The sequence below is a fragment of the Streptomyces sp. NPDC086549 genome (assembly GCF_044746205.1).
Taxonomy (GTDB): domain Bacteria; phylum Actinomycetota; class Actinomycetes; order Streptomycetales; family Streptomycetaceae; genus Streptomyces.
Genome location: NZ_JBIVBS010000001.1, coordinates 394650 through 450889 on the forward strand (window position 1 = coordinate 394650; position 56240 = coordinate 450889).

Consider the following 56240-nt stretch of genomic DNA (forward strand, 5'->3'; position numbering starts at 1 on the left):
CCTTGCGGGCGATGATGCGGTAGGCGTTCGAGAAGCGGGTCCGGCGGAGCAGGGGGGCCAGGGTGTGGTCCAGGGCTGTCGCCGCGGTCACCAGGGGGGTGGTCGCCGGCAGCCAGGCCTTCGGCAGGACGTGGGCCAGGGCCAGCGAGAGGGCGGCTGACAGGTCGTAGGGGATGTGGGGTGCCCGGCGGTCGGTCGTGACGATGGTGCAGCCCTGGGACTCCAGTTCCGTGCGGAGGTTGTCCAGGGGCATCAGGTGGAGGTGGCCGGGCTGGCCGTAGGGCAGCCACCACTTGCCGAGGAGCATGCCGAACGCGCTGTGCGGGTCGGGGACTTCGACAAGGAGGTGGCCGCCGGGGCGGAGCGCGGCGAGGGCGGCGCGGAGTTCGGCGCGCGGGTCGGGGGTGTGTTCCAGGTGGTGGAACATGCTGACCACGTCGTAGCGGGAGCGCAGGCGGGCGAGGATCGCGGGGGTGGTGAGCTGGCCCCGGTGGGCCTCCTCGATGCGGCCGGCCTCGCGGGCCTGCTCGACGCGGGAGGTCGGGTCCAGGCCGTCGAAGGACGTGTAGACGAAGAGTTCCCTCGCCGTCTCCGGGAAGTGGGCGTGGCCCGTGCCGACGTCCAGCCAGCTCTCCGGTTCGGGCAGCGCGAGCATCGCGCGGGCGGCGGCCCGGTGGCGCCGGCGGGCGGGGCGGGTGGCGAGGATGCGTTCGGCGAAGTCCCGCAGGTGTCCCTCGTAGAAGTCCCGGTGGTGGAAGGCGAGTCCCTCGGAGGTGAGGCGCGGGTTCTGGAAGGCGTGGGCGCAGTCGCGGCACTCGTCGACCACGAATGTGCCCCGCTGGTACCGGCGGCGGTCGGGCGCGCGCAGCCGGGTGCGCAGGCGCTTCGAGCCGCACCAGGGGCAGTTCTCGCGGCGGGGCTCGTGAAATCCGTCGATGGACTGCGGGGTGGGGGGCGAGGGCGGCATGAATGAACGGCTCCCTATACGACATTCCGCGGCAAAATGGAACGTAGGGGATCGCGATCTTGAATGCCAAGACGCCGTACGGGTGTGGTGGCGATGTGACGCGGAAGCGTTCGTTCGGTGCCGGTACTGTTCGGCGAATGAGCTCGCTTAATCTCGACGACTTCACCGATCTGATCGAGCGCCCGGACGGGGGCGTGCGCCGTGACGCCGAGGCGCGCCGGGAACGTCTGGTCGTACCGCCGGGGTCACTGGGGCGCCTCGACGAACTGGGTGAGTGGCTGGCGGCCGCACAGGGTGCCGTACCGGTACGGCCGGTCGAACGCCCCCGGGTCGTTCTCTTCGCCGGTGACCACGGGATCGCCGAACGGGGCGTCTCCGCACGGCCCGCGGGCAGCGCGGAGCGGCTGGTGCGGTCCGTGCTGGAGGGCGGCAGCCCGGTGTCGGTGCTCGCGCGGCGGCTCGGGGTGCCGGTGCGGGTCGTCGACATGGCGCTGGACTGCGAGCCGGACGCGCTGCCGGCGGAGGTCGTACGGCACCGGGTGCGGCGCGGCAGCGGTCGTATCGACATCGAGGACGCGCTGACCCTTCAGGAGGCGGAGGCGGCCTTCCAGGCGGGTGTCGCGGTGGCCGACGAGGAGGCCGACTCCGGTACGGATCTGGTGGTGCTGGGCGATGTGAGCGTGGGCGGGACCACGGCGGCGGCCGTGCTCGTCGCGGCGCTGTGCGGGACCGACGCGTCGGTGGTCACCGGCCGGGGCGGGCTCGCCATCGACGACCTGACGTGGATGCGCAAGTGCGCGGCCGTGCGGGACGCGCTGCGCCGGGCCCGGCCGGTGCTCGGGGACCAGTTGGAGCTCCTGGCGGCCGTGGGCGGGGCCGACCTCGCCGCGATGACCGGGTTCCTGCTGCAGGCCGCCGTGCGGAAGCTGCCGGTGATCCTGGACGGGGTCGTGGCGGCCGCGTGCGCGCTGGTCGGGCAGCGGATCGCGTTCCGCGCGCCGGACTGGTGGCTGGCCGGGCACGGCAGCGGGGAGCCGGGCCAGGCGAAGGCGCTGGACCGGATGGCGCTGGAGCCGCTGCTCGACCAGGGCATGACAGTCGGCGAGGGCGCCGGGGCGCTGCTCGCGCTGCCGCTGGTCCAGGCCGCTGCCGCGCTGGCGGCGGAGCTTCCCGAGAAGGAGACGGAAGCGACAGAGGAAAAGGCAGAGGCAGAGGCAGAGGCAGAGGCAGAGGCAGAGGCAGAGGCAGAGGCAGAGGCAGAGGCAGAGGCAGAGGCAGACAAGGAAGCGGAGAAGGAAGCGGACTCCGAGGGGAGCGGTCCGGCCTGAACAACGCGGTTCGCCGTGTCCGCATAACGCGGTTCGCCGCGTCCGCGCCCATATGATCCTCCCCTATGGGAGATGCCCGAATTGCCGCGGAACAGGAAGCCGGCCCGGGATGCCCTGGTGACAGGGAGCGGCGGTCCACCGGGGCCTCCCGGCGGGCCGCCGCTCTCGCCGTCTGGTACCTGCGGGCCGTCGCCTTCATCAACTTCCTCAGTGCGGTCTGGGTCTCCCTCGGCCAGGACGTGCGGCGGCACAACCAGGAGAACTTCTTCACCCCGTACCTGCTGACGGCCGGCTTCGCCTCGGGTGTGTTCACCGCCTTCCTGGCCATCACCATGCGGCGGCGCAAGCGGGCGGCGTGGATCCTGAACCTGGTGCTGAGCGGGGTGTTCCTGGCCCTGTTCGCCCTCGCCATGGCGTTCCCGGAGATCCGGCAGTACGCGCAGAACTGGATCTCCCTGGTCCTCACGGCCGCCTTCGTCGGCGCGCTGCTGGTGGGGCGGCGGGAGTTCTACGCCAAGGGCGACCGGTCCAACCCCAAGCTCGCCGCCACCGTCGCCGTCGGCGGCGGACTCCTCGCCTCCCTGCTGGCCGCGCTGTTGGTGACGGTCACCGACCAGGCGCCGGACGCCGCTCGTTCGACGTTCCTGGAGCGCTGGCACTACGGCACGCTGCGGCTGATCTCGGTCGCCGCGGACGAGTCCCGCTTCCCCGACATCTCCACCCCCAACTGGGTCAACGTCGTCATCAACGTGCTCAGCACGGTCCTCGTCCTCGCCGTCCTCTACGCCGCCTTCCGTTCCCGGCGCGCCGTCGACGCGCTCACCGAGGACGACGAGAAGCGGCTGCGGGCGCTGCTCGAGAGGCACGGTGAGCGGGACTCGCTCGGTTACTTCGCGCTGCGCCGGGAGAAGAGCGTGCTGTGGTCGCCGACCGGGAAGGCCGCGGTGGCGTACCGGGTCGTGGGCGGGGTGTCGCTGGCCTCCGGGGATCCGATCGGCGACCCGGAGGCATGGCCCGGGGCGATCGTGCCGTGGCTGGCGCAGGCGCGGGAGCACGGGTGGATCCCGGCCGTGATGGGGGCGGGCGAGGAGGCCGGGACCGTGTACGCGCGGCACGGTCTCGACGCCCTGGAGCTCGGCGACGAGGCGATCGTGGAGGTGGCCGACTTCACGCTGGAGGGACGGGCGATGCGCACCGTCCGGCAGGCGTACAACCGGGTGAAGCGGGCCGGGTACGAGGTGCGCATCCGGCGGCACGAGGACATTCCCGACGACCGGATGGCGTACCTGCTCAGGCGGGCGGACGACTGGCGGGACGGGGCCACCGAGCGCGGCTTCAGCATGGCGCTCGGGCGGCTCGGGGACCCGGGTGACGGGCAGTGCGTGATGCTGGAGTGCACGGACGGGAAAGGGGAGTTGAAGGCCCTGCTCTCGTTCGTTCCCTGGGGGCCGCACGGGCTGTCGCTCGACCTCATGCGGCGGGACCGGGACTCCGACAACGGGCTGATGGAATTCATGGTCATCGAGCTGCTGCGCCGGGCCCAGGAGATCAGGATCACTCAAGTCTCGCTGAACTTCGCCATGTTCCGCTCGGTCTTCGAACGCGGCGCACGCCTCGGCGCCGGGCCGGTGCTGAGGCTGTGGCGGTCGCTGCTCAGCTTCTTCTCGCGCTGGTGGCAGATCGAGTCGCTGTACCGCGCCAACGCAAAGTACCGGCCCATCTGGGAGCCGCGGTTCCTGCTCTTCGAGAAGAGCGCGGACCTGCCGCGCATCGGCCTCGCGTCGGCGCGCGCGGAGGGGTTCCTGGAGGCGCCGGGACTACCGAAGTGGCTGCACCGAAAACACCTGGAGACACACAGATGAGGACGCTCGCCCGCTGGGCCCGCGCCGAATGGGGACTGCTCCACGTCACCGTGCGCGAGCCACTGCTCAAACGGCCCTGGCGGGCGATCCCGATGACGCTCGGGGCGGTGGGTCTGACGGCGTTACTGCAGTTCGTGCAGAACCAGTCCTGGGGCTTCCGGCTCGTGCAGAACATCGGGGCCGTACGCGCCGAGGACCCGCTGTGGCTGGGCCTCCTGCGCACCCCCCTCTCGCTTTTCGTGCCGGCGCTGGACCTGCCGGTGTGGGGCGCACTCGCGCAACTCCTGTTCGTGTTCGGGATCGCCGAGATCTGCCTCGGCTGGTGGCGGACGCTGACCATCGCCTACGTCGCCACGCTCGCCGGAACCCTGTACGCGCGCGTGGGCATCATGCTGGGGCCGCACGCCCCGATGGGACTGTCCGGGGCGGACGCCCAGGTGGTGGACACCGGCCCGTCGGCGGCCGTGGTGGGGCTCGCGGTGTACCTGGGCTGGCGGTACGGCGCCTATGTGACGGCGGCCGGGGTGGTCACGGCGATGGTGGTCGAGATGCTGCTGAAGGAAAACCTGGCGGGCAAGGAGCACTTGGCGGCGATCGCGGGCGTGACGGCGCTGTGCGGGGCGGCGGCACTGCGGCACCGCCACGGCCAACAGCCGCAGCGCCGGGCACGCACGCCGATCCGGCCCTGAGGCACGCGCTCACTCACCGACGGCCGGAAAGGCGTGGCGGGTCCGGGCTCGGTTTGCCGCCGATCCAGTCCTGCAGGACGCGGCTGCGGCCCGCCCAGCGGCGGTCGTGGCGGTAGGAGCGCAGGATGGATCTGGCCCGGGCGCGTGGGCGGTTGCGGTAGAAGCGCCTGGCCCAGAGGGAGCCGGGGCGGGCCAGGCGGATCGCCCCGACGAGGGCGACCAGGGGCACGATCACGCCGAAGATCGCGGTCCGCGCCTTGCCCTTGCCGAGCGCGACGAGAGAGCAGACGAAGTTGGCGGTGATGGTCAGGATGACCGTGCCGCGGTCCTGGAGCTCCTCCTGGGAGAGGTCGTTGACGCCGAACGGGGCGAAGCCGGCGAGGAACAGGCCGACAAGGGCCGCGGTGAGGACGACGACCTCGACGCTCTTGCGGCCCTCCTCGGTCCAGTAGACGTCATTGAGGTGCAGGATCAGCGCGAACTCGTCGAGGACCAGGCCCGCGCCGGCACCGAAGAGGACGGCGGACAGGACCGCGCCGAAGCCGCGGCCGTCACTGGCGACGGAGCCGAAGCCGCCGCCGACGGTGAGGAGGACGCCGGGCACGACGTGATGGATGTGCAGCCCACCCGCCTGGACGTTGCCGAAGGGACCCCTGCCCGCCCGGATCAGCCGGGTGATGACCCGCGTGATCACGAAGGTCAGGACGAAGGCGGTGAGGGCCAGGAGCAGCGGGAGTTTGCCGGGTTCGACGATGTTCCGATACAACCAGTGCCCCATATGCGCACCTTATCCCCCGATCATCCCCGTTGATCTCTCCGGCGGCCGTACGGCCCCGGCCGGCCGCCGGGTAACCTGCGCCGGTGCTCAAGACCCCCTGGCCGGACGGCCTGCGCTTCGCCTTCGGCACCCTCACCGTGCTCCCCGTCAGGGTCACCCGCTGGGACCGGGAGGCCGCGCGCGGCGGGATGCTGTGCGCACCGCTGGCCGGGCTCGTGGTCGGCGGGTGCGCGGCCGCGCTCGGGGGGCTGCTGCTGTTCCTCGGCGCCGGCCCCCTCCTCGCCGCCGTCGCCACCGCCGCCGTACCCGCCGCCCTCACCCGTGGTCTGCACCTCGACGGTCTCGCCGACACCGCGGACGGGCTGGGCAGCGGCAAGCCCGCCGAGGACGCGCTGCGGATCATGAAGCAGTCGGACATCGGGCCGTTCGGCGTACTCACCCTGGTCTTCGTGCTGCTCGCCCAGGTGGCCGCGCTGACGCAGGCCTACGGCGGCTCCTGGGCGTGGGGCGCGCTGGCCGCCGTCGTCTCGGCGACCGCCGCCCGGCTGGCGCTGACCCTAGCCGCCCGCGCCGGGGTGCCGGCCGCCCGGCCGGAGGGGCTGGGGGCGGCGGTGGCCGGGGTGGTGCCGGCCGGCGGCGCAATAACCGTCGCGCTCGCCGTCGTCGCCGGGGCCGCGGGCGGGGGTGCCCTCTTCGGGCCGTACGACATGGCGCGTACCGCTCTCGCCGTCGTCGCCGCCGCCGTCGTGGCCGAACTCCTGCTCCGCCACTGCACACGCCGCTTCGGCGGGGTCACCGGTGACGTGTTCGGCGGGCTCGCCGAGACGGCGGCGACGACGGCGCTCGTCGTCCTGTCGCTGGGCCGCTAGGGCCTGTCCGGCGGATCAGGTCGCAGGAAAGCAACGGCGCCTCATCAGCCCAGGTGAGCGGGGTCTGGTGCGTCCAGCTGCAAGGCGGAGGAGGGCGTCGACGCGATGGGGGTCCCCCCGCGCGAGCGCAGCCGAGCGTGGGGGAGTCGGCAACCGACGACAACGCCGCAGATGGGCGTGCCAGACCCCGCGTCTGCGGCATGATCCGCCGGACAGGCCCTCGGGCCTGCGCCGCGTCAGATGCCGTGCAGCCCGCGCGCTCCTGGTGGTCGGCGCTGGTCATACTGGGGTTAACGGCCGTGTACGCCGCCCGCAACCTCAGCAGTGTGGCCCAAGGTCACCTGAAGAGGGCGGGAAGTGGCCACGGCACCACGTACGGATGGACGCATGCGGGAATGAGCGAACGCACACACGCGCGTAGGCTCGTCCCGGGTGTTCGCCGACAGGGTGAAGGCCCCGCCTGAGACGCACCCCGGCCCGGGGTCGGCTCCCGGGCCCGGTCGACCCACCCGCTCGGCCACAGCAACTTCACATCGGAAGCGAGATTTCACCACAGTGACTGCTCTCACTCTCAGCACCGCCGCGGCGCCCGGCCTGCGGGCCGACGCGATCGTGATCGGTGTCGCCAAGGGCACCGCATCCAGGTCGGGTGACCTGGTCGTCGCGCCGGGCGCCGAGGCCGTGGACAAGGCGTACGACGGCCGGCTCGCCGACGTCCTGGAGACCCTCGGCGCCTCCGGTGCCGAGGGCGAGCTGACGAAACTGCCCTCCCCGGCCGGCTTCAAGGCGCCGCTCGTGGTCGCAGTGGGCCTGGGCGCGGAGCCCGAGAAGGACGCGTCCTACGACGCCGAGGCGCTGCGCCGGGCCGCCGGTGTCGCCGCCCGCGCGCTCGCCGGGACCAAGAAGGCCGCCTTCGCCCTGCCCGTCGCCGACGCCGACGCCGTCGCCGCGATCGGTGAGGGTGTGCTGCTGGGCGCCTACTCCTTCGACGCGTACAAGGAGAACGGGAAGGACCCGAAGGCGAAGAACGGCAGGGCGCCGCTCGCCGAGGCCTCCCTGCTCGGCGGCAAGCCCCGCGACGCGGCGCACAAGGCGGCCCTCGCCCGCGCCTCCGCGGTCTCCGAGGAGCTCAACCGCGCCCGGGACCTGATCAACACTCCGCCGAACGACCTCACTCCGGCCGCCTTCGCCGCGATCGCGCAGGCCGCGGGCAAGGAGCACGGCATCAAGGTGCAGGTGCTCGACGAGAAGGCCCTGGCCAAGGGCGGCTACGGCGGCATCCTGGGCGTCGGCGGCGGCTCGGCGGCCGCCCCGCGCCTGGTGAAGCTGTCGTACACGAACTCGAAGGCGAAGAAGCACCTGGCCTTCGTCGGCAAGGGCATCACCTACGACTCGGGCGGCATCTCCCTCAAGCCGGCCGGTCACAACGAGACGATGAAGTGCGACATGAGCGGCGCGGCCGCCGTGTTCGCCGCCGTCGTCGCGGCCGCGCGCCTGGGCCTGGAGGTCAACGTCACCGGCTGGCTGGCGCTGGCCGAGAACATGCCGTCGGGCACCGCCGTGCGCCCGGGTGACGTGCTGCGCATGTACAGCGGCAAGACCGTCGAGGTGCTCAACACGGACGCCGAGGGCCGCCTGGTCCTCGCCGACGCGCTGTGGGCGGCCTCCGCGGAGAAGCCGGACGCGATCGTGGACGTGGCGACGCTGACCGGCGCGATGGTGCTGGCGCTCGGCAACCGGACCATGGGCGTCATGGCCAACGACGACGCGTTCCGCACGACGGTGCACGAGACCGCCGAACAGGTCGGCGAGCCCTCGTGGCCGATGCCGCTGCCCGAGCACCTGCGCAAGGGCATGGAGTCCCCCACCGCCGACATCGCCAACATGGGCGAGCGGATGGGCGGCGGTCTGGTGGCCGGCCTCTTCCTGCGCGAGTTCGTCGGCGAGGGCATCACCTGGGCCCACCTCGACATCGCCGGCCCCGCCTTCAACGAGCAGGGCCCCTTCGGCTACACCCCGAAGGGTGGTACGGGCTCGGCGGTGCGCACGCTGGTCCGGCTGGCCGAGCTGGGCGCCGACGGCGACCTGGACTGACGGCGACCTGGACTGACGGCACCGGAGCGGGGGCCCGGAGGCAGAGCCTCCGGGCCCCCGCTCGTTGTGCGGCCGGGGTTCGCCCTCGACGAAATCCGCAGGTTCGTCCTAGCCGCCGCCTCGAGACGTGATGGATCAGACGTCGCAGAGCGCCGCCCGGCGTCTCTTCCGCCGCCGACAAGTGCGAAGATGGGGCACGGCAGGACAGGGCCCCCATCACAGGGCCGAGAAAGAGCGGCCGGACACCAGCCGCCGACCGGTCACTGGAGACCGGCGTGGCGCACATGCATGGAGGACGTGACGTGGCGAACGACGCCAGCACCGTTTTCGACCTAGTGATCCTCGGCGGTGGTAGCGGTGGTTACGCCGCGGCCCTGCGCGGCGCCCAGCTGGGCCTCGACGTCGCCCTGATCGAGAAGGACAAGGTCGGCGGTACCTGCCTGCACCGGGGTTGCATCCCCACCAAGGCCCTGCTGCACGCGGGCGAGATCGCCGACCAGGCCCGCGAGAGCGAGCAGTTCGGCGTCAAGGCCACCTTCGAGGGCATCGACGTCCCGGCCGTCCACAAGTACAAGGACGGCGTCATCGCCGGCCTGTACAAGGGACTGCAGGGCCTGATCGCCTCCCGCAAGGTGACCTACATCGAGGGTGAGGGCCGCCTGTCCTCCCCGACCTCCGTCGACGTCAACGGCCAGCGCATCCAGGGCCGCCACGTCCTCCTCGCGACCGGCTCCGTGCCGAAGTCGCTGCCGGGTCTGGTGATCGACGGCGACCGCATCATCTCCTCCGACCACGCCCTGGTCCTGGACCGGGTGCCGAAGTCCGCGATCATCCTGGGCGGCGGTGTCATCGGCGTCGAGTTCGCCTCGGCGTGGAAGTCCTTCGGCTCGGACGTCACGGTCATCGAGGGCCTGAAGCACCTCGTCCCCGTCGAGGACGAGAACTCCTCCAAGCTTCTTGAGCGCGCCTTCCGCAAGCGCGGCATCAAGTTCAACCTGGGCACCTTCTTCTCGAAGGCGGAGTACACCCAGGACGGTGTCAAGGTCACCCTCGCCGACGGCAAGGAGTTCGAGGCCGAGATCCTCCTCGTCGCCGTCGGCCGCGGCCCGGTCTCCCAGGGCCTGGGCTACGAGGAGCAGGGCGTCGCGATGGACCGCGGTTACGTCCTCGTCGACGAGTACATGCGGACGAACGTCCCGACCATCTCCGCCGTCGGTGACCTGGTCCCGACGCTCCAGCTCGCGCACGTCGGCTTCGCCGAGGGCATCCTGGTGGCGGAGCGTCTGGCCGGTCTGAAGACCGTCCCGATCGACTACGACGGTGTCCCGCGGGTGACGTACTGCCACCCGGAGGTCGCCTCCGTCGGTATCACCGAGGCCAAGGCCAAGGAGATCTACGGCGCGGACAAGGTCGTCGCTCTGAAGTACAACCTGGCGGGCAACGGCAAGAGCAAGATCCTCAACACCTCGGGCGAGATCAAGCTCGTCCAGGTGAAGGACGGTGCCGTGGTCGGCGTCCACATGGTCGGAGACCGCATGGGCGAGCAGGTCGGCGAGGCCCAGCTGATCTACAACTGGGAGGCGCTGCCGGCCGAGGTCGCCCAGCTCATCCACGCCCACCCGACGCAGAACGAGGCGCTCGGCGAGGCCCACCTGGCCCTGGCCGGCAAGCCGCTCCACTCGCACGACTGACCCTCGGTCGACGAACGCGACGACACAGACTTCCGCACTTCCGTTAAGGAGCAACCGAAACCATGGCGGTTTCCGTAACCCTTCCGGCGCTCGGCGAGAGCGTCACCGAGGGCACTGTCACCCGCTGGCTGAAGGCCGAGGGCGAGCGCGTCGAGGCCGACGAGCCGCTGCTCGAGGTCTCCACCGACAAGGTCGACACCGAGATCCCCTCCCCCGCCGCAGGCATCCTGGCCTCCATCAAGGTCGCCGAGGACGAGACGGTCGAGGTCGGCGCCGAGCTGGCCATCATCGACGACGGCACGGGCGCGCCCGTCGCCGCCCCGGCCCCGGCAGCCGCCGAGGCTCCGGCCCCGGCCCCCGCACCCGTCGCCGAGGCCCCCGCCGCCCCGGCCCCGGCCGCCCCCGTTGCCGCTCCGGCCGGTGGCGCCACGGGCACGGACGTGGTCCTCCCGGCTCTCGGTGAGTCCGTCACCGAGGGCACGGTCACCCGCTGGCTGAAGTCGGTCGGCGAGACCGTCGAGGCCGACGAGCCGCTGCTCGAGGTCTCCACCGACAAGGTCGACACCGAGATCCCGGCGCCCGTCTCCGGCGTGCTGCTGGAGATCGTGGTCGGCGAGGACGAGACCGCCGAGGTCGGCGCCAAGCTGGCCGTCATCGGCGCCCCGGGTGCGGCTCCGGCCGCTGCCCCGGCCCCCGCCGCTCCGGCTCCGGCGCCCGCCGCCGCTGCCCCCGCTCCCGCTCCGGCCGCCCCCGTGGCTCCGGCCGCCCCGGCCCCGGCGCCCGCCGCTCCGGCTCCCGCGCCGGTCGCTCCGGCCCCGGTCGCCCCGGCTCCGGTCGCCGCCGCCCCGGCGCCCGCCCCGGTCGCTCCGGCCCCGGTCGCCCCGGCCGCTCCGGCACCCGCCGCGCAGCCCACGGACGAGGGCGCGTACGTGACCCCGCTGGTGCGCAAGCTCGCCGCCGAGAACGGCGTCGACCTGGGCTCCGTCAAGGGCACCGGCGTCGGCGGTCGCATCCGCAAGCAGGACGTCATCGCCGCCGCCGAGGCCGCGAAGGCCGCCGCCGCTGCCGCTCCGGCTCCGGCCGCTGCCGCCGCCCCGACCGCCAAGAAGGCGCCGACGCTGGAGGTCTCCCCCCTCCGCGGCCAGACCGTCAAGATGCCCCGCATCCGCAAGGTCATCGGCGACAACATGGTCAAGGCGCTGCACGAGCAGGCCCAGCTGTCGTCGGTCGTCGAGGTCGACGTCACGCGCCTGATGCGCCTGCGCGCCCAGGCCAAGGACTCGTTCGCCGCGCGCGAGGGCGTCAAGCTCTCCCCGATGCCGTTCTTCGTGAAGGCGGCGGCCCAGGCGCTGAAGGCCCACCCGGTCATCAACGCCAAGATCAACGAGGCCGAGGGCACGATCACCTACTTCGACTCCGAGAGCATCGGGATCGCAGTGGACTCCGAGAAGGGCCTGATGACCCCGGTCATCAAGCACGCGGGCGACCTCAACATCGCCGGCATCGCCAAGGCCACGGCGGAGCTCGCGGGCAAGGTCCGCGCCAACAAGATCACGCCCGACGAGCTGTCCGGCGCGACCTTCACCATCTCCAACACCGGTTCGCGCGGTGCGCTCTTCGACACGATCATCGTGCCGCCGGGCCAGGTCGCGATCCTCGGTATCGGTGCCACGGTCAAGCGTCCGGCGGTCATCGAGACCGAGGAGGGCACGGTCATCGGCGTCCGCGACATGACCTACCTGACCCTCTCCTACGACCACCGTCTGGTGGACGGCGCCGACGCGGCCCGTTACCTGACGGCGGTCAAGGGGATCCTGGAGGCGGGCGAGTTCGAGGTCGAGCTCGGGCTGTAAGCCTGTCAGTGCCGTACGGTGCCCCGCCCGGAGTCTCTCCGGGCGGGGCACCGTCGTTTCTCACCTCGGCGTCAGCTTCGCGTCGGACCAGGTCACCAGCGTCTCCACCCACACATTGGGGATGTAGAGGCGAGGTGCGGGCGTCAGGTCCTCGGTGCGGTACGCCTCCAGGACGTCATAGGTGGCGTCGAGGCAGTCCCGCGAGGTGAGCTCCCCGGTCTTCGGATCGACACCGACGAGGAAACCGCGGCCCTCGACGGCCCGGATCATCTTCCGTGCCGCTCGCACGTCGCTCGTCGAGGACGAGGTGCAGCGGTAACGGCTGTACGGGTGGGTGGACTTGCCGGGGTAGTGGGCGTCGGTGGACATGTCGCTGAGCATGCGGGCGTACGACCCCTGCGCGTGCCAGGCGCCGATGTCGCCGCCGGGCGGGGTGTACAGCTTGCCGGTGGGGTTCTCGACCGCGCCGTACTCCCAGTTCCTCGTACCGGTGATACGGAACCCCCAGCCGACGTGACCGAACTTCTGGGCCCCGTCCGGCTTGACGAAGACACAGGCGGCACCGGACCCGCCACCGCCCCGGGCGGCACCCGCCATGCCCGTGATCTCTTCGCCGCTGCTGCTCGGCCGCCCCTCGCCCGACGCCGGTGTGTCCATCTGCTGGCACCCGGTCACGCCGACGAGCGCGCCGATCACGGCTGCCGCTGCCGTCCAGCGCCCCAGTCCTCGCCGTCCCCCGATGTTCATGCCGTCCCCCTGCCGTTCCCAGGGGCGCCTCCTCACGAGCACCCCTGCCGAACGCGACACATCTCGGGGCCACGAAGTTCCGTGTCTTGACAGAAGTCATCCTGCTGGGAGCGTGTAAGCCTCGTCTCACCTGCATGAAAAGCGCCCCCGTGCGCCCCTCCCGAACGGGTCTGCGGCCTTATTGTCTAAACGTCAAACGCCCTTAAGGAGCTCTCATGACCGCGCCCGTCGTCCACTCGCTGCGCGAACAGATCCGCGAGCACATCGTGGAGGGAATCGTCAGCGGGCGCTGGAAGCCGGGCGAGCGGATCGTGGAGCGCCGGATCGCGACCGAGCTGGAGGTCAGCCAGACCCCGGTGCGGGAGGCGCTGCGCGAGCTGGAGTCGCTGCGGCTGATCGAATCGGCGCCGAACAAGGGCGTACGGGTGCGGAACCTGACGGCGGCCGACCTGGAGGAGAGCTACCCCGTGCGGGCCGGCCTGGAGGCGATCGCCGCGGAGCTGGCGGCGGACCGCCTCGCGGAGGACTGCTCGGCCCTGGAGCCCCATGTGGCGGCCCTCTACGAGGCCGACCGCAAGGCCGACGGCACGGCCCAGGTCCGCCACACGGTCGGCTTCCACCGTGAGCTGGTCCGCGCGGCGGACAACTCGGTCCTGCTGCACACCTGGGAGGGCCTGGGCATCGAGGTCTTCACGGCCCTGTCGATCCGCTGGCTGGGCACGGTGCAGCAGTCGTACGCGGAGGAGCACGAGGAGCTGCTGGCGGCGTTCCGCCGCCGTGACCCACGGATCGCCGACATCGTGAAGGCCCACGTACTCGGTTGTGCACCCCGGGCTTGAGGAATCCGGCACGCCGGTGACCTTCCCTCACCGGTGACCTGCCCCCGAACAGCAGAGCGCACCCCCGCTCAAAACACCGCCTCACCTGCGCAAACCCCGGCCGATCGCGTCACCCGGTGCCACCACCGGAGGCACCCCGTGCCGACTTTCTCGAAATCGAGAAGTTTTGGCCCTCAACCCTTTGATCGATCATCGATCAGGGAGTTACAGTCGCCGACGGACTTCCACCGAAGTCCGTCTGCCCTGTCCTGCCAAAGACCAAGGGCAACCCCCCAACCCTTACCGATGAGGGAACCCCCTTCGACTGAGGAAGGCGGCGACATGACCGACCCCTACGCCATCCAGCCGAGCGAGCTCGACCAGCTCCCGGACCGCGACCCGGAGGAGACCGCCGAATGGCAGGCCTCACTGGACGCCGTGGCCAGGGAGGCCGGGCCGCACCGTGCCGCGTACCTGATGCGCCGCACGCTGGAGCGTGCGGAGGCGGGCGGCATCACGCTGCCGAAACTCCTTGAGACCGACTACGTCAACACCATCCCGACCGCCGCCGAGCCGTCCGCGCCCGGTGACGAGGAGATGGAGCGGAAGATCACCGCGTGGAACCGCTGGAACGCGGCCGCGATGGTGACCCGGGGCAGCAAGCACGGCGTCGGCGGCCACATCGCCACCTTCGCCTCGGCGGCCTGGCTGTACGAGACCGGCTTCAACCACTTCTTCAAGGGCAAGGAGGCCGACGGCTCGGGCGACCAGCTCTACATCCAGGGCCACGCCTCCCCCGGCATCTACGCCCGCGCCTTCCTCGACGGCCGCCTCACCGAGGCCCACCTGGACAACTTCCGCCAGGAGGCCGGCGGCAACGGCCTGCCGTCGTACCCGCACCCGCGCCGCCTCCCCTGGCTGTGGGAGTTCCCGACGGTGTCGATGGGCCTCGGCCCGCTCTCCGCCATCTACCAGGCGCGCTTCAACCGCTACCTCACCGGCCGCGGCATCAAGGACGTCTCGTCCTCGCACGTCTGGGCCTTCCTCGGCGACGGCGAGATGGACGAGCCCGAGTCGACGGCGGCACTTGCGCTCGCCGCGCGTGAGGAACTGGACAACCTCACCTTCGTCATCAACTGCAACCTGCAGCGCCTCGACGGCCCGGTCCGCGCCAACTTCAAGATCGTTCAGGAGCTGGAGGCCCAGTTCCGGGGCGCCGGCTGGAACGTCGTCAAGACGCTGTGGGGCACGGCGTGGGACGAGCTGTTCGCACTCGACACCACGGGCGCGCTCGTACGCCGCCTGCGCCAGGTGCCGGACGCCCAGGTGCAGACGTACCAGACCCGCGACGCCGCCTACATCCGCCAGGACTTCTTCGGCGCCGACCCGGCGCTCGCCGAGATGGCGAAGCTGCTGAGCGACGACAAGATCCTGGAGTGCTTCCACCTCTCCCGCGGTGGTCACGAGGCCCGCAAGGTGTACGCCGCGTACAAGGCCGCCGTCGAGCACAAGGGCGCGCCGACCGTGATCCTGGCCCAGACGGTCAAGGGTCACACCCTCGGTGAGGGCTTCGCGTCGAAGAACGCCAACCACCAGATGAAGAAGCTGACGGTGGACGAGTTCAAGACGATGCGCGACCTGCTGGAGCTGCCGATCTCCGACGCCGCGTTCGCCGACGGCGTGGTCCCCTACGGCCACCCGGGCGCCGACGCTCCCGAGGTCCGCTACCTCCAGGAGCGCCGCGCGGCCCTCGGCGGCCTGGCCCCGGCCCGCCGGGTCCACCCGCTCGCCCCGCTGCCGGCCCCGGCCGAGAAGGCGTTCGCCTCCTTCGACAAGGGCTCCGGCTCCCAGAACGTGGCCACCACCATGGCCTTCGTCCGCCTGGTCAAGGACCTGGTGCGCGACAAGGAGACCGGCAGGCGCTGGGTGCCGATCGTCCCGGACGAGGCGCGCACCTTCGGCATGGAGTCGCTGTTCCCGTCCCTCGGGATCTACTCCCCCAAGGGCCAGACGTACGAGCCGGTCGACCGCGACCAGCTGATGTACTACAAGGAGGCCAAGAACGGCCAGATCCTCAACGAGGGGATCACCGAGGCCGGTTCGATGGCCGACTTCATCGCCGCGTCGACCGCGTACGCGACGCACGGCGAGGCGATGATCCCCTTCTACATCTTCTACTCGATGTTCGGCTGGCAGCGCACGGCCGACCAGATGTGGCAGCTCGGCGACCAGCTCGGCCGCGGCTTCCTCGTCGGCGCGACGGCGGGCCGTACGACGCTGACGGGCGAGGGCCTGCAGCACGCGGACGGCCACTCGCCGGTGATCGCGGCGACGAACCCCGCGGCCCTCACCTACGACCCTGCGTTCGCGTACGAGATCGCGGTCATCGTGAAGGACGGTCTGCGCCGCATGTACGGCGAGGCGGCCCCGGGCGAGGACCAGAACGTCTTCTACTACCTGACGGTCTACAACGAGCCGCTGCCGCAGCCCGCGAAGCCGTCCGGCCTCGGCATCGACGAGGGCGTCCTCAAGGGTCTGTACCGCTTCAACACGGCGGAGTCGGCGGGCCTCGCCCCGGTCGCCAACGCCCCCCGCATCCAGCTGCTGGGCTCCGGCACGGCGATCCACTGGGCCCTGGAGGCGCAGAAGCTCCTCGCCGAGGAGTGGGGTGTCGCGGCCGACGTGTGGTCCGCGACGTCCTGGACCGAGCTGCGCCGCGACGCGCTGGAGGCGGACGCCGCCCTCCTGCGCGGCGAGGAGCGGGTGCCGTTCGTCCGGCAGGCGCTGCAGGGCGCCGAGGGCCCGGTCCTCGCGGTGTCCGACTACATGCGCCAGGTTCCGGACCAGATCGCGCAGTGGGTCGAGCAGGACTGGTCCTCGCTGGGCGCCGACGGCTTCGGCCTGTCGGACACCCGTGACGCCGCCCGCCGCCACTTCGGCGTCGACGCCCAGTCGATCGTCGTTGCGGCCCTGGCCCAGCTGGCGAAGCGGGGCGAGGTCAGGGCGACCGCGGTGAAGGAAGCGCGGGAGAAGTACGGCCTGTAAGGGCTGGGTTCTTCGTCCGGTTCGGTGAAGGGGTGCGGCGACTGCCGTACCCCTTCGCTGTCGGTGGGGCCCGGCATCATGGCCGTATGCGCGCTGCCCGGCTGATCAAGATGGTGCTCCTCCTTCAGTCCCGGCCCTCGATGACCGCCGCCGAGCTGGCGCGGGAGCTGGAGGTGTCGGAGCGGACGGTGACGCGGGACGCGCAGGCGCTGTCGGAGGCGGGGGTGCCGGTGTACGCGGACCGGGGGCGGGCCGGCGGGTACCGGCTGATCGGCGGGTACCGGACCCGGCTGACGGGGCTCGCCCGGAGCGAGGCGGAAGCCCTGTTCCTGAGCGGAGTGCCGGAAGCACTGCGGGAGATGGGGCTGGAGGACGCCGCCTCCGCGGCCCGGCTGAAGGTGTCGGCGGCCCTCCTGCCTTCCTTGAGCGACGCGTCCCGCACGGCGGCGCAGCGGTTCCATCTGGACGCGCCCGCCTGGTTCCGGGAGCCGGAGACGCCCGCGCTGCTGCCCGCGATCGCCGAGGCGGTGTGGGACGACCGCGGTGTCACGGCCCGCTACCGGCGCGGGCAGGCCGAGGTGGAGCGGACCCTCGAACCGTACGGACTCGTACTGAAGGCGGGCGTCTGGTACCTGTGCGCACGGGTCCTGGCGCCGGACGGCGCGAACAACGCGACCGGCACACACAGGGCGAGCGACGCGACTGACGTGCACGGCCTGCGCGGCGCGGGGCGTCCGGGCGACGCGGACGGCGCGGGCGGCCTGACCGGCCAGGGCGACACGGACAGTACGACCGGCACACGGGAGGCGGACGGCGCCGGCGGCATGAGCGGCGCGGGCGGCCTCGCCGACGCGGGCGGCGCGAGCGGTGTCCGGGGCCGCGGCGCGGGCGTCACCGGTGGCTTCCGGACCTATCGCATCGACCGGATCACCGCCGTCACCGCCCACGACACCCGCTTCGTCCGTGACGAGGAGTTCGACCTGCCCGGCTTCTGGGCCGCGCAGGCAGAAACGTTCGCGCGGTCGATCCTGCGGGACGAGGTCGTAGTACGGCTGTCCCCGGAGGGCGCGCGGAGGCTGGCGTACGCCGTCGATCCCGTCTCCGCGCGTGAGGCGCTGGAGACCGCGGGCGAGGCGGACGGCGACGGGTGGGTGACCGCGACGCTTCCGGTGGAGTCCGAGGAGGTCGCGCACACCCAGCTCACGGCGCTCGGGCCGGAGGCCGAGGTGCTGGCGCCGGAGAGCCTGCGGGAGCAACTCGCCCGGGACGCGGCGCGACTGGCGGAGCTCTACCGCCGATAACAATCCGCCACACTCCACGTGCGCCCCACCCGCCCAGGCCCGATGCTTGACCCGTGATGGAAGAGTCGGAGTTCTGGGACCTGGTGGACGCCGCCCGCGAGGCCGCCGAGGGCGACCCGGAGGAGCAGGCCGACCTGCTCGTGGAGCGGCTGCTCCAGCTGGACCCGGAGTCGGTCCTGGACTTCGCCCGTCACTTCGAGTCCCGCTACAACCGGGCGTACCGCTGGGAACTGTGGGGCGCCGCCTGGGTGCTGCTCGACGGAGCGAGCGACGACGCCTTCGACTTCTTCCGGTGCTGGCTGATCGGGCAGGGCCGCGACGTCTTCGAGGGCGCCGTGCACGACCCGGACGCGCTGGCCGAACTCCTGGACGAGTTCGACGAGGAGATCGACGGCGACGGCGAGGAGCTGGGCTACGCCGCGGACGAGGCGTACGAGCAGCTCACCGGGACGGTCGCCCCGGACCTGGGCATCGCGCCCGCGCCCTCGGAACCGGAGGGCGCGCCCGTCGACTTCGAGAACGAGGGGGCGCTCGCGGAGCGGTACCCCAGACTGTGGGACCGGTTCAGGGAGTGAGCGTCCTGCGCGGGTGAGTGTCAGGCCGCCGTGCGCCGGCGGCCGGTGTCCGCGGGGATGTACACCTGCGTCTGCTCGGCCCGCACCGCGTGGTGGAGGGGCGCCTTGTTGGCCTGGTCGAGCGCGGACGCGGTGACCGCGGCCGGTCCGAGGATCACCGTGGCGACGGCGCAGACGACGGCCCAGGGGCTGCTCACGGCCTTGGCCCAGCCGGTGTTCTCCGTGGTTTCCGGACGACTGCTGTTCATGATCCCCACCTCCAGTCGGCTTGTGTTGCCTTGACCGTAGAACGCGGGGATCTGAGGGACCTGCGTGCAGCCTATGGCGTTCCTGTGGGCGTCGCGGTGGCTGTCCCGGGGGGCTTTCCCTCGGCCTTTCCCGCGGGCTTTCCCGCGGCCTTTCCCGCGGGCTTTTCGGCGAGTGTTCCGGCAGGTGTCCTGCCCTGCAGGCGTGCCGCCGCCTCCCTCAGCTCCGGAAGCTTGGCGGTCAGGGCCGCTCCCGGACAGTTGGTCATGTATCCGTCCTGGTGACCCGAGAGGGCGGGCAGGGTGGCGGTGGTGCCGACCGCGTAGCGGCTGAGGCTGTTGCTGGAGACCAGCTGGACGTAGGAGCGCGGGTCGACGCCGGCGGAGCCGAGCTTCCATGCGGCGAGGGCGGCGATCGCGTCGGTCATCGCGCGCGGCACGGGCACTCCGGCGGTGAAGGTGCCGATGGCGGCGATGCCCGAGGTGCGGTGGTTGAAGCCCTGGGCGTGGGCGCCGGTGACGGCGCGGTCCACACCGCCCGCACGGCCCTCGTAGATCGTGCCGCAGCGGTCGACGAGGAAGTTGTAGCCGATGTCGTCCCAGCTGCGGCCGCCGGTCTGGCCCGCGTACAGATGGCGGATGATGCGGGGCGCGTCGGAGCAGGCATAGCCGTTGGGCGAGTCGGTGTGGTGGACGAAGACGGCGACGACCCTGTCGTCGTAGCGCGGAGGCGGCTGGGTGTGGGACGTGGTGTCGTCCAGCCAGGCCGTCCGCGGCACGATGCGGGGCTTGGCCGCGCGGTGCGGCGCCGCCGCCGGGCTGGCCGCCGCGGGCTGTGCGGGCCGGGCCAGGGCGACCGGGCGGTCGACGCCGCTTGCGCACAGCACCAGCGCGAGGACGGCGGCGAGGCCGGGCAGGCAGCCGAGCGCCACGAGGGCCGGGCCGGGCAGGCGCACGGCGCGCACGGCGTACCGCCTCCACGGGCCCCGCGCTCTTCGCAGAAAACGCATGGGTCCCACTGTGGTGGTGATCCGCTTCGCCCGCGACGTGTGGTGTGCCACCTGGTGGAACCATCGTCATGGTCCGAGACGTTTTCGGAGGTACACGTGCGCGTGGCCGGTTTCCGGGTGTCACGTGCGCGTGACTGATCACTGGGCCCGTCCCGCTCGTAATAAGGGGTCCGAGAGAAAGGCGGCTCCGTGGACCTGCTCGACCTGCTGATTGTGCTGATGATCCTCGTCTATGCGGCGTCCGGTTACCGGCGTGGGCTGGTGGCCGGCTGTGTGTCGCTGGCCGGGTTCGTCGGCGGCGCGGTGATCGGGGTGTGGGTCCTGCCGTGGGTGATGGATCTGGTCACGCGGGGTACGACGGCGGCCACGGTGACCGCGGTACTGACGGTGCTGGTCCCGGGGGTGGTGGGGCACGAGCTCGCGGGGCGGCTGGCGCTGCGGCTGCGGCGCGAGCTGGACCGTAGCGGCCGGGACGGTCTGCGGGTGGCGGACGGGATAGGCGGGGCGGCGGCCAACTCGCTCGCCGTGCTGATCGTGGCATGGGTGGCCGCGAGCGTCCTCGGCGCCTCCTCGTCCCCGATGGTGACGACGGCGATCCGGGACTCGACGCTGCTGGGCGCGGTGCAGGACGCGATGCCGGACACCACGCCCTCGTGGTTCTCGCGTGCCACGTCCGCCCTCACGGAGGCGGGCTTCCCGCAGGTCTTCAACCCGTTCGAGAACGAGTCGACCGCGGAGGTCGCCGCGCCCTCCGGCGACAGTGTCACGGCCAGCGCGACGAACGCCGCCACGAGGAGCACGGTGAAGATCGAGGGCTCCTCCGGCGACCAGGGCCGCGAGGGCAGCGGCTTCGTGTACGCGTCGGAGCACGTGCTGACCAACGCCCATGTGGTGGCCGGAATCGACAGCCCGAGCGTGCGCATCGGCGGTGTCGGCCGGTCGTACGAGGCCCAGGTGGTGCTCTTCGACCCGAAGCGGGACGTGGCCGTGCTGTACGTGCCCGGCCTGACCGCCCCGGTGCTGCGGTTCGACGACGACGCGTCGCGCGGGGACTCGGCGGTGGTCGCGGGCTATCCGCAGGACGGCGACCTGAATCTGCAGGCGGCCACGGTGGCGAACCGGGTGCGGGCGACGGGCCAGAACATCTACAACGACAGCATGGTCACCCGCGAGATCTACTCGATCCGCTCGACGGTCCGCCCCGGCAACTCCGGCGGCCCGCTGCTGACCACCGACGGCCGGGTGTACGGCATGGTCTTCGCCCGCTCCACCTCCGACAATGAGACGGGCTACGTCCTGACAGTGGACGAGGTGGCCGCCGACGCGGCGCGCGGGGCGACGGCGACCACGCCGGTGGACACCGGGGACCTGATCACTGAGTAGGGCGGAGCAGGGCTCGTCAGAGCGGGCGCCCCATGAACACGTCGTCCACATACTCCCCGGCCACCAGGAACTCCTCCGGCAGCACCCCTTCGACCACGAACCCCACCGACTCGTAGAGCGCCCGCGCGGGGGCGTTGTGGCCCAGGACGCGCAGCGTGATGCGGCGGGCGCCGCGGCGCCGGGCCTCCTCGACGGCGGCGCGGACCAGCGCGCGGCCCACGCCCCTGCCGCGGGCGTCCTCGTGGACGGCCAGCCCCTGGATCTGCCGTACGTGGGCGTTCGAGGCGAGCGGGGTCGGGAAGCCGATTTTGACGTAGCCGACGATGCGGCGGTCGAGTTCGGCGACCAGCGTGTCCTCGGGGGTGTGGCGCTCGCTGAAGAAGGGGCCGTACGGCGGCTGCGGCTGGGGCATCACCTCGTGCACGGGCGACCAGGTGGTCTTGTCGAGGATGGTCAACTCCTCGTCGTCGTCGGGCAGGGCGAAGCGTATGTAGGGATCCGGCATGACGGCCACCTTAGAGGCGACGGTGCAGGATGAGTTCATGGAACGATCGCGAATCGCGGTGACCGGCGCATCCGGTCTCATCGGCAGCGCTCTGGTGCGGTCCCTGGCCGCGGACGGACACGAGGTGGTGCGTCTGGTCCGTCGTGCGTCCCGGGGCGCCGGCGAGGTCTGCTGGGACCCGGAGGGGCAGTACGTGGACGCGGCGGGGCTCGTCGGCTGTGACGCCGTGGTCAATCTCGCGGGCGCCGGGATCGGCGACCAGCGCTGGACGGACGCGTACAAGCGGAAGATCAGGGACAGCCGGGTGCTGGGCACGGCGGCGCTGGCGGAGGCCGTCGCGTCGCTGGACGAACCGCCGCGCGTCTTCGTCAGCGGCAGCGCGATCGGGGTCTACGGCGACACCGGGGACCGTGCCGTCGACGAGCGGACGCCGCCCGGGGACGGTTTCCTGCCCTCGCTGTGCGTGGAGTGGGAGGAGGCGACGGCGCCCGCGCAGGAGGCGGGCGTACGGACCGTGTTCGCCCGCACCGGGCTGGTGGTGGCCCGTGAGGGCGGTGCCTGGGGGCGGCTGTTCCCGCTGTTCAGGGCCGGGCTGGGCGGCCGGATGGGAGACGGGCGGCAGTACTGGTCGTTCATCGCGCTGCACGACGAGGTGGCCGCGATCCGCCATCTCATCGACAGCGACGGCCTGTCCGGCCCGTTCAACCTGACCGCCCCGCACCCCCTGACGAACCGTGAGATCACGGCGGCGATGGGGCGGGTGCTGCACCGGCCGGCCGTCTTCCCGGTCCCGGCACCGGTGCTGCGCACCGTGCTGGGCGAGATGGCCTCGGAGGTGCTCGGCAGCCAGCGGGTGCTGCCGAAGCGGCTGTTGGAGTCGGGCTTCGAGTTCGCTTTCCCCGGCATCGAGGATGCGATCCGGGCGGCCCTGGGATAGCACGGAGATGACCGCATGCGACCGTCGTGCGACCGTGCTCTGTCGGTGCGCGACTGTCCTTGACAATTCGCGGCCCTAACCTCGACCCGAACTCGGGTATCCCTGGAGCCAGTTGGGGGCATGACGTCTCCACCGGCCGCGCAAAATCGAGGAGGGGCCTCGTGCTTGAGCCCGTGTACCAGGCGGACGTCGTCATCGTGGGAGCAGGAATCGCCGGACTGTCGGCGGCTCATCGGCTGACCAGCGTCGGCGTAACGACCGCAGTCCTAGAGGCCGCCCCTTACGTGGGCGGCCGCATGTCGACGGAGAAGGTCGACGGCTTCCGGCTCGACCGGATCGGACAGCTCCTGTCCACCTCCTATCCCGAGCTACGCCTGACACCAGGGCTCGACGCCCTCGTCCTGCGCCCCTTCGCCCCAGGCGTCCTGCTGCACCACGACGGACGCCGGCACCGCGTGGGCGCCCCGGCGGGCGGAGGGAGCGCAAGGGGCGCACTCCACGCGGTGCGCGCCCTGGCGAGCGCTCCCAGGAGTTCGGCCGCGTCGCCCGTGCGCGCGGGCGCGCCGATGGGCGGTGCCGTCGACCAGGCCCGGCTCGGCGTGGCGCTCGCCCGGATCGCCGGTACGCCCGTCGAGCGCATCCTGGCCCGCCCCGAACTGCCCGCCGCGCAGGCGCTCGCGGTCCGTGGGGTGCCCGCCCGCACCATCGGCGGTTTCCTGCGCCCGCTGCTCGCCGCCCTGCTGTGCGACCCGGAGCTGCGGACGTCCAGCCGGTGCGCCGACCTCGCGCTGCGCGCCTTCGCGAGCGGACGGCTCTGTGTGCCCGAGGGCGGCGCCGAGGCGCTGCCGGAGCTGCTCGCCCGCGCACTGCCGCCCGGCACCGTGCACACCGGGGTCCGGGTCACCTCCGTCTCGACGACCTCGGTGACAACCGCCGACCACGGCGAGATCCGCTGCCGTGCCGTGCTGCTGGCCACCGACGCGCGGGCCGCGGCCGAGCTGCTGCCCGGTCTGCGGGTGCCGGACTTCCACCCGGTGACGGTGGTGCACCACACGACCGACGAGCCCCCGGTCACCGGCGCCTCGCTGCTGCTCGACGCCGACCGCGGCGGCCCGGTCGCACACAGCGCGGTGGTCAGCGCCGTCGACCCGAGCCGCGCGCCCGCGGGCCGGGCGCTCGTCTCGTCGACCGTCCTGGGCACTCCCCCCGAGGGCGTCGACACGGCCGTACGCATGCACCTGTCACGGCTGTACGGCACCTCGACCCGCCGTTGGGAGACCCTCGCCGTGCACCACACCGCCGAGGCCGTTCCCGCAATGCGCCCGCCGCACGACCTGCGCCGCCCGGTACGGCTCCTGGCGGGCCTGTACGTGTGCGGCGACCACCGCGACACCAGCACCGTCCAGGGCGCCCTGCACTCGGCCCACCGGGCCGCGGCGGCGATCCTGGCGGACCTGGGCGCGGCGGGCTCGATGCACCGGGCGGACCCGCTGCCGACGATGAAACGGGCCGCCTGAACGGAAACGGGCAGCCTGAACGCTCCGCTGCAAGTCCGGTGTGTCGTCCGCGGCTCCGTCGTGGCTGGTCGCTCCCCCAAGTTCTCGGCTTCGCTCGAACAGGGGGACCCCCATCGCGGCGGAGCCGCATGTCGACAGCACCCCGCGCCCCTTCAGGGCGCTGCCGAACCGCACGGGACTTCGCCGGACCCGCTGAGCCAAGACGGGTGAGTGCCGCCCGGCCGACACGGGAAGCGCCGCTCGGCCGACATTCACCCGAGAGCCGCCACCCTGTCCCGGTAGCCCCGCACCGGCGCCGCGTCCTTGTAGGGCTCCAGACGGCGCTCGAAGTCCTTGACGTATTCGAGCGCCCGTACGGAGCGCATCTCCACCGCCTGCCCGGCGGCCTCCGCGCCCAGCGCGCAGGCCTGGTCGAGTTCGCCGAGGCCGAGGCGGGCGGTGGCGAGGACGACACGGCAGAAGAGGCGGCTGCGGGCGAACGTGGGGGCGCGCAGTTGCAGAGAGCGTTCCGCGTGCTGCGCGGAGGCGCGGAACTGCTGCAGATCCCGGTGGCAGTGCCCGAACTCGTCGGCGAGCTGCGCCTCGTCGAAGAAGCGCGCCCAGTACGGCACCTCGTCCCCGGGCCGGGCCGCCTCCAGGGAGCGCTCCGCGCGAACCAGCGCGGCCGTGCAGGCCCGCACCTCGCCGAGTACGCCGTGCGCGCGGGCTTCCGCGGAGTGCAGCAGCGCCTGCACGACCGGCGGGGCGGTGGTCCCGACTCCCTGCTGTGCCACGCGTGCCAGCTGGACGGCCTCGCGGCCGTGTCCGAGGTAGACCGCCTGCCGGCTCATGGTGACCAGCACGTAGGAACCGTACGTCCGGTCCCCCGCCGCCTGGGCGAGGCGCAGCGCCTGGACGAAGTAGCGCTGGGCCAGTCCGTGCGCGGCGATGTCGTACGAGGTCCAGCCGGCGAGCCGGGTCAGGTCGGCGGCCGCCGCGAACAGGCGGCGGCCGGTCTGCTCGCCGTAGGTGCCGCGCAGCATCGGCTCGCACTCGTGCTCCAGGTAGCGCACGAGTGCCTGGCGGGCGTGACCGCCGCCGTAGGCGTCGTCGAGGGTGCGGAAGAGCTCTCCGACCGAGCGCAGCGCGGCGATGTCGCCGCCGGTGACCTTCTGGCCGGGGCCGCGCTCGGGGCCGCGCGGGCGGGGGACGACGGGCCGCCCCTGGGCGGGCAGCTTGGGCATCGGCTCGCCGCGGGCCACCCTGTCGTCGGCCCGGCCGATCAGCCAGTCCCGGCTGGGCACGACCAGGCCCGCCGGGGTGAACGCGATCTTGCGCAGCTCGGCGTGGCTGCCGGAGTCCTTGCGCCACAGCCCGCTGACAATGTCGATGGCCTCCTCGGGGGTGGCCGCGAACTCCAGCCCGGCGTACACCGGCGCACAGGCGTCCAGGCCGAGGTCCTGCGCCGTGAGCCGGCGCCCGAGCCGGCGCGTGAAGACCTCGGCGATGAGCGCGGGCGTGGTGCCCCGGGGCTGCTGCCCGCGCAGCCACCGGGTCACGGATGTCTTGTCGTATCTGAGATCCAGCCCGTGTTCGAGGCCGAGCTGATCGACGCGTCGGGCCAGACCTGCGTTGGAGAATCCCGCTTCTGCGATGAGCGCGGCGAGCTGTCGGTTGGGCGTGCGCTGCGCGGGTCGTTCCGTCATCTGCGGTGCGGTCTCCTGCCTTCGGGCCTTCACGCGAGACCGCGTGGTGCCCGGATTGCCTGTGAGCAGCCCTTATGGCCTCGTGAACGGCGCGAATGTAGCGGAGAGTGAGCAGTCGATCGCACACTTCGAAGTTCATTCATCCGATCGTGTGAGGATTGCCCCCGAGGCTGACGCGATCCGGCCGGACGTACAGTGGCTCGGGCGCATTACATGCCTGACACACCCATCGCCGAGGGAGGCGCTTGCCGTGAGTGAGTTGCGGTTCGTCCGCATGGGGTTCGGCGCACAGGCCGTCGAGTACCAGGAGGCGTGGGACGAGCAGCGCCGGGTGCACGCGGCGCGGTTCGCCGACGAGGTTCCCGACACCGTGCTGCTGCTCGAACACCCGCCGGTCTACACGGCGGGCCGCCGCACCGAGGACAGCGAGCGCCCGCTCGACGGCACACCGGTCGTCGACGTGGACCGCGGCGGCAAGATCACCTGGCACGGCCCCGGACAGCTCGTCGGCTACCCCATCCAGAAGCTCCCGCGCCCGGTGGACGTGGTCGCGCACGTACGGCGCCTGGAGGAGGCGCTGATCCGCACGTGCGCGGAGTTCGGCCTGGAGACCACTCGGGTCGAAGGCCGCAGCGGCGTGTGGATCCTCGGAGACCCGGTCGAGCAGCGGCCGACGCTCGGCGGGCTCTCCCTGGACTTCGACCCGCGGCTGACCGACGACCAGTTCGACCCCCGGCTGAACGGGCCGGAGTACGCGCCCTCCAACGCCGGACAGCGGCGCGAGGACCGGAAGATCGCGCAGATCGGCATCCGCGTCGCCAAGGGCGTCACGATGCACGGCTTCTCCTTCAACGTGAACCCGGACAACGCCTGGTTCGACCGGATCATCCCGTGCGGCATCCGGGACGCGGGTGTCACCTCCCTCGCCAACGAGCTGGGCCGGGACATCACGGTCGAGGAGGTCCTGCCGACGGCCGAACGACACCTGAAGGACATCCTCGAGAATGCCGAGCTCAAGCCGCGGGTGATCGAGAAGGCGACTGCCTGACCTCGGGAATGGACCCCGCCGAGGTGAGGTTGGCCTCGCGGGAAAGCCCCAACAAGCACGGGCGTACCCTGGTGTACGCCGAAGAATCGAAGCTACAGGGAGCCGGTCGTGTCCGCAGTCACCCCCGACGGACGCAAGATGCTGCGCCTGGAGGTCCGCAACAGCCAGACCCCCATCGAGCGCAAGCCCGAGTGGATCAAGACCCGGGCGAAAATGGGCCCCGAGTACACGGAGATGCAGAAGCTCGTCAAGAGCGAGGGTCTGCACACGGTCTGCCAGGAAGCCGGCTGCCCGAACATCTACGAGTGCTGGGAGGACCGCGAGGCGACCTTCCTCATCGGCGGCGACCAGTGCACCCGGCGCTGTGACTTCTGCCAGATCGACACCGGCAAGCCCGAGGCCCTCGACCGCGACGAGCCCCGCCGCGTCGGCGAGTCCGTGGTCACCATGGACCTCAACTACGCCACCATCACCGGCGTCGCCCGCGACGACCTGGAGGACGGCGGCGCCTGGCTGTACGCCGAGACCGTGCGCCAGATCCACCAGCAGACGGCGGAGCGTGCGGCCGGCCGTACCAAGGTCGAGCTCCTGGCCCCCGACTTCAACGCGGTCCCCGAACTGCTGGAGGAGGTCTTCGCCTCCCGTCCCGAGGTCTTCGCGCACAACGTCGAGACGGTGCCCCGGATCTTCAAGCGGATCCGCCCCGGCTTCCGCTACGAGCGCTCGCTGCAGGTCATCACCGCCGCGCGCGACTACGGCCTGGTCACCAAGTCGAACCTGATCCTCGGCATGGGCGAGACCCGCGAGGAGGTCAGCGAGGCGCTCGGTCAGCTGCACGACGCGGGCTGTGAGCTCATCACGATCACCCAGTACCTGCGCCCCTCCGTGCGTCACCACCCCGTGGAGCGCTGGGTCAAGCCGCACGAGTTCGTGGAGCTGAAGGAGGAGGCCGAGCAGATCGGCTTCTCCGGCGTGATGTCCGGCCCGCTGGTCCGGTCCTCCTACCGCGCCGGGCGGCTCTACCAGATGGCAGTGGAACAGCGCGGATCAGCCGCTCCGCAGCAGGACGGCGCCCTCATCGCCGGCCAGGCCGTCTGACACATCGTCACCACCCTTGCGCCATACGGGCGCGGGACAAGCGTGTGAATTCGCGCACGAGTTATTACCGGCCAGTAATGACCGGGAAGACGCGGCCCTGACCGTCCTCGCAGATGAGGGACCTCGTCAGGGTCGCGTCAAGTTCCATCCCCACCCCATCAAGGCTTCATTGGCGTTTGACCGGTCGGTCACACCCTGGTAACACCGAACAGTGACCCTGGTATCACGCCACGTACACCCGTACCCGAAGCCGCTGAGGGGGACCTCCACCATGCAGGCCGCGCCCGTTCGCGCCACCGCCATCCCGTCCTTCACCGACGCGCTCCGCGCCGTCGAGTCCCTGCTCATGAGCGGCGGCCAGCGCACCGCCCGCCGCAACGCCTGGACCTCCGTCCTCGAGGACCGCCGTCGCGCCAAGGACCGGGTCGAGGCACAGCGTGTCCTGGAGCAGGCCGCCACCCGCTCGTGACACCTCGCCTCCGGGCACTGCCGTCGTGGGCACTCTTGGGGCCACGTAGACTTCGTGGCATGGCGAGGAAGGAAACCGCAGCGGATGCTGCGAACCCGGGGCGACTGAAGCAGATCGCTCTCACATACAAGATGACCCGCAAGGCCGACAAAATGATCGGTCTTGTACTCGCGGCTGTCGGCATCGGCACCTTCGGTGTTTTCCTCGCGATCGGCTTCTTGATCGGCCACCCCATCTACCTGGGCATCCTGGGTCTGCTGCTCGCGTTCCTCGCGGCGGCGATCGTGTTCGGGCGCCGGGCCGAGCGGGCCGCTTTCGGGCAGATGGAGGGCCAGCCGGGCGCCGCCGCGGCCGTGCTCGACAACATCGGCCGAGGCTGGACGACGACCCCCGCGGTGGCGATGAACCGCAGCCAGGACGTGGTGCACCGGGCCGTCGGCAAGGCCGGCATCGTCCTTGTGGCCGAGGGCAACCCGAACCGGGTGAAGAGCCTGCTCGCCGCCGAGAAGAAGAAGATGAACCGCATCGTCGCGGACGTGCCGGTGCACGATGTGATCGTCGGCACGGGCGAGGGCCAGGTCGAGCTGAAGAAGCTGCGCACGACCATGCTGAAGTTCCCGCGCGTGCTGACCGGCCCGCAGGTCACCACCACCAACGACCGGCTGCGCGCCATGGGCGACCTGATGAGCAACATGCCGCTGCCGAAGGGTCCGATGCCCAAGGGGATGCGGATGCCGAAGGGCGGCGGCAAGGCCCGCTGACCCCGCTGCTACGACGAAGGGGGCGCCCGGATCTCTCCGGGCGCCCCCTTCGTCGTAGCAGGGTCGCCTCGTCGAAGCAGGGTCGTCGCGGAAGAGTCAGAGCCGCACTTCCACGGTGCGTGCGAGCCGGTCGTGGAGTCCGCGTCCGTCGCGGTCCCAGATGAGGGCCGGGAGGGCGAGACAGAGCAGGACCGTGCGCACGAGGGAGCGCAGCGGCTGCACGCGGCCGGTGTCGACGCCGACCACCCGCAGGCCGAAGAGCCGCTTGCCGGGCGTGAAGCCGACCGTTCCGACCGTCAGGACACTCAGCACGAAGAAGACGAGCAGCGCCCAGTTGCTGGTGGCGGGGCTGTAGCCGTGAGTGAGCAGGCCGTATGCGATCAAGACGCACAGCCCCCAGTCCACGGCCAGCGCCCCCAGCCGCCGTCCCGGGCGGGCGATCGAGCCCGGCCCCTCCTCCGGCAGACCGAGCTGCTCGCCCCGGTATCCGAAGTCGGCACCGGCGTCTTCCATGGCCGCGCGCGGCCCGGAAAGCCACGATCCCATTGCTTGCCTATTGTCCACCCGTCCACGGTACTGCGACCGTAAATGCCCGGGACACGGCGGGGTGTGTCGGGGCTACCGTGGAACCAGAGCCGGTTAACTTCTGCGAAACAAATGGGTCACGCCCGAGAAATCACCCGTCCCTAGGGTCGGGAACAGCGTGTGCCACCGCACTGGCCGCACGAACGAACTACCACCCCGGCGTGGACGGTCGGGAGTAGGAGGAGCTGGATGTTCCAGAACGCCGACGAGGCCAAGAAGTTCATCGCGGACGAGGACGTCAAGTTCATCGACGTCCGCTTCTGCGACCTGCCGGGCGTCATGCAGCACTTCACGGTGCCCGCCGAGGCGTTCGACCCGGACGAGGAGCTCGCCTTCGACGGATCCTCGATCCGCGGCTTCCAGGCCATTCACGAGTCCGACATGGCGCTGCGCGCGGACCTGTCCACCGCCCGGGTCGACCCGTTCCGCCGCGACAAGACCGTCAACATCAACTTCTTCATCCACGACCCGATCACGGGCGAGCAGTACTCCCGTGACCCGCGCAACGTGGCGAAGAAGGCCGAGGCCTACCTCGCGTCCACCGGTATCGCGGACACCGCGTACTTTGGTCCCGAGGCCGAGTTCTACGTCTTCGACAGCGTGCGCTTCAAGACGTCCGAGAACGAGTCGTTCTACCACATCGACTCCGAGGCGGGCGCCTGGAACACGGGCGCGCTGGAGGACAACCGCGGTTACAAGGTCCGCTACAAGGGCGGCTACTTCCCGGTCCCGCCGGTCGACCACTTCGCCGACCTGCGCGCCGAGATCTCCCTCGAGCTGAACAAGGCCGGTCTCCAGGTCGAGCGCCAGCACCACGAGGTGGGCACCGCGGGCCAGGCCGAGATCAACTACAAGTTCAACACGCTGCTCGCGGCCGCCGACGACCTCCAGCTCTTCAAGTACATCGTGAAGAACGTCGCCTGGCGCAACGGCAAGACGGCGACGTTCATGCCGAAGCCGATCTTCGGTGACAACGGCTCGGGCATGCACGTCCACCAGTCGCTGTGGAGCAACGGCGACCCGCTGTTCTACGACGAGGCCGGTTACGCGGGCCTGTCGGACACCGCTCGCTACTACATCGGCGGCATCCTCAGGCACGCCCCGTCGCTGCTGGCCTTCACCAACCCGACGGTGAACTCGTACCACCGCCTGGTGCCCGGCTTCGAGGCCCCGGTCAACCTGGTGTACTCGCAGCGCAACCGCTCCGCGGCCATGCGCATCCCGATCACCGGCTCGAACCCGAAGGCCAAGCGCGTCGAGTTCCGTGCCCCGGACTCCTCCGGCAACCCGTACCTCGCCTTCTCGGCTCTCCTCCTCGCGGGCCTGGACGGCATCAAGAACAAGATCGAGCCGGCCGAGCCGATCGACAAGGACCTGTACGAGCTGGCCCCCGAGGAGCACGCGGGCGTCCCGCAGGTGCCGACCTCGCTCCCGGCCGTCCTCGACTCGCTGGAGCGCGACCACGAGTTCCTGCTCGCCGGTGACGTCTTCACGTCCGACCTGATCGAGACGTGGGTCGACTACAAGCGTGCGAACGAGATCGCCCCGCTGCAGCTGCGTCCGCACCCGCACGAGTTCGAGCTCTACTTCGACGTCTGAGAAGACCGTCCGGCGGTCACGACGCCGGACGCAGCGGTGAGGGCCGCCACCTGCGAACGCCGCAGGTGGCGGCCCTCGGCCGTGCTCGGTCTCAGTGCTGTGTCACACCGTCTCAGACCACGATCACCACGACCCCGCTCCCGAACCCGTTGTTGAAGCCGCCGAAGCCGCCGAAACCGCCGAAGCCGCCGAAGCCGCCGAAACGGTTGAAGCCGCCACAGTTGCCCCAGAAGCCGCCGTTGAAGCAGCCGCCTCGGTTGGCAGTGACCTGGGTCGGAGCGGCTGCCGAGGCCGTACCGGCCGTGGCGATCGTGGCGCCGCCGGCCAGCAGAACACTGGCGACGGACGCTGCCGCTAGACGCTTAGCACGCTGTGCATTCATGGACGTACCTTCCTTCCACCCCTCGTGCGGTTCTCGACTGCACGAATCGGATGGCCGCGACCTCAGAGTGAAAAGTCCGGCGCGATGGCAGGGGGCCGTGAGCAGGGATTACGCCGGCGTAGGGCGTACCCCGCACCGCGGCTCTCACCTGTAGATCGTAGATGCCGATCGACCACCCAGCATCTTGGAACGGATCAGGCACAGGGGCACCGCGGCCCCTGCAACCTTCGGCGCTTCACATGCTTCCTACAGTCGGGGGATCATCATGCTTTGTTCTGTCCGACGAGAAGAGGTTGAACGGGGATGACTGAACAGGACGACTGGGAGCGGGAGTTCGATCACAGATGGGCGAACTCCGCCGAGCACAAGGAGCCCTCCGCCCGGGCCCGGATGCTCGCCGCCCGCTGGAAGGAGAACCCGCCGGACCCGGCGCCGTTCCGCGCGGACCCGGAGCCGGTGGGGCCCCGCCGGTCGTCGTGGGTCTCGACGGTCATAGTCCTCGGCTGTGTCGCCGCGGTGATAGTCCTGCTCGGGTATGCCCAGATGCGGGCTCCTTACTGAGGGTGACGGAAGTGGAACAGGACGTCCGGGACGGGATGGCGGCGGCACGGCGGCTCCGGGAGGGCGCGGCCCTGCGGGACGTGGTCGACGAGGGCGATATGGCCGCCTGGCTGGAGCTGGACGAGGGCGTGAGGGCGGACGACTGGTACTACTACCACCGGCCGTACGTCGTCCCGGCCTGGGAGACGGCGGAGGGCGGGGGCGCGCTCACCGAGTCACAGCTCGCCCTCGCCCTGTGCCACCGGGACGGCCGGATCCGGCACCGGGCACTGGGCCTGGTCGCCGGGCGTCCGGAGCTGCTGCCGCTGGTGCTGCTGCGGTGCGCGGACTGGGCACCGCCGGTGCGGGAGAGGGCGCGGAAGCGGCTGGCCGAGGCGCTGGACACGGAGTCCGCCGTCCGGCTCGCCCCGCTGACGCTGCGCATCGGCGCCCGGAGCCGCGGCGACTTCGCCTTCGGCCTGGTGAGCGGCCTGCTGTCCCGGGCGTCCGCGGAACGGTTCGCGACCCTGCTGACCCACCCCGACCGCGCCGTACGCCGCTTCGCCCACCGTCTCGCCATCGAGGACGGGCGCCTCTCCCCCGCCGAGCTCGCCCGCACGGCGGCCCGGGACGACGACGCGGTCGTGCAGAGCCTGTGCGCGGAGGCCGCCCTGGCCGCCCTGGCTGAGGCGGATGCCCCGGACGACGTGCTCGAACCTCTCCTCGCCGCCCGCAGCCCGCGCCCCCGGTCGGCCGGGGTGACCGCGCTGCGGCGGCTCGGGCGCCCTGGACGGGCGATGGACTTCCTGGCCGACCCGGCGGGGCTGGTGCGGGCCTGCGCGCGGTATGTCGTACGGCAGCACGGAACCGATCCGCTGCCCTGGTACCGGGACCGGTGCGCCGATCCCGGCGACCCGGCGCTGCCGCCCGGCGCCGTCATCGGGCTCGCGGAGTGCGGGGGGCGCGCGGACGCCGCCCTGCTGTGGCCGCTGGTGGCCCACCCGGCACCGGGGGTGCGGGCGCGGGCGGTGGCCGGGCTGCGCACCCTGGACGTGACGGACCTGCCGAGGATGAGGGCGCTGCTCGACGATCCCGCGCCCGGGGTCGTGCGCGAGGCGACCTTCGCCCTGCTCCCCTCGGCCGCGCTGCTGCCGGAGGACCGGCTGACGGAGCGGCTCGGGGCGGAACGGCCCCGGTGGGTGCGGGTGTCGGCGTACCGGCTGCTGGACGCGCGAGGTGGGATCGTACGGCTGCGTGCCGCCGTACGCACGCTGGACGACCCGGACGAGCGGCTGCGGGGGCGGGCCGAGCTGACCGTGCGGCAGTGGCACCGGTCGGCCTGTGCCACCCGTACCGACGCGGAGGTCACGGAACTGCTCGCGCAGGGCCGACGGCTGCTCGAAGGCTCTGCCCCTCTGCCCGGCCGGCCGGACGATCTGAGCTGAGCCGATCTGAGCTGATCTGAGCTGGTCCGAGCCGGTCGAGGGCACGCTCGCTTCTTGAACGGCCACGCTCCCCACGGCCGGTATCCGCCGGCACTTCTCGGCGCATCCGAGCGATTGCCCCGGCCGCCCCGGACGTCCCCGCTCCGACCGGGAATCTTTGCCGGGCCCAGGGCCGATCGGGACCTGTTCATGGCAGTGGCCAGGTGCACACTGGACAGCGGGGCGGGTGCCTGACTGCGGGGTGATGCAAGATGCAGAGCCGCTTCCGGAGCGATCGGCGGTTGACCGCGCGCATGGGGGTCACGCTGTTCCTGCTCGGGTTGTTGTACGTGGCGTTCGTCGCCGCGTTGATCGTGTTGTTGAAGTCCTGGCTGCTGGTCGTCGTCCTGGTCGGGGCGATGTTCGTGGCCCAGTTCTGGTTCTCCGACCGGATCGCGATGTTCGCCATGCACGGTCGGGTCGTGGAGCGGGAGGAGTATCCCGAGCTGCACGCGGTGATGGACCGGCTGTGCGCGATCGCGGACATGCCGAAGCCGCTGGTCGCCGTGTCCGAGATGGACATGCCGAACGCGTTCGCGACCGGCCGGAATCCCGACCACGCCGTGGTCTGCGTGACCACGGGGCTGCTGCGGCGGCTGGAGCCCGGCGAGTTGGAGGGCGTGCTCGCGCACGAGCTGTCGCACGTGGCGCACAAGGACGTCGCCGTGATCACGATCGCGTCCTTCCTCGGGGTGATCGCCGGACTGATCGTGCGGTTCGCCTTCTACTCGCAGCTCTTCGGCGGGGGCCGCAGGGACCAGAACACCGCGGCCGTGTTCGCCATCGTGATGGCGGTCTCGGCGGCCGTGTACGCGATCAGCTTCCTGCTGATCCGGGCACTGTCCCGGTACCGGGAGCTGGCCGCCGACCGCGCGGCCGCACAGCTGACCGGACGGCCCTCGGCGCTGGCCTCCGCGCTGACCAAGGTCACCGGGGACATCGCCCGGATCCCGACCAAGGACCTGCGCACGGCCCAGGCCTTCAACGCCTTCTACTTCACCCCGGCGACCGGCAAGGAGCCCGGCGTCGAGCGCTTCTTCTCCACCCACCCGACCCTGCAGCAGCGGCTCGACCAGCTGGGCCGGATCTCCGCGGAGCTGGGCGAGGCGGCGGCTCCCGGAAAGGCGGGCTGAGCATGGGGCTGCTGGACATCCTCCTGGGCCGTACGAAGCCCGTCGCGCCCGACCTGGACCAGCTGTTCGCGCTGCCCTCGGCGGCCGTGACGCTGGAGGCCGCGGCCGGGTTCACGCCGACCGGCGGCGGCGCGGTGTGCTTCGCCACGGTCGAGGGCGCGGCCTTCGAGCAGACGCACCGGGAGGTCCAGGCACTCCTCGACGCGGACTCCGACCGCAGCGGCCCCCCGGTGGAACTGCGGCAGGACGACTACGGCTACTCCTGGCTGGTCTCCCAGCGCACCCCCGACCAGCTCCCGCAGCTGGTCAACGACCTGCACGCGGTGAACAGTTCGATGGAGGTCAACGGCTTCGGCCCGCAGCTGCTCTGCTCGCTCGTGGGTTTCCGGGACGACTCCGGCCGCTCCCTGGCCCTGGTGTACCTCTACAAACGAGGCTCGTTCTATCCCTTCGCGCCGCTGCCCGGCGGTGCGCAGCGGCGCGACAACGCGCTGGAGCTCCAGATGAAGGCGCTCCTCGTGAACGACCTGCGGATCGAGCAGGACCTGAGCCGCTGGTTCCCGGTGTGGGGAGCCCCTGGTCTGTGACCGGAGGCTCCCGTGTGACTCACCCGCTCTTCTCGCGCTCCTGACGGCGGGCCTCGAAGGGGCGCTCGCGACGGTAGCGGCGCTCCCACTTGGCCTGACGGTCACGGCGCTCGCGATAGGCCTGGTAGGTGGTGGGCGCGCCCGGCTGTCCTCCCCCGGCGGGCGGGGTTTCGCCCCGCCCGTACCGCACGTACAGGAAGAGCACGGCGACGGCGGCGAGCCACCAGGTGTGGTTTCCGAATCCCAGGATCACCAGGACGGCGGTCCCGGACAGGACGATGGTGCCCATGACGGTCCTCCGTACGTGTGGATGTGTGATCGGCGTGATTCCAGCGTAGGGAAGCGGTCACTCTGGGTGCATCCCGTTTTCCGTGAGTGAATGGTCGTGCTGCTGCACGGCGCGGGCGAGGGCAGCGGGGAGCGACTGCCGGGGGCTGGCCTTCGACTTCTCCGGGCACGGCGAAAGCACCGTCGCGCTGCGGGAGTTGGGCCTGCGGCGGCGGTTCGAGCAGGCCGTGTCGGTGATCGACGCACGGGCGCCCGCGGGCGAGCCGCTGGTCCTGGTCGGGTTCAGCATGAGCGGGCAGACGGCGACGGATCCCGCCGCCGTTGACGGAGGCGGTGCGGGAGTCGCCGGCCGCGTGCACCCCGTACACCCGCCTGGAACTCCTCGAGGCCACACACCGGTTGGGCCTGTGGTTCCGGAATCACCCCGACGACTGCCGGGAGTTCGCGGACACGCTGCTCGCGGGCCTCGGCGGGGGCGGCCGGCCACGCGGTCCCCGACGCGGCGAAGCTCGCCGGGCCCTGGCGCCAGCTGGGCCGGACCGACCTGACACCCGGAGGTACCGGGCGGACGGGTGGAGGCGTATGTGGCCGGTCTGCCGGCGCGCCACGCCTGACCCGCCCCCGGCTCAGACCCCCGGCGCCGCCTGCACCACGCCCGCGGCGATGGCGGCGCCGAGGACCGCGTGGTCGGCGACGGACTGGTCGGCGTAGCTCACCGCGAAGTCGGCGATGGCCCGGTCGAAGGTGTCGGTGGTGCCCAGGTAGGCGCAGATGGCGATGCGGTCGCCGGAGCGGGCGTGGGCGCGGGCCAGGGTGGCGCCGCACATCGCCGCGTACTCGAAAAGGCCGGCCGCCGTCATCCCGGCGATGTCGGCGGAGCCCTTCATGTCACGCAGCTGGCGCCAGTAGTAGGCGCGGCCCTGCGGTCCGGTCATCCAGCCGAGGAAGATGTCGCTGGCGGCCTGGAGCAGCCGCTGCCCCGCCACCACGCGGTGTCCGGGATGGACGAACGGCCCGCTGGGCAGGTGCTCCTCCAGTACGGACCTCGTGGCCTCCTTGATCTGCAGGAACAGGGGGTCCGTGCTGTCCCGCCCCACGAGGAGCACGATGAAGCAGCGGGTGCCGACGCTGCCGACGCCCACGACTTTGCGGGCGGCGTCGACGAAGCGGTAGCGGTCCAGGAGGGCTCGGCGGTCCTCGGTGAGCGTGGAGCGGTAGTCGCTGAAGATCTTGCGCAGGGAGGCCATGTCGGGGGCGCCGGCGGGTTCGAGGAGCGGCGGGTCCTGGATGATGCGCGGCTGCCCCTCGACGGTCTCCGTCAGCTTGCCGAGCGCCTGCAGGCTCGTGCGGCGGCGGGCGCGGGTGAGTGAGGACTCGACGCGGCCGCGGCGCCGGGCGGTCCGGACGAGGGACAGCAGGCTCTCGGCCTCGATGCGCTCGTACCAGACGGCGAGCTCACCGAGCCCGGCCAGCCGCAGCATGGTCGTCCGATAGGCGGCGACGGCGGCCAGGACGGCCCCGCGGACTTTCGCGTCGGCGAACCCGCTCTCCCGGCCGGCCACCGCCACACTGGCCGCGAGCCGTTTGATGTCCCACTCGAAGGGCCCGGGGAAGGTCTCGTCGAAGTCGTTGAGGTCGAAGAGCAGCGCCCGCTCCGGGGAGGCGTACACACCGAAGTTGAGCAGGTGGGCGTCGCCGCACAGCTGCACGGTGAGGCCGGTGTTCGGCTGCGCGGCGAGGTCGGCGGCCATGACGGCGGCCGCGCCGCGCAGGAAGGCGAACGGCGAGACCGCCATCCGCCCGTACCGGACCGGCAGCAGTTCCGGCAGCCGGTCCCGCCCCTGCCGCTGCAGTACGGCGACGGGGTCGGGCCGGTCGACCGGCGGGATCCAGAGGGCGTGCGAGGAGCGCGGGACGCGTTTGCGAACGGCCTTGCCGCGCTGGGCACGGTCGGCGGGGGTGGTCATGCGACACGCCTCCCTCAGGTCCCGGCACCTCCTGTTCTGATCGAAGTGAAGGCCGGATGCGGGGGTGCCCGCACGTCCGGTACGGCGAAACGGGTGACGCGGGCCGTACCGGCCGCACCGGCGCCGGGTGCCCCGGAAACACAGGGCACCCGGCGCCGTGCTCACCGCGAGTACCGCATGAACGCCCGCACCATGTGGCAGGTCGTGTCCGACGGCGGATGCACGCCGATCAGTTCCGCCGTGCTGCGGATCGTCTCGTTGCGGGCCTGGTCGGGGATGTGGACGCCCGAGTCGAGCAGGGCTATGGCGAGGCGCATGGCCTTGAGGCGGCGGTTGTGCGTGACGTACCACTCGCGCGGGCGGCCGGCCGGCAGCGGGCTCTTCTCCAGCGGTGCGTAGGGCGAGTCGAGCCGGACGGAACGCTTCGCGGTGGACTGGGTGGGCAGCGGCTTCGGCTTCAGTGCGGCAGCGGGCACGGGCATCCTCCTGTCGCGGTCAGGGCGCCGTCCGGAAATCCCGGCGACATCCTCGAACACTGCTTCCAGTCTAACGGCCGCCACTGACAATCGGGGAGTCCGCACATCACCCAAACTCCCTGGTGGAGAACGCTATTTCGGCTGCGGCGCAGCATGCGGACGGGGCGTATGAGAGGCACGAGAAAATCGAACAGCGGCTTGACCGTCCCGCGGGTGCGCGTACCGTGGGCCGCATGGAAATCTGGATCAATCCGGCCTGCTCCAAGTGCCGCAGCGCGATCGGCCTGCTCGACGCCGAGGGGGCCGAGTACACCGTCCGCCGCTATCTGGAGGACGTGCCGAGCGAGGACGAGATCAGGGACGTGCTCGACCGCCTCGGGCTCGAACCGTGGGACATCACCCGCACCCAGGAGGCGGCCGCCAAGGAGTTGGCGCTCAAGGAGTGGCCCCGGGACGAGGCCTCGCGCGACCGGTGGATCAAGGCGCTCGCCGAGCACCCGAAACTCATCCAGCGGCCGATCATCACGGCGGACGACGGCACGGCGGTCGTCGCGCGCACGGACGAGGCCGTGCAGGACGCCCTCTCCCGCGGCGGAAGCTGAACACGCCTCAACTCCGGTGTGACTCAGGTTACTTCGGAGAAATCCCGTGACCGTTGAGTAACCCTGTTCGGCATCCCGTACATAGCGACGTACGCTCCCTACCGCTTCAGGAGGCGCGGATGTCGCGCAGGAGAACTCTCAGCACGCAGAAGAAGGTCGCGCTGCTGGTCAGCGCCGCGGCGGTGGCAGGCGGCGGGGCCTTCGCCCTGGCGTCCACGTCGAACGCGGCACAGACTCCGCAGAACGCCCGGCCCCTGGCCGCAGCGAACTCGACCGCGTGCCAGGGGCTGGCCACCGCCCTCGGCAACAACCAGAAGTTCATCGCCGACCAGAAGGCGAAGCCGGACGCGCAGTCGGCGGCCCGGATCGCCAACCGCGAGGCGGTCATCGCACAGATCAAGGTCCAGCAGAAGGCTGCCGGATGCACCGTTGGGGAGTCGGCTCAGGGCTCCCAGGCGGCGGGCGGTCAGCAGACGGGCCAGCAGGGCAACAACCAGCAGACCGCGCAGCCTTCGCAGACGGCCGCCGCCGGGAACGCGGGCAACAACGCCGGCGGCGCTGCCGCGGGTTCCGGCCAGCAGGTCTGCAAGGGCTCCACCGTCACCCTGTCCGGCGAGGCCGGGGCCCCGGCGGCCTCCAGCAACCAGTTCCCGGCGGGGACCACGCTGAAGGTCACCAACCTGGACAACAACAAGTCCACGACGGTGAAGGTCACCTCTGTCTCCGGCAGCTGTGTCCTGCTGAACAACGCGGCCTTCGAACAGGTCCGTGAGCCCGGCAAGTTCCTCATCCGTCGTGCGGTGATCGAGAAGGTGGGCTGACGCCCAGGCGTCCGGCAAACCGGTGAGGCGGCGGCCCGGTCCGCCACCTCGTACGTGTCACAGGTCCTGCTGTTCCGGCCGGGAGCAGCAGGACCGGCACGTCCGGCCCCGCGGCAGGCCCCGCCTCGGCAGGGGCACCGAGCGGGTACGCCGCCTTGTACCCGGCGAAGGACCGGACCGGGTACAGGAGGAACAGGCGGCGCACCCGGGCGGGACCGTGCGGGTCTCACAATCCGGCCGCTTCACCCTCACAACGTGAGACGCAGCACAGAACCACCAGGTAACACGGGGTTCACATTCGAGCAATGATCGGGAAATGGCCTGTTGACAGGCTGCCGGGCAACAACCGCGGCGCCCCAGTGCCGCAGCGCCGCAGCACCCGCAAGTGCGCCTGACCCACCCCCGAAGGATGTGGCCCCGTGACCTTCAAGGCTGAGTACATCTGGATCGACGGCACCGAGCCGACGGCCAAGCTGCGATCCAAGACGAAGATCATCGCGGGCGCCCCCGCCGGTCTCGACGCGCTGCCGATCTGGGGCTTCGACGGGTCCTCCACCAACCAGGCCGAGGGCCACTCCTCGGACCGCGTACTGAAGCCGGTCTTCACCTGCCCGGACCCGATCCGCGGCGGCGACGACATCCTCGTCCTGTGCGAGGTCCTGGACATCGACTTCACCCCGCACTCCTCCAACACGCGTGCCGCGCTGGCCGAGGTCGCGGAGCGGTTCGCCGCGCAGGAGTCGATCTTCGGCATCGAGCAGGAGTACACCTTCTTCGACGGCGCCCGCCCGCTGGGCTTCCCCGAGGGCGGCTTCCCGGCCCCCCAGGGCGGCTACTACTGCGGTGTCGGCGCCGACGAGATCTTCGGCCGCGAGATCGTCGAGGCCCACCTGGACAACTGCCTGAAGGCGGGTCTGGCGATCTCCGGCATCAACGCCGAGGTCATGCCCGGCCAGTGGGAGTTCCAGGTCGGCCCGGTCTCCCCGCTGGAGGTCTCCGACCACCTGTGGGTGGCCCGCTGGCTGCTCTACCGCACCGCCGAGGACTTCGGCATCTCCGCCACCCTCGACCCCAAGCCGGTCAAGGGCGACTGGAACGGCGCCGGCGCGCACACCAACTTCTCCACCAAGGCGATGCGCGAGGGCTACGACGCGATCATCACCGCGTGCGAGTCGCTCGGTGAGGGCTCCAAGCCGCTCGACCACGTCAAGAACTACGGCGCCGGCATCGACGACCGCCTGACGGGTCTGCACGAGACCGCCCCGTGGAACGAGTACTCCTACGGCGTCTCCAACCGCGGTGCCTCGGTCCGCATCCCGTGGCAGGTCGAGAAGGACGGCAAGGGCTACATCGAGGACCGCCGTCCGAACGCCAACGTCGACCCGTACGTGGTGACGCGTCTGATCGTCGACACCTGCTGCTCCGCGCTGGAGAAGGCCGGCCAGGTCTGATCCGGCCCAGCCGCTCCGAGGGGGCGCCCACCGTCGCGGTGGGCGCCCCCTCGCGTTGCCAGTGGGGCGTGCCATGGTGGGCGCATGGCGATCGACGAGGTCCTGGCCGTCAAGGCCGAGACGGAGAACTGGCAGACCCACACGCGGATTTCGGTGCCCGGTCTGCGGGAGCTGGTGGAGCGGATCGGGGGCACCGGGGACCGGTTCCTCGTCATCCAGCAGATACCGGACATCCCGGATGTCTTGGTGCAGGTCTGGCACGAGAGGGGCGGGGACTACCGGCTGGAACACCGCCGCGGCGAGGACGAGTTCTTCGGCACGAACCTCACGGACCGCAGCCGGGTGGCGGACCTCCTGACCGGCTGGGCGCGGCAGCTCGACGGCTGGGACGCGGGCGTGGACTGGGAACCGGTGGACCTCGGGCCGCGCGAGGAGGTGCCGGAACTGCCGGACGAGGTGCGCGAGAAGGTCGAGGAGCGCGTGCGGCTGTCGCTGCGCTGCGGTTACGACTCCCGCAAGGTGCTGGCCGAGACAGCCGAGCACTACCTGGTCGAGGGGGACGAGCGGCCGGTGTCGGGAGCGCAGGCCCGGCAGCTGGTGGACCGGCTGTGGCTGGAGCGGCTGGCCGAGCAGGAGGCCTGGGAGGGGGTCACCGACCCGATGGGGGTCCCCCCTGCTCGAGCGAAGCCGAGAGCTTGGGGGAGGCTCGCGCTCGCCTTCGGGGCGCTGGAGGAGACCGGCATCACGGCCCGCGAGGACTTCGGCTGCTGCCGGGGCTGCGGAACGACGGAGATCGGCGCGGAGCGCGAGGGCGCCCGGGGCTTCGTCTTCTTCCACCGGCAGGTCACGGAGCACGCCGCCGACGGACACGGACTGAGCCTGTACTACGGCGGGTTCGGCGACTCGGCCGAGACCACGACGGCCGTCGGACACGAGGTCGTCACCGCGCTCACCGCCGCCGGACTGTCCGGGGTATGGGACGGCAATCCGGACAAAGCAATCGAGCTCACTTCCCCGACCTGGCACAAACGGCTGGTGGGGTGACGTACGCAACGTCAACTTCGCACCGGGGAAACGTCCGAGCAGTGAGAGGAGACTCCTGTCGCGGTCCGGTGTCTGCTTCAATGGGCGTATGGCCAGCAACCAGAAGTGCACCGCGACGGGTCGCCATGACCTCGAGCCCTTCTGGCCTTCCCGTCAGCACCACGACTTCGACCGGGTGTGTTGCCACGCGATGAACGCGCCGGCCCTCTAACGCCGTCACCCCGGCCTTCAGCCGGCGCGAATCGACGTACGTCCCCTCGACGAACTCCTCGCGCGAAAAGAGCTGACCTCTCATGGCGACCACTCGTTCTCTGTCCTCCGCCTCCACCCTGGCCTCCCCCGCCCGTCACCGGCTGCGCGCCGTGGACCGGGACGAGGATTGGGGTCTCCCCGGCTCGAACGAAGTCGAGAGCTTGGGGAAGGACGTCGCGGACTTCCTGCCGCCGGGCGCCACCTGGCTGCCCGCGCCGCAGCACACCCTGCCCGCCCTTCCCGGCCGGCCGGCGATGGTCGGTTACCTGGTGCTGGTCCCGGCGGACCAGCAGCCGCCGCTCCCGCCGGCCGCGGTGCCGGACCGGCCCGGCACGGTGTCCGACGGCGGCGACCCGCTCGTCCGCATCGACACCGTGCGGCGCACCGCCCAGGTGGACGGACGCGAACTCGACCTCACCTACCTGGAGTTCGAGCTGCTCGCGCACCTGGTGGCGCACCCGGGCCGGGTGCACACCCGGGACCAGCTGGTCACCACCGTGTGGGGCTACGGCCACGTGGGCGACGGCCGCACCGTCGACGTGCACATCGCCAGGCTGCGCCGCAAGCTCGGCGCCGAGCACCGCAAGGCGATCCAGACGGTCCGGCGCGTCGGCTACAAGTACACGCCGCCGGCCGGTCGCTGACCATCTGCTGACAGCAGAGCGCCGTTCCGTTCCACGGCCCCGGCGGGCAGAGTCACCGGCATGAGAATTCTGATGCTGGGCGGTACGGAGTTCGCGGGACGGGCCGTCGTCGAGGCGGCGCTCGGGCGGGGCTGGGACGTCACCGTCCTCAACCGGGGCCGGCAGGAGCCGCTGCCGGGGACCACGGTGTTGCGCGGCGACCGCACGGCGCCCGACGGGCTCGCCGCGCTGGCCGAGGGCGAGTGGGACGTCGTCGTGGACACCTGGTCGCGGGGGCCGCGCCCGGTGCGGGACGCGGCGCGGCTGCTGCGGGGCCGCGCCGGACGGTATGTGTACGTGTCGAGCTGCTCGGTGTACGCGTGGGCCCCGCCCGCCGGGTACACCGAGGACGCGACCCTGGTCGAGGGCGCCGCGGCCGACGCGGAGCAGACCGAGTACCCGCAGGACAAGCTGGGCGGCGAGCTGGCCGCGCTGGACGCCTTCGGCGCGGACCGCTCGCTGCTCGTGCGGGCGGGGCTGATCCTCGGGCCGTACGAGAACATCGGCCGTCTGCCCTGGTGGCTGTCGCGGATCGCGCGGGGCGGTCCCGTGCTGGCACCCGGCCCGCGGAACCTGCCCCTGCAGTACGTCGACGTCCGTGACCTCGCCGAGTGGATCCTCGACGCGGCCGGTGCGGGGCAGAGCGGACCGTACAACCTGATGAGCCCGCAGGGGCACGCCACGATGGGCGAGCTGCTCGACGCGTGCGTGACCGCGACCGGCTCGGACGCCGAGCTGCACTGGACCGATCCGGACGTCGTGCTCGACGCGGGCATCCAGCCGTGGACCCAGCTGCCCGTGTGGACGCCTCCGGGGACCGACGGTCACGACGCCCTGCACAGCGCGGACGTCTCCCGGGCCGTCGGGGCGGGCCTGCGCTGCCGGCCCGTGACGGAAACCGTGGCCGACACCTGGAGCTGGCTGCAATCCATCGGCGGCACCGCACCGCACCGCCCGGACCGCCCGCCGGTGGGGCTGGATCCGGAGCTGGAGGCGAAGGTGCTCGCGGCCGCCCGGGGTGTATCTGACACCACCCCCTGACGGGGTTCCGGGGCCAGTGACCCGCGCCGGGGGGTCGGCGAGACTGACGTCATGAACACCGACACGAACAACGGCGGCTTCGGCACGCGCGCCCGGGAAGTCGTGCTGGCCGCCGTACGGGGGCTCGTGCTGGCCGTGGTGATGTGGCCCATATCCGCGGCCCTGCTCTGCCTGGTCCTCCTCTCCGTGGCGTCGATACCGCTCGGCGTCGGCATCGTCACCACCCCCCGGATCCTGGGCGCCGTGAGGGAGTTCGCGGACGTACGGCGGCGGCTCGCGTGCGAGTGGTGCGGGGTGCGGATCCCGTCCGCCTATCTGCCGACGCCCCCCGACGCGCACGCCTGGACGCGCACCGTCGCGCTGCTGCGCGACCGGCAGGTCCAGCGGGACGTGCTGTGGCTGCTGGTGGACTGCACAGCGGGCAGTGTCACCGCGCTGTTCCCGGCCGTCCTGCTCTTCTACCCCTTCGAGGGATTCGCGGTGGCGGCCGGGCTGTGGCGGGTGCTCGCACGCGGGGAGACGTACTGGTACGGCTTCGTGCCGGTGAACGGGCAGTTGTCCGCGCTCGGCGCGGCCGCCACCGCCGCCGTCATGCTGGTCGCCGCCTACCGGCTCACCCCGCAGCTGCTCGTCGCGCACTTCCGGATCACCCGGGCCGTCCTCGGTGCCGGCGAGAGCGAACTCGCGGAGCGCGTCAGGGTGCTGACCGAGACCCGGCGGGACGCCGTCGACACCTCCGCCGCCGAGCTGCGCCGCATCGAGCGGGACCTGCACGACGGGGCGCAGGCCCGGCTGGTCGCGATGGGCATGGACCTCGGCACGATCGAGGCGCTGCTGGACAAGGACCCGGCGAAAGCGAAGGAGCTCCTGGCCCAGACCCGCCGCAACTCCGTCGACGCCCTGGCCGAGCTGCGCGACCTGGTCCGCGGCATCCATCCCCCGGTCCTGGCCGAACGCGGACTCGGCGACGCGGTAAGGGCGTTGGCGCTCCGGCTGCCGCTCCCCACCGAGGTGACCGTGGAGCTGGCCGGCCGGGCGGACGCGCCGGTCGAGTCGGCCGCGTACTTCGCGGTCAGCGAGGTGCTCACCAACGCGGTCAAGCACTCCGGCGCCGACCGGATCTGGGCCGACGTGCACCACGGTGAGGGCATGCTGCGGATCACGGTCACCGACAACGGCAAGGGCGGCGCCGAGGTCGGAGCCGGTTCGGGACTCTCCGGAGTCGAACGGCGACTGGGTACATTCGACGGCGTCCTGGCCGTCAGCAGCCCCGCGGGCGGTCCCACCTTGGTGACGATGGAGATTCCGTGCGCGTTGTCCTAGCCGAAGACCTCTTCCTGCTCCGGGACGGACTGGTCCGGCTGCTGGAGGCCCATGACTTCGAGATCGCGGCGGCTGTGGAGTCCGGCCCCGAGCTCGCCCGGGCGCTGGCCGAGCTGGACCCGGACGTCGCCGTGGTCGACGTACGCCTGCCGCCCACCCACACCGACGAGGGCCTGCAGTGCGCCCTCAAGGCCCGGCAGGACCGGCCCGGCATGCCGGTGCTGGTCCTGTCGCAGCACGTGGAGCAGCTGTACGCGCGCGAGCTGCTGGCCGACGGCACCGGCGGAGTGGGATATCTGCTGAAGGACCGGGTGTTCGACGCGGAGCAGTTCGTGGACGCCGTACGACGGGTGGCGGCGGGCGGTACGGCGATGGATCCGCAGGTGATCCAGCAGCTGCTGTCCCGGCAGGCCGCCGCGGACCAGCCGATCGGCCGTCTCACCCCCAGGGAGCGGGAGGTCCTGGAGCTGATGGCGCTGGGCCGGTCGAACGCGGCGATCGCCGCGCAACTCGTCGTGACGGAACGGGCGATCGCGAAACACACCTCCAACATCTTCGCCAAACTGGGACTTGAGGTGTCGGACGACGACAATCGACGCGTCCTCGCGGTGCTCGCCCATCTGGACCGGGACCGCTGACTTTCCGCGATTTCTTCACTACTTTCCCGCAACTCGTGCTGCTCAAGGGCCTGTTGAAACCCGATCGGCCACCAAACCTCTGATTAATTTGTGAGGCGGCTGAACACGCCTGGGACCCCGTGCGTATGGATGGGAGCAGCTTCACTCCTGTCGGGCGCCTCGATGCTGCCCCGTTAAGGAAGTCAGAGGAGTTCCATGGGACGCAACACACGCAAACGCCGTACGCCGCTGGCCAACAAGGCCATAGCCGCATCGGCGGCCCTAGCGCTCGGCGGGGGCGGGCTCATCTGGGCAAACTTCTACGCTTCGGCTCATGAGTCGAACAATTCGGCGCAGAACCAGACGAAGGCAGCCACCGCGCAGGCGGCGACGATCTCCTGCCCGGACGTCGGCCAGAAGCTGACGAACGTGCCGAACGCCGCCCGCAACGGAGTGGCCGCGGAGCTGGCGAACCTCGACAAGCAGATCACCGAGGCCTACGCCCGGCTCGCCTCCACGCGTCAGGCGCAGACGAACGACGCGAGCTTCGTGCAGAACGCGATCGTCGGCCCCCTGAAGGAGAAGCGGTCGGCGACGATCGACCGGATCAGGATCGACATCCAGCGGGTCGGCGGCACCTTCAACAGCGCGCTGTCCCAGCTCGCCGCCTGCACGACGCAGACCGCCAACCAGACCACCGCCGGTGGCACCCAGAACAACGGTGGCCAGCAGCAGAACGGTGGCCAGCAGCAGAACAACGGCGGCAACACGGCAACCGCCAGCCCCAGCACTGGCCAGAACAACGGCGGCCAGCAGCAGGGCAACGCCGGTCAGCAGCAGGGCGCCAACGGCCAGGCCGGCAACGGCCCTGCCGCGGCCGACTTCGTGGACATCACGAAGGTCGCGCCGAACGTCCTGGCCAAGCCGCAGAAGACCGGCAACGCCTCGACGGGTACCTTCACGACGCGCTGCGGTGTGAACGCGAACAAGAACCACAACACCGACAACGTGATCGTGGCGCCCGGCGTGGCCAACGGCGCGCACCACCTGCACGACTACGTCGGCAACCAGAAGGTCAACGCGTTCTCCAGCAACAACACGTTCCTGCAGGCGCCCACCAGCTGCCAGAACCAGAGCGACCTGTCGTCGTACTACTGGCCCGTGGTCCGTGTCCAGAACGGCACGCAGGACTTCGACCAGAACGCGGACGGCGGTGGCAAGGAAGGCAACGTCGGCAAGATCCTGACGCCGGTCCAGGCGCAGATCAAGTACGTCGGCAGCCCGGCCAGCAAGGTCGTCGCGATGCCGCAGTTCCTGCGCATCATCACCGGTGACGCCAAGACCACCACCAACGGTCTGGCGAACGCCAACGCGCACTGGAGCTGCACCGGCTTCGAGAACAAGGTCCAGCTGACCACGCAGTACCCGATCTGCCCGCAGGGCAGCAAGGTGGTCCGCACGTTCGCCTTCCAGAGCTGCTGGGACGGCACGAACATCGACAGCGCCAACCACCGCACGCACGTGGCCTTCGCCGACCCGGCGAGCGGTGTCTGCGGCAACGGCTTCAAGGCCATCCCGCAGCTGACGATGCGCCTGGTGTACAACATCACGGCGCCCACCGTGCAGAACGGTGTGGTGAAGAACGCGTACGCGGTCGACGGCTTCCCGGAGCAGCTCCACAAGCCGGCCACCGACCACGACGACTTCATCAGCGTCACGAAGAACAACCTGGCGGCCAAGATCGCCAACTGCATCAACAGCGGTCAGCGCTGCGCATGATCCACTGGGTGGGCCGCCTCGGTGGCCCACCGAAGAAGGCCGGTGGCGGGTCCCTCCCGTCACCGGCCTTCGCCGTGTGCGCGCCCGGCGCGCGGGCCGTCAGCCGCTGTGGGCGCTGTGGTCGGTCCCGATCTCCACCTCGCCGCCGAGCGTGCCGCGCAGGGCCTTGACCACCCCGTCGTCCCCGACCGCCACCCACTTGCGGCCCACGAGGTAGTAACCGCCGTAGTCCTTGGCGTCGTTGATCCACTCGCGCTGGCCGCGGTCGGTGGCGAAGGTGGCCAGGATGAACTTGCCGTCGGTGTTCTTGCAGATGGCCTGGCGGATCTCGTCGGCGTCCGTCTGCATGTTCGGCTTGCACTTCACCTCGGCGGCCAGGCTCTCCAGGCTGCCGGTGGCCGTCGTCGGCACGGCGTCCGCAGCACTCTTGCCACCGCCGGAACCGCACCCCGCCAGCAGCAGCGCGGCCGCGGCGCCCGTCACGGCGAGCATCGGTCGGGTCAACCTCATCTGTTCCTCCGGTCCTGATGGGCGTAAGCATGCCGCAGAGAGCCCCGTCAGGAGCCCCGCCCTCCGATACGGACGCCGCGGGCGATGCGCTCAAATCCGGCGCCACAGGGGGCACGCCTGTGCGAGAGTGTGCCGGTGAACCAAGAATGGGAAGATCGCGTGACCGCCGCCTGGGCCTCCTTCGACGACTACGCGGAGGCCGACGCGGGCGACTTCCGGGCCGTGATCGACGCGCTCGTCGCCGAGCTGCCCGAGGGCAGTCCCCTGGGCCCGTTCGAGCAGGCCTGCGCCTGGGACTCGACCGGCCACTCGGACAAGGCGGCACCGCTGTACCGCGAGGCGCTGGCGCGCGGGCTGACCGGCTACAAGGGGCGCCGGACGAAGATCCAGCTGTCCAGCTCGCTCCGGAACATCGGGCAGGCGGAGGAGGGCGTCAAGCTGCTCACCCCCGAACTGGACGCCCTGTCCGACGAGTTGGACGATGCGGTGCGTGCCTGCCTCGCCCTGTGCCTGTCCAGCCTCGGCCGCGACCGCGAGGGGCTCTCCCTCGTCCTCGGCGCCCTGGCCCCCCATCTGCCCCGCTACCAGCGGTCGATGGCCAACTACGCGCGGGCACTCGTCGAGCCGGAGGACTGAGCCGCCCGGGCGGCAGGTGACCAACCACTGGTTCGCTCGTTTCCCAGGACGTGCAGTCACAGGATGTAGCCCAGCGTCACGCACCCGCCTCCCCCGGAGCTCCCGGCCCGGTCGTCGACGTCGAGCAGGCCGAGGCCGCGCTCGTCGAGCACTATCCGCGCCTGGTGCGGCTCGCCTACCTGGTGCTGCCGCCGGGCCTCGGCCGCAACCGCCGCGTCCTGACCGCGCACGCCCTCACCCAGCGCGCGCTGCCCCGAGGCCGGAAGTCGGCCTCCGCGATCCCGGCGCAGTCGACGGGCCGGGACACGGACCCCGGCTACGCCTTCGTCCGCCTCCAGGTGGTGCGTACGACCCTGGAGGCGGCCCCGCCCCTCAGGCGCGGGATGTGGCCCAGGCGCTCGCAGCTGCCGCCGCTGCTCCCCCAGGTCTGGGGCCTGCGTCTGTTCCCGCGCTCGGGCGGCGCCGACGAACTCGCGCTGGACCAGCGACTGGCGGCCCTGTCCGGCCCGGCCCGTGCCGCGTACGTGCTGCGCGGCCTGGAGAAGCTCGCCGACGGCGACGTACGCCACGTGCTGGCGGCCGCCGGGATCGAGGACCCGGACGCGGCGCTGCTGGAGGCCGACGACGTCCCCGCGCAGTACGCGCTGCTCGGCTCCCCCGAGTTCGACCCCTGCTCGCTGCAGGCCCGGCCCACCGACCTGATGCGGCGCAGACAGCACACGAGGGCCGCGCTCGCCGCCGCGGCCGCGCTCGCGGTGTGCGGCGCCCTGGTCGCCCTGCCGGGCGGCGGCTGGGGCCCCGACGGTGCCGCCGCTCCCGCGTACGCCCAGAACCCGGCGGCCGAAGCCGCCCTGGACCCGGGCAAGTTGACGCGGATCGCCGCCACCGCATGGGAGACCTCGGCACGCGCCGACTTCTCCGTCTGGCCCGCGCGCGGCCCCCTCACCGGCGACACCGCCCTGCTCCGCCGTGCCCTCGCCGTGTGGGCCCGCCCGGGAGAGACGGTCCGCGTCTCGGCCACCCCCGGCACCCAGACCGGCGGCCCGGCCGGACCGCCCCAGCTGCTCTACGCGGGCGAGGTCGACAACGCCCGCGTGGTGATCCTGTACGACGGCCTGCGCATCGCCCGCTACGCCGAGCCGAGGGACGGCACGCAGGGGGCGGCCCTCGACTTCGCCCGCGCCGACGGCGCGACCGGCGCCGCGGCGAGCGCGCTCGTACTGGGCCGCTCCGACGGCAACGTCCGTTATCTGACCGCTCCCTGGGTGACGAAGGCCGCCGAACGCGACCTGATGAAGCCCGAGGCGGGAGCGATGGACCTCGACCTGACCGACGGTGTCACCGGCCCGCTGGCCAGCCCGGCCATGCGGCCCGGCACGTGCACCTCGTGGAACGTGCTGCAGCTGACCGACGACTCCGGCCCGAAGCTCGTCACCGACCTGGGTGAGCTGATCCCCGCGCACCTCACCGCGGGCCGGCCGGGATCCAGTCGGGAGGTGTCGGGGGCGTCGGCGCGGCACACCTGGGCGCCGTTCGCCTGCTCGCTGGCCGCGGAACGCTCCGCCGGGATCAGGAGCGTCAACGCGTGGGCCTACGCGGACCAGCCGCTGCCCGACGCCGGCGGGACGGCCGCGTGGGTGTGCACCCGCGCCGAGACCTGGCGGGGCGACGGGACGGCGGTGCTGGCCCAGTTCCACACCCCGCACGGGCAGTACGGCGCGGTCGCGGCCAAGGGCACGGACGTACGGGCGTGCGGTCCACGTGATCCGCACGTGCTGGCCGGGGTGTTGTGGAAGTCCGGCGCGGGGACCTGGTACCTGTTGGCCGCGGGCGGCCGCGACACCGCGTCGATCCGCACGGCCGGCGGGGTCACGGCGAGCGCCCAGGGCAACATGCTGACCGCACGGACCGAGCAGGGTGCGCAGGCACGGCTGTCGGGCACCCTGGACGACGGGTCCTCGCTGCGCGGCCTTCGCTAGTCCGACGGCAGGGCCTGGCTGACGCCGGCGTCAACAAGTACGCGTACAAGGGTTTCCCCGGGACTTACCCACCAGTACATTGACGCCATGTCTAACAAGCAGGCCCGGCCGGTGGAGTCGGAGCGGATACCGCTCAAGGCCCGCAAAGTGTCCTTCTCCTGGGAGGGCACACCGCTGCACTGGGTGCCCGGGGACCCGTTCGCCACGCACACCATGAATGTGCTGCACCTTCTGCTGCCGGCCGGTGAGCGGTGGTTCGTGCAGGTGTACAAGCAGGTGCTGCCGCTCATCCGGGACGACCGGCTCCGCGAGGACGTCATCGGGTTCATCGGCCAGGAGGCCGTGCACTCCCAGGCCCACGACGAGGTGCTGCCGCATCTGAAGGAACTCGGGCTCGACCCGACGCCCTACACCGCGCAGGTCGACTGGTTCTTCGAGAAGCTGCTCGGCGACCGGACCCTGCCGCCGGGCCGGGCCCGCAGGTGGTGGCTGATGGAGCGCGTGGCGCTCATCGCGGCCATCGAGCACTACACGGCCTTCCTCGGCGACTGGATCCTGAACGCCGAGGAGCTCGACCGGCGCCGGGCCGACCCGACCATGCTGGACCTGATGCGCTGGCACGGCGCCGAGGAGGTCGAGCACCGGTCCGTCGCCTTCGACCTGTTCATGCACGTCGACGGAAGCTACCGGCGCCGGGTGCGCACCTGGGCGACGGCCTTCACCACGCTGGTCTTCCTGTGGCAGCGCGGGGCCCGCTTCTTCATGGAGAACGACCCCACGCTGACCGACGGCAGGGCCTCCTTCAAGGAGTTCTACGTGTGCGGCCGGCGCGGCACCCTGCCCGCGACCGGCGACATGCTGAGGTCGATCCCCCGCTACCTCGGCCGGGCCTACCACCCCTCGCAGGAGGGCTCCACCGCCCAGGCCGTCGCCTATCTGGCCTCCTCCCCCGCTGCGCTGGCCGCCGAGAAGAGGGCGTCCTGATGCCGGGGCTCCGGACCGTCGTGGCCCTCGCGGGCGCCGCGCTGCTGGCCAGACGGGCCCTGCGCCGCCGCATCCAGGCCTCGCCGCTGTGGCCGATGCCCGCCCTGGACCCCCCGACCTCCGGCCGGCCGCGCTCACGGGCGCTGCGGCTGCTGCTCACCGCGCACGATACGGTGGCCGACGGGGTCGTACGACTGCGCCTGGAGGGCCGGGAGCTGCCGCGCTGGGAGCCGGGCGCGCATCTCGACCTGGTGCTGCCGTCGGGGCTGGTACGGCAGTACTCGCTGTGCGGTGACCCGGAGGACACCTCGTCGTACACCGTCGCCACGCGGCTGGTCCCGGACGGCCGGGGCGGCTCGCGCGAGGTACACGAGCAGGTGACCGAGGGCATGGAGCTGGAGGTGCGCGGGCCGCGCAACCGCTTCCCGCTCGTCGAGGCGCCCTCGTACGTCTTCGTCGCCGGGGGCATCGGGATCACCCCGATTCTGCCGATGCTGCGGGCGCTGCCGGAGGGCGCGGAGTGGCGGCTGCTGTACGGCGGGCGGACACGGGCCTCGATGCCGTTTCTGGAAGAGGTCGAGAAGCTCGCGGGAGACCGGCTCACCGTGGCCGCGGAGGACGAGGACGGCCGCCCGGACCTGCACGGGCTGTTCGCGGACGCGGCCGAGAGCACCGCCGTGTACTGCTGCGGGCCCGAGGGGCTGACGGCGGCGGTCGAGGAGCGGCTTCCCGAAGGTGCCACGCTGCACCTGGAGCGGTTCGCGCCACGCACGTCGTCCTACGGCGACCGCGAGTTCGAGGTCGAACTCCACCGCTCCGGAAGGACGTTGACGGTCCCGTCCGACTCCACCGTGCTGGCCGCGGTGAGGGCCGAGCTGCCGGACACGGCGTACTCCTGCGAGCAGGGTTTCTGCGGGACCTGCCAACAGCCGGTGCTGGAGGGCGAGGTGGACCACCGGGACGAGCTGCTCACGGACGCGGAGCGGACCGACTCGATGCTGATCTGTGTCTCGCGAGCACGAAGTGACCGTCTGGTGCTGGACATGTGACGGTTTCATGTGGTCTCCACGACCGGTCCAGCCCGTTCGGGGCCAGGTCCGATCGGTAAGGTGTGCGCATGACTACCGGGGTTCGCCGCAGAATGGCTGTGGAAGAACGGCGGCAGCAGTTGATCGGCGTCGCCCTCGAACTGTTCAGCCGCCGCTCGCCCGACGAGGTCTCGATCGACGAGATAGCGTCGGCCGCGGGCATCTCGCGCCCGCTGGTCTACCACTACTTTCCCGGCAAACTCAGCCTGTACGAAGCCGCGTTGAAGCGTGCCGCGGAGGACCTGGCAGGCCGGTTCGTCGAACCGCACGAGGGCCCGCTGGGCCGTCGGCTGCTGCGCGTGATGCGCCGCTTCTTCGACTTCGTGGACGAGCACGGGCCCGGCTTCTCGGCCCTGATGCGCGGCGGCCCGGCGGTTGGCTCCTCGGCGACGAACGCGCTCATCGACTCCGTACGGCAGGCCGCGTACGAACAGATCCTTTCGCATCTGCGCGTCACCGATCCGCCCGCGCGACTGGAACTGGTCATACGGTCCTGGATCTCGCTCACCGAGTCGACGGCCCTGATCTGGCTGGACGGTCGGCGCATCCCGCGCGCCGAGCTGGAGGTCCAGCTCGTGCACGACTTCGCCGCGCTGGCCGCGGTGAGCGCCGCCAACGACGACGAGATGGCGGCCCTCCTGGGCGACATGCTCAAGGACGAGCCGGCCGACGGCCCGTTCACGGACCTGGTCGGCCGGCTGATGTCCCTGGCGTCCTAGCCCCGTCCTACCCTTCGAACTTCCGGTAGGACGGATCCAGGTCGCGCACCTCGGCGGAAGCGCGCAGGGTGACTCCGTCCTCCGGCGTGACATGCCTGCGGAGGAGTTCCAGCACGGTCTCCGTCAGCCTCGCCTTCGTCTCTTCACTGCGCCCGGCGAGGAGCCCGATGGTCACATGCACGATGGCGGGCTGCCGATCCATGGGCTCGTAGGCGTACGCGGAGAGCGCGTCCCGGAACAGCGTCTTGCACGCCTCCGGCTTGGCCGCCGCGATCTCGACGACAGCTTCGTGCAGGGCCCGCGCGAAGCCGTCCATGTCGAAGGCGTCCGAGTCCTCCAGCACGGCGGTGTAGTCGACGGTGATCTGCGGCATGGGCACTCCTGTTCTACGGCGACGCCCCGACCCTACTTCGCCGCCCGGGTGAACACCGCCACCGTCCGGGCCGGAACCGTGAAGGTGCCCGAGTCGGCCGCGTAGCCGGAGGCCTTCACCACCGGGTCCGTGCCCGACGCCTGCGCCGGGTGCAACCGGTAGCCCGCCCCGGCGAGCGCGGCGATCCGCTGCTCCTGCTTCTCCGGCGTGGCATTGAACACCACGACCAGGTCACCCAGCTCCATGGTGATCACACCCGGCGTCTCGTCCGTCCCCGACAGCGGGAAGGAGAGCCGCGACTGCACCTGTGCGGCCGTACCGAGGGAGAACGCCTTCTCCGTCGTACGGATCCTGAGCAGGTCCTGGTACGCGGCCGCGCTACCGGTGATCTGCGGGCAGCCGACGCTCACCGAGCTCAGCAGGGGCTTGGCGTACGACCACTTGGACTCGTTGTCGGCGGCCATGGGCAGCCCGCGGCCGAAGCCGTTGCCGTCCGCGCAGTTCCAGTGGATGGCGTTGAACCAGTCGCCGCTGTCGAAGGAGTTGCGGTCCAGCGACTTGGAGCGCAGCAGGTCGCTGCCCGCCTGGGACAGGGACGGACCCTGCGAGAGGGAGGCCGTGGCCATGGCCAGGACCTGCATGCGGGCCCGGTCGGACGCGGAGGTGTCCTTGGGCAGCTTGTAGGCCAGGGCGTCGAACAGGGACTCGTTGTCGTGCGCGTCGACATAGGCGAGCGCGTCGCCGGGCGCGTCCGCGTAGCCCGCGGGAGAGCCGTTGTAGTCGACCTCGGAGCCCTTGACGTCCTTGCCGGCGGTGTCGGTGAAGGTGAAGGACTTCAGGTTGCCGGACAGACCCACCTTGATCAGGTCCTGGTAGTGCAGCAGGCGGGCCTTCTGCTCCTCCTTCGTGCCGTTGGCCGTGGACGAGTTGGGGTCCGTGTACAGCCCGGACGCGAAGCCCTGGACTCCGGGGTCCGAGTCGAAGGGGCCACCGCCGCGCACCGCGTCACGGGCCCGGTCGGAGAAGGTGGCGATACCGGTGCCGGCCATGTTCTGCTGCGTGGCCTGCACGAACCGGGCGTCGTTCGCGACCTCGCCGAAGTTCCAGCCCTCGCCGTACAGGATGATCTTCTTGCCGTCGACGCCGTCCTTGTCGAGGGTCAACGCGTCGAGAGCCTTGCGGACGGCCAGGATGTTGGCCTTCGGGTGGTGGCCCATGAGGTCGAAGCGGAAGCCGTCGACCTTGTACTCCTTGGCCCAGGTGACGATCGAGTCGACCACCAGCTTGCCCATCATGGCGTTCTCGGGCGCGGTGTTGGCGCAGCAGGTGCTGTTGGCCACGCTTCCGTCGGCGAGCAGCCGCTGGTAGTAGCCCGGCACGATCCTGTCGAGCACGCTGGTGTCCGCCTGGCCGCTGGCCGCCGTGTGGTTGTAGACGACGTCCATGACGACCCGGAGGCCGTCGTCGTTGAGCCCCTTGACCATCTTGCGGAACTGGACGGTACGCGCGGTGCCGTCCGGGTCGGTTGCGTACGAGCCCTCGGGGACCGTGTAGTGGTACGGGTCGTAGCCCCAGTTGTAGGCGTCCTTCGCGGCGCTCTTCGCGACACACTCCTGCTGCTTGTCGGAGTCGGCCGCGAAGGAGGCCAGGTCGCAGTCGGGGGTCGCCTGGTCGGCCTTCTTCTCGGGGATGCCGGCGATGTCGAAGGCGGGCAGCAGGTGCACGTACGACGTGCCCGACTTCGCGAGCTCACGCAGGTGCTTCGAACCGTCGCTGCCCTTGTCGGTGAAGGCCAGGTAGGTGCCCTGGTCCTTCGCCGGGACCGTCTTGTCGGCGACGGAGAAGTCCCGGATGTGCAGCTCCTGGATCTGGGCGTCCTTCAGCGGCACGGCCTTGGGCTTGCGCAGGGTCGACCAGCCGCCCGGGGCGAGGGCCTTGTCGTCGAGGTCGACGACCAGGCTGCGCCCGGAGTTCGCGGTGAGGGCGACCGAGTAGGGGTCGGTGACCTTGTTCGTCACGACC

General features: G+C 71.4%; 53 protein-coding genes (2 of these 53 cut by a window edge). 38 read left to right on the forward strand and 15 right to left on the reverse strand.

All coding sequences use genetic code 11. The features are described from left to right. A protein-coding gene (locus ACIPSA_RS01835) for a class I SAM-dependent methyltransferase (RefSeq protein WP_402627626.1) crosses the window boundary here: on the reverse strand, positions 1–967 show its 5' portion. The gene continues 38 nt to the left of window position 1, outside the view; 967 of the gene's 1005 nt are visible here — the first part of the coding sequence; the start codon lies at positions 965–967; the stop codon falls past the left edge of the window. Positions 968–1104: 137 nt separating this feature from the next. On the opposite strand from ACIPSA_RS01835, the gene cobT reads away from it, so the two are divergent. The 3 genes from cobT (at position 1105) to ACIPSA_RS01850 (ending at position 4846) form a co-directional block, all read left to right on the forward strand. Continuing rightward, positions 1105–2295, forward strand: a complete 1191-nt coding sequence (cobT, locus tag ACIPSA_RS01840) for a nicotinate-nucleotide--dimethylbenzimidazole phosphoribosyltransferase (RefSeq protein ID WP_402627629.1) — start codon at positions 1105–1107, stop codon at positions 2293–2295. 65 nt (positions 2296–2360) lie between these two features. Further along, positions 2361–4157, forward strand: coding sequence for a phosphatidylglycerol lysyltransferase domain-containing protein (locus ACIPSA_RS01845; RefSeq protein WP_402627632.1), 1797 nt, complete (start codon positions 2361–2363; stop codon positions 4155–4157). Then, complete coding sequence (locus ACIPSA_RS01850) at positions 4154–4846, forward strand: hypothetical protein (protein ID WP_402627634.1); 693 nt, start codon at positions 4154–4156, stop codon at positions 4844–4846. Before ACIPSA_RS01845 ends, ACIPSA_RS01850 begins: the two co-directional genes overlap by 4 nt. Positions 4847–4859: 13 nt before the next feature. On the opposite strand, the gene ACIPSA_RS01855 is transcribed toward ACIPSA_RS01850, so the two are convergent. Further along, complete coding sequence (locus ACIPSA_RS01855; RefSeq protein ID WP_402627636.1) at positions 4860–5624, reverse strand: hypothetical protein; 765 nt, start codon at positions 5622–5624, stop codon at positions 4860–4862. A gap of 83 nt (positions 5625–5707) precedes the next feature. Between ACIPSA_RS01855 and ACIPSA_RS01860 the strand changes: the two genes are divergently transcribed. The 4 genes from ACIPSA_RS01860 (at position 5708) to sucB (ending at position 12131) form a co-directional block, all read left to right on the forward strand. Further along, a complete protein-coding gene (locus ACIPSA_RS01860; RefSeq protein WP_402627638.1) occupies positions 5708–6493 on the forward strand; it encodes an adenosylcobinamide-GDP ribazoletransferase in 786 nt (261 codons plus the stop codon). 555 nt (positions 6494–7048) lie between these two features. Further along, complete coding sequence (locus ACIPSA_RS01865; RefSeq protein WP_402627641.1) at positions 7049–8587, forward strand: leucyl aminopeptidase; 1539 nt, start codon at positions 7049–7051, stop codon at positions 8585–8587. 302 nt (positions 8588–8889) lie between these two features. Continuing rightward, positions 8890–10278 (forward strand): dihydrolipoyl dehydrogenase, encoded by a 1389-nt coding sequence (gene lpdA, locus ACIPSA_RS01870; protein ID WP_402627643.1) that lies wholly within the window; start codon positions 8890–8892, stop codon positions 10276–10278. A gap of 62 nt (positions 10279–10340) precedes the next feature. Next, a complete protein-coding gene (gene sucB, locus ACIPSA_RS01875; protein WP_402627646.1) occupies positions 10341–12131 on the forward strand; it encodes a 2-oxoglutarate dehydrogenase, E2 component, dihydrolipoamide succinyltransferase in 1791 nt (596 codons plus the stop codon). Between the two features lie 60 nt (positions 12132–12191). Here sucB and ACIPSA_RS01880 read toward each other — a convergent pair whose 3' ends face one another. Beyond that, complete coding sequence (locus ACIPSA_RS01880; RefSeq protein WP_402627648.1) at positions 12192–12878, reverse strand: hypothetical protein; 687 nt, start codon at positions 12876–12878, stop codon at positions 12192–12194. Positions 12879–13093: 215 nt separating this feature from the next. Here ACIPSA_RS01880 and ACIPSA_RS01885 point away from each other — a divergent pair, with 215 nt between their 5' ends. The 4 genes from ACIPSA_RS01885 (at position 13094) to ACIPSA_RS01900 (ending at position 18617) form a co-directional block, all read left to right on the forward strand. After that, a complete protein-coding gene (locus ACIPSA_RS01885) occupies positions 13094–13717 on the forward strand; it encodes a GntR family transcriptional regulator (RefSeq protein WP_402627649.1) in 624 nt (207 codons plus the stop codon). A gap of 321 nt (positions 13718–14038) precedes the next feature. Then, entirely contained in the window at positions 14039–16741 is a 2703-nt protein-coding gene (gene aceE / locus ACIPSA_RS01890) for a pyruvate dehydrogenase (acetyl-transferring), homodimeric type (RefSeq protein WP_402627651.1), read from the forward strand. Between the two features lie 86 nt (positions 16742–16827). Then, the gene (locus tag ACIPSA_RS01895; protein WP_402627652.1) at positions 16828–18042 is read left to right on the forward strand and encodes a helix-turn-helix transcriptional regulator; all 1215 of its coding nucleotides are present in this window, start codon (positions 16828–16830) and stop codon (positions 18040–18042) included. A 56-nt stretch (positions 18043–18098) separates the two neighbouring features. After that, positions 18099–18617 (forward strand): DUF4240 domain-containing protein, encoded by a 519-nt coding sequence (locus ACIPSA_RS01900; protein ID WP_402629425.1) that lies wholly within the window; start codon positions 18099–18101, stop codon positions 18615–18617. A 20-nt stretch (positions 18618–18637) separates the two neighbouring features. Here the strand turns inward: ACIPSA_RS01900 and ACIPSA_RS01905 are convergent, their stop codons facing one another. Both ACIPSA_RS01905 and ACIPSA_RS01910 read right to left on the reverse strand, forming a co-directional pair. Beyond that, positions 18638–18865: a hypothetical protein gene (locus tag ACIPSA_RS01905; protein WP_402627654.1), complete on the reverse strand. Its 228-nt coding sequence runs from the start codon at positions 18863–18865 to the stop codon at positions 18638–18640. A gap of 71 nt (positions 18866–18936) precedes the next feature. After that, positions 18937–19794, reverse strand: a complete 858-nt coding sequence (locus ACIPSA_RS01910) for a peptidoglycan recognition protein (RefSeq protein WP_402629428.1) — start codon at positions 19792–19794, stop codon at positions 18937–18939. A gap of 267 nt (positions 19795–20061) precedes the next feature. On the opposite strand from ACIPSA_RS01910, the gene ACIPSA_RS01915 reads away from it, so the two are divergent. Then, complete coding sequence (locus ACIPSA_RS01915; RefSeq protein ID WP_402627657.1) at positions 20062–21255, forward strand: MarP family serine protease; 1194 nt, start codon at positions 20062–20064, stop codon at positions 21253–21255. 16 nt (positions 21256–21271) lie between these two features. Here ACIPSA_RS01915 and ACIPSA_RS01920 read toward each other — a convergent pair whose 3' ends face one another. Further along, complete coding sequence (locus ACIPSA_RS01920; RefSeq protein ID WP_402627660.1) at positions 21272–21760, reverse strand: GNAT family N-acetyltransferase; 489 nt, start codon at positions 21758–21760, stop codon at positions 21272–21274. A gap of 37 nt (positions 21761–21797) precedes the next feature. Between ACIPSA_RS01920 and ACIPSA_RS01925 the strand changes: the two genes are divergently transcribed. Together ACIPSA_RS01925 and ACIPSA_RS01930 are read left to right on the forward strand one after the other, a co-directional pair. Continuing rightward, positions 21798–22697, forward strand: coding sequence for a TIGR01777 family oxidoreductase (locus tag ACIPSA_RS01925; protein ID WP_402627663.1), 900 nt, complete (start codon positions 21798–21800; stop codon positions 22695–22697). Between the two features lie 161 nt (positions 22698–22858). Continuing rightward, entirely contained in the window at positions 22859–24214 is a 1356-nt protein-coding gene (locus tag ACIPSA_RS01930) for an FAD-dependent oxidoreductase (RefSeq protein ID WP_402627665.1), read from the forward strand. A 251-nt stretch (positions 24215–24465) separates the two neighbouring features. Here ACIPSA_RS01930 and ACIPSA_RS01935 read toward each other — a convergent pair whose 3' ends face one another. Beyond that, positions 24466–25899, reverse strand: coding sequence for a regulator (locus tag ACIPSA_RS01935; RefSeq protein WP_402627668.1), 1434 nt, complete (start codon positions 25897–25899; stop codon positions 24466–24468). Positions 25900–26149: 250 nt separating this feature from the next. On the opposite strand from ACIPSA_RS01935, the gene lipB reads away from it, so the two are divergent. The 4 genes from lipB (at position 26150) to ACIPSA_RS01955 (ending at position 29275) form a co-directional block, all read left to right on the forward strand. Next, a complete protein-coding gene (lipB, locus tag ACIPSA_RS01940) occupies positions 26150–26947 on the forward strand; it encodes a lipoyl(octanoyl) transferase LipB (RefSeq protein WP_402627671.1) in 798 nt (265 codons plus the stop codon). Positions 26948–27055: 108 nt separating this feature from the next. Beyond that, complete coding sequence (gene lipA / locus ACIPSA_RS01945) at positions 27056–28045, forward strand: lipoyl synthase (protein ID WP_402627674.1); 990 nt, start codon at positions 27056–27058, stop codon at positions 28043–28045. A 271-nt stretch (positions 28046–28316) separates the two neighbouring features. Further along, positions 28317–28514, forward strand: a complete 198-nt coding sequence (locus tag ACIPSA_RS01950) for a hypothetical protein (RefSeq protein WP_386574392.1) — start codon at positions 28317–28319, stop codon at positions 28512–28514. Positions 28515–28573: 59 nt separating this feature from the next. Next, entirely contained in the window at positions 28574–29275 is a 702-nt protein-coding gene (locus tag ACIPSA_RS01955; RefSeq protein WP_402627677.1) for a DUF4191 domain-containing protein, read from the forward strand. A 96-nt stretch (positions 29276–29371) separates the two neighbouring features. On the opposite strand, the gene ACIPSA_RS01960 is transcribed toward ACIPSA_RS01955, so the two are convergent. Next, a complete protein-coding gene (locus ACIPSA_RS01960; RefSeq protein ID WP_402627680.1) occupies positions 29372–29839 on the reverse strand; it encodes an RDD family protein in 468 nt (155 codons plus the stop codon). A gap of 210 nt (positions 29840–30049) precedes the next feature. Between ACIPSA_RS01960 and glnA the strand changes: the two genes are divergently transcribed. Next, positions 30050–31459: a type I glutamate--ammonia ligase gene (gene glnA, locus ACIPSA_RS01965; protein ID WP_402627682.1), complete on the forward strand. Its 1410-nt coding sequence runs from the start codon at positions 30050–30052 to the stop codon at positions 31457–31459. A 112-nt stretch (positions 31460–31571) separates the two neighbouring features. On the opposite strand, the gene ACIPSA_RS01970 is transcribed toward glnA, so the two are convergent. Continuing rightward, positions 31572–31841, reverse strand: a complete 270-nt coding sequence (locus ACIPSA_RS01970) for a hypothetical protein (protein WP_402627685.1) — start codon at positions 31839–31841, stop codon at positions 31572–31574. Positions 31842–32144: 303 nt separating this feature from the next. Here ACIPSA_RS01970 and ACIPSA_RS01975 point away from each other — a divergent pair, with 303 nt between their 5' ends. From ACIPSA_RS01975 to ACIPSA_RS01990, 4 genes are all read left to right on the forward strand, one after another. Next, positions 32145–32402 (forward strand): hypothetical protein, encoded by a 258-nt coding sequence (locus ACIPSA_RS01975; protein ID WP_402627688.1) that lies wholly within the window; start codon positions 32145–32147, stop codon positions 32400–32402. A gap of 35 nt (positions 32403–32437) precedes the next feature. Next, positions 32438–33826: a hypothetical protein gene (locus tag ACIPSA_RS01980; protein ID WP_402629430.1), complete on the forward strand. Its 1389-nt coding sequence runs from the start codon at positions 32438–32440 to the stop codon at positions 33824–33826. Positions 33827–34077: 251 nt separating this feature from the next. Continuing rightward, positions 34078–34998 carry a zinc metalloprotease HtpX gene (gene htpX / locus ACIPSA_RS01985; protein ID WP_402627691.1) on the forward strand — a complete coding sequence of 307 codons (921 nt, stop codon included), beginning with the start codon at positions 34078–34080 and terminating at the stop codon, positions 34996–34998. 2 nt (positions 34999–35000) lie between these two features. After that, positions 35001–35585: a hypothetical protein gene (locus ACIPSA_RS01990; RefSeq protein ID WP_402627694.1), complete on the forward strand. Its 585-nt coding sequence runs from the start codon at positions 35001–35003 to the stop codon at positions 35583–35585. A gap of 19 nt (positions 35586–35604) precedes the next feature. On the opposite strand, the gene ACIPSA_RS01995 is transcribed toward ACIPSA_RS01990, so the two are convergent. Then, positions 35605–35874 carry a hypothetical protein gene (locus ACIPSA_RS01995; RefSeq protein ID WP_402627697.1) on the reverse strand — a complete coding sequence of 90 codons (270 nt, stop codon included), beginning with the start codon at positions 35872–35874 and terminating at the stop codon, positions 35605–35607. Between the two features lie 82 nt (positions 35875–35956). Here ACIPSA_RS01995 and ACIPSA_RS02000 point away from each other — a divergent pair, with 82 nt between their 5' ends. Continuing rightward, positions 35957–36421, forward strand: coding sequence for an alpha/beta fold hydrolase (locus tag ACIPSA_RS02000; protein WP_402627700.1), 465 nt, complete (start codon positions 35957–35959; stop codon positions 36419–36421). Between the two features lie 78 nt (positions 36422–36499). Here the strand turns inward: ACIPSA_RS02000 and ACIPSA_RS02005 are convergent, their stop codons facing one another. Next, positions 36500–37840 carry a DUF2252 domain-containing protein gene (locus ACIPSA_RS02005; protein ID WP_402627702.1) on the reverse strand — a complete coding sequence of 447 codons (1341 nt, stop codon included), beginning with the start codon at positions 37838–37840 and terminating at the stop codon, positions 36500–36502. 161 nt (positions 37841–38001) lie between these two features. Continuing rightward, positions 38002–38316, reverse strand: a complete 315-nt coding sequence (locus ACIPSA_RS02010; RefSeq protein WP_402627705.1) for a hypothetical protein — start codon at positions 38314–38316, stop codon at positions 38002–38004. 233 nt (positions 38317–38549) lie between these two features. Here ACIPSA_RS02010 and ACIPSA_RS02015 point away from each other — a divergent pair, with 233 nt between their 5' ends. The 9 genes from ACIPSA_RS02015 (at position 38550) to ACIPSA_RS02055 (ending at position 47929) form a co-directional block, all read left to right on the forward strand. After that, positions 38550–38918 (forward strand): arsenate reductase family protein, encoded by a 369-nt coding sequence (locus ACIPSA_RS02015; RefSeq protein WP_402627708.1) that lies wholly within the window; start codon positions 38550–38552, stop codon positions 38916–38918. 119 nt (positions 38919–39037) lie between these two features. Next, positions 39038–39739, forward strand: a complete 702-nt coding sequence (locus tag ACIPSA_RS02020; protein ID WP_402627710.1) for a hypothetical protein — start codon at positions 39038–39040, stop codon at positions 39737–39739. 419 nt (positions 39740–40158) lie between these two features. Next, positions 40159–41190, forward strand: coding sequence for a glutamine synthetase (gene glnII / locus ACIPSA_RS02025; protein WP_402627713.1), 1032 nt, complete (start codon positions 40159–40161; stop codon positions 41188–41190). An 84-nt stretch (positions 41191–41274) separates the two neighbouring features. After that, positions 41275–42234, forward strand: coding sequence for a DUF6891 domain-containing protein (locus ACIPSA_RS02030; protein ID WP_402627716.1), 960 nt, complete (start codon positions 41275–41277; stop codon positions 42232–42234). A 293-nt stretch (positions 42235–42527) separates the two neighbouring features. Continuing rightward, on the forward strand, positions 42528–43130 hold the full coding sequence (locus ACIPSA_RS02035) for a winged helix-turn-helix domain-containing protein (protein ID WP_402627719.1): 603 nt from the start codon (positions 42528–42530) through the stop codon (positions 43128–43130). 60 nt (positions 43131–43190) lie between these two features. Continuing rightward, positions 43191–44210 (forward strand): SDR family oxidoreductase, encoded by a 1020-nt coding sequence (locus ACIPSA_RS02040; protein ID WP_402627722.1) that lies wholly within the window; start codon positions 43191–43193, stop codon positions 44208–44210. 51 nt (positions 44211–44261) lie between these two features. Further along, a complete protein-coding gene (locus ACIPSA_RS02045; RefSeq protein ID WP_402627725.1) occupies positions 44262–45533 on the forward strand; it encodes a sensor histidine kinase in 1272 nt (423 codons plus the stop codon). Beyond that, entirely contained in the window at positions 45518–46171 is a 654-nt protein-coding gene (locus ACIPSA_RS02050; RefSeq protein WP_402627727.1) for a response regulator, read from the forward strand. Before ACIPSA_RS02045 ends, ACIPSA_RS02050 begins: the two co-directional genes overlap by 16 nt. Before the next feature lie 195 nt (positions 46172–46366). Continuing rightward, positions 46367–47929, forward strand: a complete 1563-nt coding sequence (locus tag ACIPSA_RS02055) for a DUF1996 domain-containing protein (protein WP_402627730.1) — start codon at positions 46367–46369, stop codon at positions 47927–47929. A 99-nt stretch (positions 47930–48028) separates the two neighbouring features. On the opposite strand, the gene ACIPSA_RS02060 is transcribed toward ACIPSA_RS02055, so the two are convergent. Next, positions 48029–48439: a hypothetical protein gene (locus ACIPSA_RS02060; protein WP_402627733.1), complete on the reverse strand. Its 411-nt coding sequence runs from the start codon at positions 48437–48439 to the stop codon at positions 48029–48031. A gap of 84 nt (positions 48440–48523) precedes the next feature. Here ACIPSA_RS02060 and ACIPSA_RS02065 point away from each other — a divergent pair, with 84 nt between their 5' ends. The 5 genes from ACIPSA_RS02065 (at position 48524) to ACIPSA_RS02085 (ending at position 53845) form a co-directional block, all read left to right on the forward strand. After that, a complete protein-coding gene (locus tag ACIPSA_RS02065; RefSeq protein WP_402627736.1) occupies positions 48524–49075 on the forward strand; it encodes a tetratricopeptide repeat protein in 552 nt (183 codons plus the stop codon). A gap of 50 nt (positions 49076–49125) precedes the next feature. Continuing rightward, on the forward strand, positions 49126–51054 hold the full coding sequence (locus ACIPSA_RS02070; protein ID WP_402629547.1) for a hypothetical protein: 1929 nt from the start codon (positions 49126–49128) through the stop codon (positions 51052–51054). Positions 51055–51141: 87 nt separating this feature from the next. Beyond that, positions 51142–52038, forward strand: a complete 897-nt coding sequence (locus tag ACIPSA_RS02075; protein WP_402627739.1) for a metal-dependent hydrolase — start codon at positions 51142–51144, stop codon at positions 52036–52038. Then, complete coding sequence (locus ACIPSA_RS02080; RefSeq protein ID WP_402627742.1) at positions 52038–53087, forward strand: PDR/VanB family oxidoreductase; 1050 nt, start codon at positions 52038–52040, stop codon at positions 53085–53087. The genes ACIPSA_RS02075 and ACIPSA_RS02080 overlap by 1 nt, the downstream gene beginning before the upstream one ends. A gap of 68 nt (positions 53088–53155) precedes the next feature. Beyond that, positions 53156–53845 carry a TetR/AcrR family transcriptional regulator gene (locus ACIPSA_RS02085; RefSeq protein WP_402627744.1) on the forward strand — a complete coding sequence of 230 codons (690 nt, stop codon included), beginning with the start codon at positions 53156–53158 and terminating at the stop codon, positions 53843–53845. Positions 53846–53852: 7 nt separating this feature from the next. On the opposite strand, the gene ACIPSA_RS02090 is transcribed toward ACIPSA_RS02085, so the two are convergent. Together ACIPSA_RS02090 and pulA are read right to left on the reverse strand one after the other, a co-directional pair. After that, positions 53853–54218: a 5-carboxymethyl-2-hydroxymuconate Delta-isomerase gene (locus tag ACIPSA_RS02090; protein WP_402627747.1), complete on the reverse strand. Its 366-nt coding sequence runs from the start codon at positions 54216–54218 to the stop codon at positions 53853–53855. Between the two features lie 32 nt (positions 54219–54250). After that, positions 54251–56240: the final stretch of a pullulanase-type alpha-1,6-glucosidase gene (pulA, locus tag ACIPSA_RS02095; RefSeq protein ID WP_402627749.1), read on the reverse strand. It continues 3413 nt past the right edge of the window; only the last 1990 of its 5403 coding nucleotides appear in the window; the start codon falls outside the window, past its right edge — the gene reads right to left on this strand; the stop codon is at positions 54251–54253.

Excerpts from the sequence above, each read along its gene's own strand:
- cobT (WP_402627629.1), top strand. The coding sequence starts at position 1,105 with ATGAGCTCGCTTAATCTCGACGACTTCACCGATCTGATCGAGCGCCCG.
- ACIPSA_RS01845 (WP_402627632.1), top strand. The coding sequence starts at position 2,361 with ATGGGAGATGCCCGAATTGCCGCGGAACAGGAAGCCGGCCCGGGATGC.
- ACIPSA_RS01850 (WP_402627634.1), top strand. The coding sequence starts at position 4,154 with ATGAGGACGCTCGCCCGCTGGGCCCGCGCCGAATGGGGACTGCTCCAC.
- ACIPSA_RS01855 (WP_402627636.1), bottom strand. The coding sequence starts at position 5,624 with ATGGGGCACTGGTTGTATCGGAACATCGTCGAACCCGGCAAACTCCCG.
- sucB (WP_402627646.1), top strand. The coding sequence starts at position 10,341 with ATGGCGGTTTCCGTAACCCTTCCGGCGCTCGGCGAGAGCGTCACCGAG.
- ACIPSA_RS01880 (WP_402627648.1), bottom strand. The coding sequence starts at position 12,878 with ATGAACATCGGGGGACGGCGAGGACTGGGGCGCTGGACGGCAGCGGCA.
- ACIPSA_RS01885 (WP_402627649.1), top strand. The coding sequence starts at position 13,094 with ATGACCGCGCCCGTCGTCCACTCGCTGCGCGAACAGATCCGCGAGCAC.
- aceE (WP_402627651.1), top strand. The coding sequence starts at position 14,039 with ATGACCGACCCCTACGCCATCCAGCCGAGCGAGCTCGACCAGCTCCCG.
- ACIPSA_RS01895 (WP_402627652.1), top strand. The coding sequence starts at position 16,828 with ATGCGCGCTGCCCGGCTGATCAAGATGGTGCTCCTCCTTCAGTCCCGG.
- ACIPSA_RS01900 (WP_402629425.1), top strand. The coding sequence starts at position 18,099 with ATGGAAGAGTCGGAGTTCTGGGACCTGGTGGACGCCGCCCGCGAGGCC.
- ACIPSA_RS01905 (WP_402627654.1), bottom strand. The coding sequence starts at position 18,865 with ATGAACAGCAGTCGTCCGGAAACCACGGAGAACACCGGCTGGGCCAAG.
- ACIPSA_RS01920 (WP_402627660.1), bottom strand. The coding sequence starts at position 21,760 with ATGCCGGATCCCTACATACGCTTCGCCCTGCCCGACGACGACGAGGAG.
- ACIPSA_RS01925 (WP_402627663.1), top strand. The coding sequence starts at position 21,798 with ATGGAACGATCGCGAATCGCGGTGACCGGCGCATCCGGTCTCATCGGC.
- ACIPSA_RS01935 (WP_402627668.1), bottom strand. The coding sequence starts at position 25,899 with ATGACGGAACGACCCGCGCAGCGCACGCCCAACCGACAGCTCGCCGCG.
- ACIPSA_RS01950 (WP_386574392.1), top strand. The coding sequence starts at position 28,317 with ATGCAGGCCGCGCCCGTTCGCGCCACCGCCATCCCGTCCTTCACCGAC.
- ACIPSA_RS01955 (WP_402627677.1), top strand. The coding sequence starts at position 28,574 with ATGGCGAGGAAGGAAACCGCAGCGGATGCTGCGAACCCGGGGCGACTG.
- glnA (WP_402627682.1), top strand. The coding sequence starts at position 30,050 with ATGTTCCAGAACGCCGACGAGGCCAAGAAGTTCATCGCGGACGAGGAC.
- ACIPSA_RS01970 (WP_402627685.1), bottom strand. The coding sequence starts at position 31,841 with ATGAATGCACAGCGTGCTAAGCGTCTAGCGGCAGCGTCCGTCGCCAGT.
- ACIPSA_RS01975 (WP_402627688.1), top strand. The coding sequence starts at position 32,145 with ATGACTGAACAGGACGACTGGGAGCGGGAGTTCGATCACAGATGGGCG.
- ACIPSA_RS01980 (WP_402629430.1), top strand. The coding sequence starts at position 32,438 with ATGGCGGCGGCACGGCGGCTCCGGGAGGGCGCGGCCCTGCGGGACGTG.
- htpX (WP_402627691.1), top strand. The coding sequence starts at position 34,078 with ATGCAGAGCCGCTTCCGGAGCGATCGGCGGTTGACCGCGCGCATGGGG.
- ACIPSA_RS01990 (WP_402627694.1), top strand. The coding sequence starts at position 35,001 with ATGGGGCTGCTGGACATCCTCCTGGGCCGTACGAAGCCCGTCGCGCCC.
- ACIPSA_RS01995 (WP_402627697.1), bottom strand. The coding sequence starts at position 35,874 with ATGGGCACCATCGTCCTGTCCGGGACCGCCGTCCTGGTGATCCTGGGA.
- ACIPSA_RS02005 (WP_402627702.1), bottom strand. The coding sequence starts at position 37,840 with ATGACCACCCCCGCCGACCGTGCCCAGCGCGGCAAGGCCGTTCGCAAA.
- ACIPSA_RS02015 (WP_402627708.1), top strand. The coding sequence starts at position 38,550 with ATGGAAATCTGGATCAATCCGGCCTGCTCCAAGTGCCGCAGCGCGATC.
- ACIPSA_RS02020 (WP_402627710.1), top strand. The coding sequence starts at position 39,038 with ATGTCGCGCAGGAGAACTCTCAGCACGCAGAAGAAGGTCGCGCTGCTG.
- ACIPSA_RS02030 (WP_402627716.1), top strand. The coding sequence starts at position 41,275 with ATGGCGATCGACGAGGTCCTGGCCGTCAAGGCCGAGACGGAGAACTGG.
- ACIPSA_RS02035 (WP_402627719.1), top strand. The coding sequence starts at position 42,528 with ATGGCGACCACTCGTTCTCTGTCCTCCGCCTCCACCCTGGCCTCCCCC.
- ACIPSA_RS02040 (WP_402627722.1), top strand. The coding sequence starts at position 43,191 with ATGAGAATTCTGATGCTGGGCGGTACGGAGTTCGCGGGACGGGCCGTC.
- ACIPSA_RS02045 (WP_402627725.1), top strand. The coding sequence starts at position 44,262 with ATGAACACCGACACGAACAACGGCGGCTTCGGCACGCGCGCCCGGGAA.
- ACIPSA_RS02055 (WP_402627730.1), top strand. The coding sequence starts at position 46,367 with ATGGGACGCAACACACGCAAACGCCGTACGCCGCTGGCCAACAAGGCC.
- ACIPSA_RS02060 (WP_402627733.1), bottom strand. The coding sequence starts at position 48,439 with ATGAGGTTGACCCGACCGATGCTCGCCGTGACGGGCGCCGCGGCCGCG.
- ACIPSA_RS02065 (WP_402627736.1), top strand. The coding sequence starts at position 48,524 with ATGCGCTCAAATCCGGCGCCACAGGGGGCACGCCTGTGCGAGAGTGTG.
- ACIPSA_RS02075 (WP_402627739.1), top strand. The coding sequence starts at position 51,142 with ATGTCTAACAAGCAGGCCCGGCCGGTGGAGTCGGAGCGGATACCGCTC.
- ACIPSA_RS02080 (WP_402627742.1), top strand. The coding sequence starts at position 52,038 with ATGCCGGGGCTCCGGACCGTCGTGGCCCTCGCGGGCGCCGCGCTGCTG.
- ACIPSA_RS02085 (WP_402627744.1), top strand. The coding sequence starts at position 53,156 with ATGACTACCGGGGTTCGCCGCAGAATGGCTGTGGAAGAACGGCGGCAG.
- ACIPSA_RS02090 (WP_402627747.1), bottom strand. The coding sequence starts at position 54,218 with ATGCCGCAGATCACCGTCGACTACACCGCCGTGCTGGAGGACTCGGAC.